Below are 57,671 nucleotides of genomic sequence, written 5' to 3'. Positions count from 1 at the left end.
GGTGACGATATTCCGCCACACCTGGCCGTCCTTCTCGGTGACCGTGGCGGCAATGGGGCCGTCGGCGTAGACGGTGTCGCCGGAGTGGATGAAGAAGTCCGGGTTGGTGCGGTGCATGGCCGCGTAGCCGCGCATCCCGCCGAGTTCCTCGTTGATGCCCCAGCCCTGGCCGGCGGTGTCGCCGGTCCAGACGAACGATTGGGAGCCCGACGCCGGCCTGCCGCCTTCACGCCCGCCGTCCGTGCCGCCGTCGTGCTTTCCGTGGATGGCTCCGGGAGCGGTGCTGAAGGTCCCGTGCACGGCTTCTCCTGCGCCGTTGTCGTCTTCGAAGTTCAGCTCAAGCTTGAAACGGGTGCCCGCGGGGAGTCCCTTGGCATGGATCTTGGCGGTGAAGTCGCTGGCCTCGGTGGCCAGGGGGCCGCGGATGGTGCGGCTGAATCCGTAGCGCCCGCGGAGGATTTCCCCGGCGCTGTCGATCGCCTGGAGCGTGGCGGTCATCCTGCCCGGACCGGAGGCGCGGGACCAGAGAACGGCGGAGTCCGTGGTGACGTCACCGGTGGCGATGCCCGTGGGGAGGGTGAGCCGCTTGCGGACCAGCGGGATTGCCGTGGGGGCAGCGGAAGCCGGGGCGGTTCCGGCGGCGGTTCCGGCGGCGAGCCCGGCCATGGTGAGACCGGCGAGGGACGTTTTGACGAGGGTGCGGCGTGAGAAGTCAGTCATGCCGTCTACTTTTGCCAGCCGCCGTGAACAGAGGGTGAGCCTGAGGTGAAGCCAAAAGGTTGACTGAAAACACCCGCTCCGCATATTCTGAACGAACGGTCGGTAATTTATTAGGAGCAACCATGGCATCGCAGAATCTGCAGTCAGTGCCCGCTGAGCTGTCCCCGGAGGAACAGGAGCGGGAGGCAGCCGGTCAGGCGTACTTTGATCGCATCATTTCGGAAGACTCGCGCATCGAACCCCGCGACTGGATGCCGGCGGCTTACCGCAAGACTTTGCTGCGCCAGATCTCGCAGCACGCGCACTCGGAAATCATCGGCATGCAGCCGGAAGCCAACTGGATCACCAGGGCACCGAGCCTGAAGCGCAAGTCCATCCTCATGGCCAAAGTCCAGGACGAGGCAGGCCACGGCCTGTACCTGTACTCGGCGGCCGAGACCCTGGGTCAGACCCGGGACAAGATGATGGAAGACCTCATCGCCGGGAAGGCCCGGTACTCGTCGATCTTCAACTACCCCACGATTTCCTGGGCGGACATGGGAGCCATCGGCTGGCTTGTTGATGGCGCGGCCATCTGCAACCAGGTGCCTCTCTGCCGTGCGTCCTACGGTCCTTACGGCCGCGCAATGGTGCGCATCTGCAAGGAAGAGTCCTTCCACCAGCGCCAGGGTTTCGAGATCCTGCTGGAACTGTCCAACGGCACGCCTGCGCAGAAGCAGATGGCCCAGGATGCCGTGAACCGCTGGTACGCGCCGTCGCTGATGATGTTCGGCCCGCCGGATGACGATTCCCCCAACTCCAAGCAGTCCATGGCCTGGAACATCAAGCGCTTCAGCAATGACGAGCTGCGCAGCCGGTTCGTGGGAATGATGGTGGAGCAGGTCAAGGTCCTGGGCCTGACCCTGCCCGACAAGGACATCCGTTTCAACGAAGAAACCAAGAAGTGGGAGCACGGACCCCTGGACTGGAACGAGTTCAAGGAAGTCCTGGCCGGCCGCGGTCCCTGCAACTCGCAGCGCATCGAGCGCCGCCGCGAGGCACACGAGGATGGTGCCTGGGTCCGGGAAGCAGCGGCAGCCTACGCCCGCAAGCAAGCACAGAAAGCGAACGCAGCATAATGGCTCCCCACGGAAACCCTGAAGCCCCGGCCAGCGCCGCCGGCGAAGTCAACAGCGAGGCACCCAAGGTTGCTGCCACCACGGCAGAAAGCACGACGCCGGCACCCGCCTCTGCGCCTTCGGTCGCCACCGGTGCGGCTCACCAAGAGACGCCCTGGTCCCTGTGGGAGGTCTTTGTCCGCTCCAGCCGTGGCCTCTCGCACGTCCACGCAGGTTCGCTGCACGCCCCGGATGCCGCCATGGCCCTCCGGAACGCCCGCGATCTCTACACCCGCCGCAACGAGGGCGTCTCCATCTGGGTGGTTCCGGCCGAGGCCATTGCCTCCAGCGATCCTGACTCCAAGGGTGCCTTCTTCGAGTCGCCGCAGGGCAAGGACTACCGGCATGCCACGTACTACACCAAGAGCGAAGGCGTGAAGCACCTGTGACTTCCCACGAAACCAACACTGACTTCGCGATCGACGGCCACGGCGACATCTCCGTCGGCGTCCACGGTGCCGGTGCGTCCGGCGACGGTTCGGCCAGCGCCACGCGTATCACGCCGGGCAACGCGCTGCGCCCCGAAGACATTGCCCTTGAGGTCCGTCGCGGGCAGGTCAAGCCGGGCGAGGACGTGGCAGAGTACGCGCTGCGGATCGGCGACGACGGCTTGATCCTGGCCCAACGCCTGGGCCACTGGATCTCCCGTGCCCCGGAGCTCGAGGAAGACATTGCCCTCGGCAACATCGCCCTGGACCAGTTGGGCCACGCCCGGTCCTTCCTTACCTACGCCGGTGCGGCCTGGGACAAGTCCGAGGACGACCTCGCCTACTTCCGCCGCGAGCACGAATTCCGCTCAGCACACCTGTTCGAGCAGCCCAACGGCGACTTCGCGGTCACGATTGCACGGCAGTTCATTGTGAGCTTCTACCAGTTCGAGCTCTACACAGCGCTCACTGCGTCCACGGATCCCACCCTTGCAGCCATCGCAGCGAAGGCCGTGAAGGAAGTGGACTACCACCGTGACCACAGCGCCCAGTGGGTCCTACGGCTTGCCGGTGGAACTGAGGAGTCCCGTGCCCGGATGATCCAGGGCTTCAAGCTGGTGTGGCCGTACGTGGACGAACTATTCGAGGACGACGAGCTCACCACCCGCCTGGCCGCAGCCGGTGTCACGGTCCAGCCGTCCAGCCTGCGCGAGGCCTTCGATCGCCTGACCGGTGAGATTTTCGCCGAAGCGGAACTGACCGCCCCTGACGTTCCCCAGTCCTTGGGTGGCGGACGCCGTGGCAAGCACTCCGAACACCTGGGCTATGTCCTGGCCGAAATGCAGGTCCTGGCCCGCGAACACCCGGGCGCGAGCTGGTGATGGTGATGGCAACGGTCACCACTGCTGAACAGCAGGCCTGGGACATCGCCTCCACGGTCTGCGATCCGGAGATCCCGGTCCTCACCATCGAGGACCTGGGCATCCTGCGCGGTGTCCGGGTTACGGAAGTACCCCAGCCCGAAGGAAACCACGGCGCCGGCCCGGCAAGTACCGCCGTCGAGGTCACCATCACGCCCACCTACTCGGGCTGCCCCGCGATGGACGCCATCGGTGACGACCTGCGGGCTGCCTTCCGCAACGCCGGATACGCAGCTGTTGAGGTGAACCTGGTGCTTTCCCCGGCCTGGACCACGGACTGGATGACAGAGTCCGGCAAAGCCAAGCTGGAGGAATACGGCATTGCGCCTCCCACCGGGCGCGCCGCCGCTGGTGGCCATTCGGGTCCGGTGCGGTTGAGCCTGGCTGTGAAATGCCCGCAGTGTTCGTCGCTGAACACCAAGGAACTCACCCGCTTCGGTTCCACCTCCTGCAAGGCGCTGTTCGTCTGCCAGGACTGCAAGGAACCGTTCGACTACTTCAAAGTCCTGTAAGGAATTCCATGACCACCGAAACCCAGACGGCCAGCCGCCGTCGTGCGTCTTTCCATCACCTGACCGTCTCGGAAGTCCGGCGCCTGACGGACGACGCCATTGAGGTGACGTTCGCTGTTCCCGTGGAGCTGGCCGGGCAGTACGACTACCTTCCCGGACAGTACGTGGCCCTCCGCACCACGTTGCCGGATGAGAACGGTGAGCCGCACGAGGTCCGCCGCAGCTACTCGATCTGCGCAGAGCCGCGCACGTTCGACGATGGCAGCAGCGAAATCCGCGTGGCGATCAAGAAAGACCTGGGCGGTATTTTCTCCACCTGGGCCAACGCCGAACTGAAGGCCGGCGATGCCTTGGACGTCATGAGCCCGCAGGGTGCCTTCATCTCGCGGCACGGCAAGGACGGCTCGGACGTCCAGCACAACGTGATGAACTCGATGAACCACCCCGAGGAGCTCGCGGGGGAGCCGGGCAGTTTCGTGGCCATCGCCGCAGGTTCCGGCATCACGCCGGTCATCGCGATCGCGCGGACGCTGCTGGCTGCAAATCCCGACACCAGGTTCGACCTGATTTACGCCAACAAGGCGGCCATGGACGTGATGTTCCTGGAGGAACTGGCCGACCTGAAGGACAAGTACCCCTCGCGCCTGGCGTTGCACCACGTCCTGTCCCGCGAGCAGCGGATCGCGCCGCTCATGACCGGCCGCATCGATGCGGAGAAGCTGCAGTCCCTGCTGTCGTCGGCGATCCACGCCGAGGACGTGGATGAATGGTTCCTGTGCGGGCCGTTTGAGCTGGTCCAGCTGTGCCGGGACACCCTTGCCTCCCGTGGCGTGAAGCCGGAGCACGTCCGGTTTGAGCTGTTCACCACCGGGCGCCCGGACCGTCCCGAGGGCCACGCAGGCCGTCCCGTGGTGGAGGACGAGTCGCAGGAGACGTACAAGATCACGTTCAAGCTGGACGGCCTCACCGGCGATGTCGCCAGCCCGACGCATGCCCGCGAGTCAATCCTGAACGCTGCCCTGCGCGTCCGTCCCGATGTTCCGTTCGCTTGTGCCGGCGGCGTGTGCGGCACCTGCCGCGCCAAGCTGGTCACCGGTACCGTGTCCATGGATGAGAACTACGCCCTGGAGCAGGACGAGCTGGACAAGGGCTACGTCCTCACCTGCCAGGCCCACCCCACCAGCGAAGAAGTGACCGTCGACTTCGACGTCTAAGGAGTCCCATGATCGAGCTCTCCCTTGAAAACGGCATTGCCGAAATTGTCCTCAACGCCCCGGAAAAGCTGAATTCGCTCAACGAGGACGCGCTGCTTGAGTTGGGCAGAGCGTACGACGACGCTGCTGCCGCCGCCTCGCGTGGTGAAGTGCGGGCGCTGCTGCTGCGGGGAGAGGGGCGCGCTTTCTGCGCCGGCCGCGACATTGCCGGGGTGACCCCTGAAACCGACGACGCCCAGGCGTATTTGGGCGGGTTGGTTGAGCCGCTGCTGAAGAAGATGGCCGCCTTCCCGGCGCCGACGTTCGCTGCTGCGCATGGTGCCTGCCTGGGGGTTGGGCTCGGGCTGCTGCTGGCTACGGACGTGGTGTACGTGGCGGAGAACGCCAAGTTCGGCTCGCCGTTCGCCAAGCTCGGGGCAACGCTGGACTCGGGCGGGCACTGGTACTTCACCGAACGCCTGGGCATGCACCGCACGCTGGACCTGATCTACACGGCCGACCTGATCTCCGGTAGCGAGGCTGTGGCACAGGGTATGTTCAGCCGGGCCATGCCGGCTGAGTCCTTGCTGGATGAAACGCGGGCGATTGTTACCCGCGTTGCTGCAGGTGCCACCCAGGCGTTCGTCGCTTCCAAGGAACTGGTGGCCCACATTCGCGACCAGCGCCTTGGCCTGTGGGCTTCCATGGCCGAGGAAAACACCGAGCAGGCGCGCCTGTGCAAGACCGACGATTACGCCGAAGGCTTCAGGGCCTTCCAGGAGAAGCGGGCGCCGGTTTTCAAGGGGTAGTGCAGGGTCGTCCTGGACAGCGGCACGCAGGGCTTGGACCGAGTACACGCGTGCCAACCAAGTAGATCCCCTCCACGTATTCGAGTACTGACTACTCGTGACCACCCTTCCGCGCGCAGGATTCAATGGAGACCATCGGTTTTCAACGGGTTTCTGGTCTGGGGAGTAGTTCAAATGCGTGAATTCAGCGATCGCGGCACAGCGGCAATGGAGGGTCTCCGATGAGCGCCGGCATGGAATCCGCGGCCATGTTCGCGGGCTCGCTGCCCGGGCTCATCCTGATGTCGTTGGGCCAGATCATGGTGGTGGTTTGCCTCTGCTTCGACATGGTGCGTGCCCTGTCCGTGCCCCGCTCGCACCGCCGCTACGTGGCGAGCACCATCTTCAGGACTTTGGCGGTGCCGTCGGTCATGGTCATGGGAGTCAGTACCTTGGCCGAAGTCGTCATGTCGTCCTGGTTGAACGTGGTCATGAGCGTAGCTGTCCTGGTGGTGATCATCTTCCGTTTGCACCACGACAAAGACGAAGACAACTGGTGGAAGGGCAAAGGCAAGAAGCTGGCCCGCTGGGCACGGAAGCAATTCTCGTTGCCGCCGGCCACGGCCACCGCAATGGGCTGAGCCGTCCGCCGAAGTTACCTATAAAAAATAAAGGCCGTGCCATGGTGGCGCGGCCTTTATTTGCATGGATACCAGCAGCTTTTTCCGAGGATTTCCGCAGGACCAGTACAGGACCAGCGCAGGGCCAGCGCAGGAACCAGAGCCTTTCCGCAGGATGTCCCCAAGACTCCGCTTGGGGGTATTTTTCGTTGCTACGTTGTGAGGGAGCTGGTATCGGGCCAGCCCAAATCCCCAACTCGCTCAGGAGTTTCACAATGCTTGTCTACCTCAACAACATCGCTTCCCGTGGCCGTCGTGACGAGACCGGTGCCACCGCCGTCGAATACGGCATCATGGTTGCCCTCATCGCCGTGGTCATCATCGTGGCTGTCAGCCTCCTCGGCGGCAACCTCGTCGAGACCTTCAACAGCTCCGCATGTGCAGTCAAGGGCGGCACGTGGACTGCCTCGGCTCCCGCTTCCGGTTCCACGGCCGCTGTCGTTGGCAGCTGCTCCAAGTAAAACGGCCCGCTGTGCCGGGTGGGTGGGGCAGGGGCCACCCACCCGGCATTCTTCCTTCCACAGCCACCCCTGACCGGCAACCGAAAGGGCAGTTCCATGGACAGGGCTTCAGAACGGGGGGCTGTAGCAGTCGAATTCGCGCTGCTGGCACCGGTCCTGGTGCTCCTCGTGCTCGGAATCATGGAATTCGGAAGGGCCTACAACGCACAGGTTTCACTCTCGAACGCAGCCCGCGAGGGCGTGCGGGTGATGGCAATTTCGAACGACGTGACGGCTGCGCGGACGGCCGCCAAGAACGCGGCCGTTTCCCTGAACCCCAAGTTGCTTGACACCAACTTCACCTTCAGCGCACCAAGCTGCGCCTCCGGCATGCAAATGTCGGTGACCATCAAGTACACGCTCAGCACCCTCACCGGGATCGCAGGACCGTTTCCCATGGAGGGTGTAGGAGCCATGCAATGCGGCGGATAAGAGCACGCGGGAACGGCGAACAGGGAGCTGTGGCCGTCTTCGTCGCCCTGATCCTGGTGGTGCTGCTCGCGTTTGCTGCGCTCGCCGTGGATGCGGGAATGCTCTACTCGGAAAGGGCACAGGTACAGAACGGATCCGATGCTGCAGCGCTGGCAGTTGCTCAGAAATGCGCTGTCAGTATCAGTGACCCCAACTGTTCGGTTACGCCGCAGATTGCCAAGGACCTGGCCAACAAGAACTCGATAGACAGCCGGGGCAACATCAACTCTGTCAACCTGGACCTCACCAACCGAACGGTGACGGTGTCTGCCGGCTCCCAACAGGCCGGAGGCGGGGCGAACTCGGTCTCACTGGTCTTCGCGCGTGCCCTGGGCATCAACACAGCCGAGGTCCTGACCTCGTCCACGGTCCAGTGGGGCAGCCCCTTGACCGGCACCACCCCGTTCCCGCTCACGTTCTCGGTCTGCCAGGTGCAGGGACAGGTCGGGGGGAACCCGCAGCTTCTCCAGGCACACGGCAGTGGCGCAAACCCCGGCTGCAACTACGGGCCTTCGGGTGCTGCAGTAGAAGGTGGATTCGGATGGACCGTCCAGAATCCAGGTTCCTGCGGTGGCTACATCGACCTTGCCCTCAGCGAGGGCGGGAGCGCGCCGGGCAACAGTATCCCCACCAACTGTGCCGGCACACTCAACAAGTGGGCTGACACCATCAACGCCGGCAAGGACGTCATTGTTCTGCTTCCTGTCTTCAACGCCGTAACGGGCACGGGAAGCGGGGCCATCTACCACCTGGTGTCGTTCGCTGCCTTCAAAGTCATCGGCTGGAAGTTCAGCGGCAACTCCAGCCTGCCGGACACCTTCCGCAACGCGAGTCCGTACGTGTCCTCCGCACTTTCCTGTAGCGGAAACTGCCGCGGAATCGTCGGGACTTTCGTCAAATACGTATCCCTGGCCGACGGTTACACACTGGGCCCAGTCAGTGCCCACGGGGCCACCATCGTCCGCCTGACCAAGTAACACCTTTCCTTTCATCAGCACAGGAGCAGCAGTGAAATCACGCCTAGTGGCAGGATCGGCCGCGGCCTTGCTGGCCATCGTCGGGGTGATCCTCGTCTTTGCCTATGCCCAGGGCGCCGATCAAAGGGCCGTTCAAAACCTGGCCCCCGTGGATGTCCTCATGGTCAAGGCCCCGATTCCGGCCGGCACACCCGTGGAAGCCATGACGGGTTCAGTGACGGCCGAGCAGCTCCCGGCTGCGGCCGTCCCCGCCACGGCGATCAAGGCTCTGGGTGATTCCACGGGCAAGGTCGCTGCTGTGGACCTGGTCCCGGGGGAGCCTTTGGTCGCCGAACGCCTGATCGTCCCGGAGGCCTTGAAAGCCAGCGGCGAGGTGGACGTGCCGGACGGACTGCAGGAGGTCTCCTTCCAACTCGAGCCCCAAAGGGTGGTGGGTGGTCGCTTGGTGCCCGGTGACCATGTGGGGATCTTCATCTCCATGGAAGGTGGCGGAATCGAGGCAAAGCCGGAGAAGGAAACAACCCAGCTGACCATCCACAAGGTCCTGGTGACCGCTGTCCAGCGTGCTCCGGAGCCATCGGCGGCCCAGCCGACTCCGAGCCCAACCCAGGGGTCCGCCGCCGATCCCAAGGACACGGCTCTCCCCACTGGATCACTGCTCCTGACGGTGGCGGTGAGTGACGTCGACGCGTCCAAGATCGTCTTCGCCTCGGAGTTCGCCAAGATCTGGCTGAGCAAGGAGCCCCTGGATGCCCAGGAGAACGGTCCCCGGATTATCCAGAGGAGTGAGATCTACAAATGAGCCGATTCGTCCTCATTACTCCCAGCGCCGATTTTGATCAGCGGCTGCGGCAGGCAGTCGCCGGCGGACTCCCCGGAAGCGTGCAGACCTTCTTCACCAACGTCCTCCCCGTTGACCCGGCCGAACTCTTCGGCGCCCTCAACCAGGAACCCATGGAGGTGCTCATCCTGGGCCCCGACGTGCCCGTGGAGGAAGCCCTCCGCCTGACCACGGTGCTCACCGTGCAATTGCCGGAACTGAGCGTGCTGCTGGTCACCGAACCCGACCCTGACTTCATCCTCCAAGCCATGCGGTCCGGGATCCGCGACATCATGCGGCCCACGGCGGAGGTGGCTGAGATCCGGGTGACCCTTGAACGTGCGTGCCAGTCATTTGCGACCCGCCAGCGGACAGCGGAACCGCAACCATCGGGCGCACCCAAGGGTACGGTCATCGGAGTCTTCTCTCCCAAGGGCGGTGTGGGCAAAACGACCATCGCCACCAACATCGCGGTGGGACTGGGCAAGATCGCCCCCATGGGCGTGGTGATCGTGGACCTGGACCTGCAGTTCGGCGACGTTGCCTCCGGGCTGTACCTCAATCCGGAACACACGGTGACAGACGCCGTGACTCCAACCGCCAGCCAGGACTCGCTGGTGCTCAAGGCTTTCCTGACTGTCCACCCGGCAGGCATCTATGCCTTGTGCGCCCCCAAGAACCCGGTTGAAGCTGACGGGATTACCCCGGAGCAGGTGGCCCGGCTGCTGGACCAGCTGGCTGAACAGTTCCAGTACGTCATCGTTGATACCGCTCCCGGCCTTCCTGAGATCGGACTTGCCGCCCTGGAACACTGCACGGATGCCGTCTGGGTGACCGGCATGGATGTGCCCGGCGTGCGCGGCCTCCGGTCGGGGCTGGACATACTTCGCAGGCTCGACCTCATCCCGGAAGGCCGTCACGTGGTGCTCAACATGGCCGACTCCAAAGCCGGGTTGTCGGTCCAGGATGTCGAATCGACCGTAGGCGCCCCGGTTGATGTGAGCATCCCCCGTTCCAAAGCCGTAGCCCTTTCCACCAACCGGGGAATTCCCGTGCTCCAGGAGGCTACAAAGGATCCGGCAGTGAAGGGCCTCAACCAGTTGGTGCAGCGCTTCAACCCCGCATGGCGGAACACAACCCAAAGGAAACTCCACAGAAGGGTGGTCGTCCAGTGAAGCTTTCCGAACGCCTGCATGACGCCGAGGACGTGGCCTCGCTTCCGGGGGCAGAGCATCGCCGCGAAACCACCCACCCGGCAGCAGGCAAACCAACTTTTGCCCAGGCCGTCCAGCAAGGCAAGCCCGGTCTCCAAGTGAAGGCCTCCGGTACAGCAAACCCCCATGCCACAACAGCCGAGTTTACTGATGCACCCAAACCCAGGACCCAACAACCGGTGGACGCCTTTGCCGCGCTCAAGAGGCGTGCAGCGACGGCATTGTTCGAGCGCCTGGGCGCACGGTTCAATGATTCCTCGCTCAGTGAACTGGAGTTGCGGAGCACTGCCCGTGAAGAGCTGATCCGGATCATCGACGCCGAGCAGGTGCCGCTTTCTGCGGAGGAGCGCAGCCGGCTGGTTGCGGACGTGGCGGATGACGTCCTGGGCTATGGGCCACTGCAGCGCCTGCTTGACGACCCGGACATCACCGAAATCATGGTCAACAGGATGGACCAGATTTACGTCGAACGGCGGGGCAAACTGGCCCTCACCGAATCGGTATTCAGCTCGGAGGACCATCTACGGAGAGTCATCGAACGCATCGTTTCCAGGGTGGGTCGCCGGATCGACGAATCATCACCCCTGGTGGATGCGCGCTTGGAAGACGGCTCGCGCGTCAATGCCGTGATCCCGCCCCTGGCTGTCGGAGGGTCCTCCTTGACGATCCGCAAGTTCAGCAAAGTGCCGTTGACGGTCAGGAACCTGATCGACTTTGGGACGCTCACGCCCCAGATGGCCGAGCTCCTGGACGCTTGCGTCAAAGCAAAGCTGAACATCATCGTTTCCGGTGGCACCGGAACCGGCAAGACCACGCTGCTGAATGTCTTGTCCTCCTTCATTCCGGAGGACAACCGGATTGTCACCATCGAGGACGCAGTGGAACTGCAGATCCAGCAGCAACACGTCGTCAGGCTCGAAAGCCGGCCGCCCAATACCGAGGGCAAGGGTGAGGTCACCATCCGGGAGTTGCTCAGGAACTCCCTGCGCATGCGTCCGGATAGGATCGTCGTCGGCGAGGTCCGTGGGGGAGAGTCGCTGGACATGCTGCAGGCCATGAACACCGGCCATGACGGTTCGCTTTCCACGGTGCACTCGAATTCTCCGAGGGACGCCGTGGCCCGGCTGGAGACCCTGGTCCTCATGGCCGGGATGGACCTGCCACTGCGGGCAATCCGTGAGCAGATAGCGTCAGCGGTGAACCTCATCATCCAGATATCCCGCCTTCGCGACGGAACACGCCGCATCACGCACGTTACCGAGGTCCAAGGCATGGAAGGCGACGTGGTCACCCTCCAGGACGCTTTCGTCTTCGACTATTCGGCGGGCGTTGATGATCACGGCAGGTTCCTCGGCCGCCCGGTACCAACCGGCATCCGCCCACGTTTCATCGATCGCTTCGAAGACGTAGGAATACGGGTTCCGGCAGAGCTGTTTGCGGCCCCTTTGACAACCACCGTGAGGACTTGAGCACGCCATGATGCTGTTTGCCGGGTTGGCCCTTATGCTGTCAGCCATCGTCGCCTTCGGCATTGCCGTGATTCTTCCGAAAACCCCTGAGGTTCCCTTGGAACGCCGGCGGCCCTACCAGCTAGGCTCAGGCTCGGGACTGACCAAACTGACCGGCTCCACCACGGAGGCCCTTCATGGGTTCCTGACGCGGCGCAACGTCCGGCTGTTCAACCGCGAGACCCTTGATCATGCCGGAGTGCGGATGAGCCAGGCCGACTTTGTTGTCCTGGTTATTGCCGGTGCATTTGTTGGCGCGCTGATCGGGCTTGTAGCCGGTGGCGTCCTGATCGCCGTTCTCCTGGGCCTTGCGGCACCCTTGATAGCCCATCTGGTCCTGAAATTCCGGGCCGGAAAAAGGCGCAGCACCTTTGATGACCAACTGGGCGACACCCTGCAGCTTCTTTCCGGAGGCCTGCGGGCCGGCCACAGCATCCTCCGGGCCATCGATGCAGCTGCTGCTGAATCGGCAAGCCCCACGGCCGAGGAAATGCGTCGCATCATCACGGAGACGAGCCTTGGCCGCGACGTGCACGCGTCCCTGAGCGATACCGCAGAAAGAATGCGGAGCGAGGATTTCGTGTGGATTGCCCAAGCGATCCAGATCAACCGGGAGGTGGGCGGAAATCTTGCCGAGGTACTCGACCAGGTCAATGAGACCATCCGCGAACGCAGCGAAATCAAGGGACACATCAAGTCCTTGGCTGCCGAAGGAAAATTCTCGGCCTACATCCTCATGGCGCTTCCTTTCGGCATCGTTCTGCTGCTTATGGTGGTCAACCCGGGCTACATGAACGTGATGTTCACGCATCCCCTTGGTTGGGGCCTGATCGCGTTGTCAGCCATTCTGATGACGATCGGTGGCTTGTGGATGCGCAAAATCATCGACCTGAAATTCTGAGGTGAACCGTGCACCCCTTCCTGTATATGTCGCTGTTGCTGGTACCCCTGCCGGGGGCCTACCTGGCCTGGTCCCTGCTTTCCGTTGACCGCAAGACCCCGCGGGCCGTCAAGGAACTCCTCACCCGGGGCTACGTTGGAACCGACGCCGGGGAACAGAGGCGGATCGGGCTGCTGGAACGCATCGGTTACAAACTCACTCCGGCAAACTACGTCCAGAAGCTTGACCGATTGCTGTCACTGGCCGGCCGTCCGCAGTCGCTTCCCTTGGGACGGGTCCTGGCTGCCAAACCTGCCCTTGGACTCTGCGGGGCCCTTTTCGGACTGCTCATCACCACGAACAGTTCGAGCGGGCTTATCCGGCTTGTGGGCATATTCGTTGTCCTGCTGGGGTACTTCATCCCGGACCTGATGCTGTACAGCAAGGGGCAGGAACGGCAAAAGACCATCCAACTGGAACTGGCCAACACCATGGATCAGATGCTGATCTCCGTGGAGGCAGGTCTCGGTTTCGAAGGGGCCATGGCCCGGGCCGGGGAAAACGGCAAGGGGCCCCTGGCGGAAGAAATTGTGCGGACGCTCCAGGACATGCAGGTGGGACGAAGCCGCCGGGAGGCCTACCTGGCGTTGGCCCAACGGACCAACGTTCCCGAACTGCGGAGCTTTGTCCAGGCGGTCATCCAGGCGGACACGTACGGTATTGCCATCAGCCGGGTCCTGAGGGTCCAGGCGAAGGTCATGAGGGTCAAGCGACGTCAACGTGCCGAAGAGAAGGCAATGAAACTCCCGGTCATGATCCTCTTCCCCTTGTTGTTCTTCATCTTCCCCGTCTTGTTCATTGCCATCCTGGGGCCCGCGGCCATCAACGCAATAGTGACCCTTGGCGGCAGCTGAGCAAATTCAACAGGAGAAGTAACAAATAGGAACTGCCGGAATCAGGAGGTCGTTAGGATTTGCTCAAGATCAGCACAAGATCGGTTTAAGCCCAAATTCAGGAAGTACCATCGAGTTATGTCCAGTTCAGATTTCCGTGAAGCCAACGTGGAGGGTGTCCCCGGCGCAGCCGGCGGGGGCCACTTCGCCGGGTTGCCCCACGGCAGCCATGTTTCGGCTGATCCGATTCTGGACCTCGCGGAATTCCAACTGCTTGAAGACCAGTTGGATAACCCTCGGATCGCACGTGATTTTGCGCGCGACTTCGTGAGGCTTTGGGAGGCAAGGCACCAAACCCTTCGCACCGCCGTCGAACATGGTGACGTGCCCGCCGCACTGGACGCGATCCTCAGCCTTCGGACTTCTTCGGCCATGGTGGGTGGAGTCCGCCTCGCAGGTCTTGCGGGGCAAATGGAAGAACACATCAACAACGGAGATTTGGGCCAGGCCCGGCCGCTCCTGCATGAGCTTGCCGAATGCGGTGAAAGCACAATCCAGGAGCTCAAAGAAAGCTATGTCCTGAAGAATTCGACTCCGGAACCGGATCCAACCGGTTAGTCTGTCTTTTTGGGAACGAGCATATAGCCGACCCCTCGAACCGTCTGCAAAAAGCGCGGAGCTTGCGAATCTTCACGCAGCTTCCGGCGCAGATTGCCGATGTGTGTCTCAACGGCACGCTCGTCAGCTTCGCTGATGTAGGCGTCGTCGTCGTAATAATCACCACGGGCGGCCCGCACAAGATCAGCCCTGGTCCGCACTTCCCCCGGGTTGCGCAGCAGATCGAGGAGCAGGTCGAACTCGCTTCTGGTCAGGGCCACAGGCTTGCCATCCAGGTCAACAGTGCGGGCCTTGTAGTTCAGGGTCAGGCCGTTGTGCTCAATGGAGGCATGATTGGCCGCAGCCTGGCGGATCGGACTTCCCATCGGAGTGGCCTGGGCCTCCGGCACGGATTGCGCGGACACCACTCGAGGCCGCCGCATCATGGCCGTGACCCTGGCCCTGAGCTCGCGGGGCAGAAATGGTTTCTTGACGTAGTCGTCCGCGCCGGTCAGGAAGGCCGTCAGGGTGTCAGGCTCGTCGCGCCGGGCCGTGAGCATCACCACGTACGCGTCACTGAACTGCCTGATTCGCCTCAGTACCTCATGGCCGTCCATATCCGGAAGGCCAACATCCAGCGTCACGGCTACGGCTTGATGGTCCCGGACGACCTCGACGCCTTCGCGTCCGGTCGCGGCAGAGTGCACCACAAAGCCGGCCTCCTTCAGGATGGCGCCCACCAGGTTCCGGACGTCTTCATCATCCTCAATGACTACAGCAACCCCAGGCTCGTTCATTGAAATATCCTCGAGTCGGTACGCACCACCGCAAGCCCAGCGCAATACGGAAAGCGTCACCTCAATACGTACGATACAAGCAATCAAGTTATATGGCACCTAATATGTGCAATATGTGCCGATCCCAACATCAGAGCCCATTTCGCCTGATCTGCTCCGTTCTGTGCCATTGCCAGTGGGAAACGGCTCCTGATAGTAATTGGTCCGTGCCTCCCTCCAACGAGTCCTGCCTTGACTGAGCAGCCCTTTCTACGGACCGCCGTCCGCGTTTTCAGGAAACTGACGCCGCGGGCCAAAGTTGCGGTCTGTGAATTGCCTTTGACACTGGTTGTCACGGGATTGATCGTTGCCTCGAGCGGAGTTTGGCCTACCCTCTTCCAGAACTGGATGCTGGTTGTCGGGCTGCTCCTGCACGGCACGTTGTTCCTGGCCTGCTTCCTGGTGCCCTGGGAGCGGCTGCCTTCGAACGCAAGCCTCATCATTCCCGTCCTGGATTTTGTGGCCCTGGCGTTTACCCGCAGTGGGTCGTATGGCGTGCTGCCAGGGTTGGCCGTCCTGGCTCTCTTCCCCGTGATCTGGCTCTCCGCTTCCGGACTGCGCGCCAAGACGAGCCTGGCCATCAGCTTTGCCGGCCCTTTGGTGATCTCCCTCCCGGCATTCATCTCCCACCTGCCCCAACCCACCGCTGCCGACATCTTCTCTGTGGCAGTCCTGCCGTTGCTGCTCTTGGCCGTGTCGATCACTATCCGGCTATCGGGGTCCAATGCCCGGATCCAGCAACGGCGCGTCAGCGAGCGGGATCAAGCCCTCAGACAATTGCTCGCTGCGAGCAAGGACCGGGAAATGCTGCTGGAGACCATCCTGGACACGATCGACGTCGGTATTGTCGCGGTCGACTCAAAAGGAAAAACCGTCCTGACCAACAACCAACAAAGGGAGTTTCTGCGGCTGGCCAAAACCGGAACATCCACCGGCGACGATGAAAGCTTCATCCATGGCCTGGACAAGCAGACGCCCTTGCCGCCCGACAAGCGCCCTATTGAGCGGGCGATCCAGGGAGAGACGTTTTCCGATTACCTTGTCTGGTTTGGCTCCGGCCCGGAGCAGCGGGCCATCTCAACGGCTGCACGCAGCATGAAACGCCCGGCTGACGACGGTTTCGGGGGAGCGGTGATCGTGTTCCGCGACGTCACCGATGTGGTTGAGGCCCTCGCAGCCAAGGATGAACTGGTGGCCAATGTCTCCCACGAATTCGGGTCCCCGTTGACATCGATCCTGGGCAACATGGACCTTGCACTCCACGGGGATGAGGAGATTCCCGCCGCACCACGGCGCCGCTTGGAAGTGGTGGAGCGGAACGCTGAGCGGCTCCATGCTTTGGTGCAGGACCTGCTGTTGTCTTCCGCCGCCGTCGAGAGCGTCTACTTGCGGAGGACAGATGTGTCGGGTCTGGTGGAGAACAGCCTGGTGTCAGCCCATGCGCAGGCAGACGCCGCCAATGTTGGCCTGGTTGCCGACGTGCCGTCCCCGCTGTGGGCGGAGGCGGATCCGTTGCGGCTGGGCCAGGCGCTGGACAATCTCATATCCAACGCCATCAAGTATTCGCCCGGTGGCGGCCAGGTCAACGTGAAGGCGGCCCGCAACGACGGCTGGATCCACCTGGAGGTGTGCGACACCGGAATAGGCATGACCAGTGATGAAACCGCCAAGATCTTTACCCGGTTCTTCCGCACAGACAGCGCCCGGCAGGCGGCAATTCCCGGCGTCGGCCTGGGGCTTTCCATTACCAAGTCGATCGTGGAACGTCACGGGGGCACCATCACGTGCAGCAGCATGCCCGGGAAGGGCAGCACTTTCACCGTGGTGCTTCCGGCAGAGCACGACGACGCTGCTGCCGCCAGCTGACGCTGCCGGGTTCCTGCGGGCCTCTCGCAGGTTTTTCCAAGGTGGATCCGCCTACGATGGTCCCCATGAAGTCCCTACGTGAGGTGCGCTCGGCCGCCGTCGTAATTAACGCCGCCTCGCGTCGGGGTGCCGCGGTGAGCGACCAAGCCATCAACACCCTTAAAGGGGCCGGTGTCCCTGTAGCCGCTGTGCACTTGCTCAGGTCAGGGGCGGACCTTGCACCTGCCCTCGGCGGGGTTATGGCGGAGGGGCACGACCTTGTTGTTGTTGGTGGCGGGGACGGCACGGTGAGCCACGCCGCCGGGATACTGGCCGGGACAGACATTGTTCTTGGTGTGCTGCCGCTGGGCACTGCCAACGACCTCGCCCGCACGCTCGAGATACCTGATGATCTGGCGGCGGCCTGCGCCGTGGTGGCCAGTGGGAAAGTGGTTGACATTGACCTTGGCCGGGCGAATTGCCAGCCGTTCCTCAATGTCGCGTCCGCCGGCCTTTCCGTGGGTGTCACTCAAGCCCTCAGCCACCGCCTCAAACGGTACATCGGTCCGTTGGCCTACGGCGTTGCCACGGTGAAGGCCTACGCACGGCACCGTCCGTTTGCGGCACGGCTGGAGTTCCCGGACGGAGACCTGGAGACGCGGGAATTCGACGACCTGATCCAGATCGCGGCGGGCAACGGCCGGCACTACGGGGGCGGCAACACGGTCTCACCCACGGCAGGAATCGATGACCACACCCTGGACATCTACGCGATCTCCAAGGCACCCCTCCCGGAGCTCGTGAAAATCGCCAGGCTCCTCAAGGACGGAAGCTTTGTGAAGCACGATCGCGTGTTCCACTGCGAGACCCGGCGCGTCCGTTTGGTCACGGATCAGCCGCAGCCGGTGAACCTCGACGGCGAGATCGCCACGGAGTCGCCCACCGAATTCGTTGTGGAGCGCAACGCCGTCCATGTGGTAGTGCCGCAGGGGAGCACGAGTGCGGCGTTCGACGGGATGCGGGGGAGCTGAGGGGTCACGGTTTAGGCACCCGCACGCCCATTCTCCCTGCTTTGGTTCGGCTGCCGCAGATTAGAGGATCTCGGTCATCACGTTCCAGCCGGTTCCTACCTTGATAGCGGAGGGCCAGGTACGCACGCCGTTGTTGGAATAGAGCCAGAGATTTCCCGCCGCGTCGCGCGCAAGAATGTCTGCCTTACCGTCGCCATTGAAATCGCCTGGACCAACCAGTGAGTTCATGGCGTTCCAGCCTTGGCCGATCTGCTGCTTGGGGAGCCAACTGCCAAAACCGGTCGCCCCGTGGAGCCACAGTACGCCGGCACTGTCCCTGGCAACCATGTCACCGAGCCCGTCGGCGTTAAAATCCTCCACGCCCGTCAGCTCAGTCAATCCGGCTGCGCTGTATAAGCCACCACCGGCCCAGCCGGGATGCAGGAAGCGGCTCTTCCCATCGGCAACGTATTGCTGCAATGAGCCGGAAGTGGTGCGGGCGATGAGATCCAGGTATCCGTCGCCGTAGTAGTCGAGTGCAAGCAGGGAGTTCATGGTCTGCCAGTCGTGTCCAACCTGGACTCGCGGTTTCCAGCCTCCGGCGCCGTTGCCCGGGTAGAACCACAGCAGGCCCCCGCCATCGCGGCCCAACAGATCGGCGTGACCGTCCGCGTTGAAATCACCGGGAGTGACCATGGCGGTCATGACGTTCCATCCCTGGCCTACCTGGACCCGGGGCAGCCACCCTCCGGTGCCATTGCCGGGGTAGAGCCAGAGAAGCCCCGAAGCGTCCCGAGCCAGGACGTCGGCCTTTCCATCCCCATTGAAATCGTTCTTGGCCGGCTTCTTTGCGTTACCGTCAATAACAGCCACTGTGAACTGCTTCACCTGAAATCCGGATTTAGCAGTGTTGACGACGTAAACCTTGTTGTTGCGCGGGTTCACGGCCGCCTTTCCGGGATCCCATCCTGTATAGAGGACGGTGTTTGAGTTATCCCGGCCATCGATAATGGTGGCTCCACGAACAGCCATGGTGGCGTAAACCTTGTTGTTCGTTGGATTGACCACAATGGTGTTAGCTGGCGTTGCGATAGGGACAATGGCGGACTCGGTCATGGTGGGGCCGTCGACCACCTTGATGGAGCTGTTGGCGTCGTTGCCTGAACCGATGTAAACCTTGTCGGTTACAGGATTGACGGCAAGCGCACCGAGCGGGTCATTTGAAGCTACGGTGCCCGTGATGGTGTTGCTGGCACCATCGACGACCTTCAAACTTGAGCCGTATTGCGGCGCCGTAGTGACGTATAGCTTGTTGCTGGTCGGATTGAGGGCCATGGCAAGAAAGCCCCCCGCCCCTATGGAGACAGTCGAAGTGATTTTGCCGAGCGAATCGATGACCTTTACTGCTCCTGAGGAGAGAGCGTAAGCCGTATTGGTGACGGTGTTGACCACGATTTCCCTGGTTGAGGTGGCGCCTGGGACTGGAGTGACCACATTCGTCCTGCCGTCGATGACGACAAGACCGGTCGTGGTGCCGACATATACCTTGTTCGTCTTTTCATTCACTGCAATTGCTGTCGGGGTGGCATCGAGGGCTATCTCCGTGCTCGCTCCCGTGGCATCATCAAAAGCCACGACCGCACCGTACGAATTGTTGATGTACAGCTTGTTCGTCACTGAATTAACGGCAAGCCGAATACGTTCTCCGACCTCTGGGTAGATTTTCTTCGTACCGCCCGCTCCATGGCGGATTACGCCTTCGATACCGGAGGCGACGAAAACCGTGTCGGTGACAGGATTCACCGCTATGTCGGTGATCCACTGCGGGATGGGAAAGCGATCCACCACCACATCCGCATGCGCAGGAGCCGAAGTTGTCCCGAGCGCCAAAGCCAGGGCGAGTCCAACGGCGACCGTTCCCGCCGCAGCTGAGCTCCAGCGTCTTGATCCAACCAAGCCGAGTGCGCGCGAAACGGACGTGGAAGCCATAAGTGAGTCCCCCCAAAGACGAAGCCGACGAACCGTCGGATAGTCGGATCATACAGCGGTGGGACAGTGCCCGCTTGCCGTCGCGGCGAATGACCCACAAAGGCTGGGCCCCACTTAGGCTTATCGAATGACCACCGCCAAAAGCCCCGCACTGGAAATCAAACGGCGGTGGCTCCTCGGACTGTTCGCTGGCTACTTGGTGGCGCTGGCATTGGTTGTCTTCCTGCCTTCCAAGGAAGCAGGGAAAGTCACAGGGTTCGTCGGAGTCATGGCAGGCTGGCTTACGGTCGTTGGGGTGCCGTTCGATACGGCAGCCGTCGTCATTGAGTTCGTTGCGAACATCGTTATGTTCATCCCGCTTGGTTGCCTGACCTTGGCCCTGTGGCCACAGACGTGGACCATGCGGAGCATGGTGCTGCTCGGTGCTGTTGCCTCGACATTCATTGAGTTGATGCAGCTTTTGATACCTGGAAGGGTGACGGCGGTTTCCGATGTCATCGCCAACACAGCGGGAGCTCTGTTGGGTGTCTTCTTGGCGCGTAAGCTTGGCTTGCGGGCTGCCCGGTCCCATGGGTGAGGACCCGGGCGGGGAGTAATCTGGGCAGATGGAGTCCGAAGTCAGGACTGTTGTCCTGAAGACAGGGATACGTCTTCGGTGCTTTATCCAAGGGTCGCCCGACAACGTGCACGACGGCGGCACGCCCTTGGTTCTGCTGCACGCCTGGACTGAGTCCTGGGGAAGTTTCGAGCGGCTGATAGCCGCGCTCCCGGACAGAGCCCTTGTGGTACCCGATCTGCGTGGCCACGGTGGGTCCGACAAACCCTCCGAAGGCTATTCGCTGGAGACCATGGCCGGCGATGTTGCTTCACTTTTGACATGCCTCGGAGTCACGAAGGCACATGTCCTTGGATCATCCAGCGGCGGGTACGTAGCCCAGCAACTGGCAGTGATGCATCCGGAACTGCTGGCCTCGTTGATCTTGGTCGGGGCACCCTTGAGCTTGCAGGGCAGGCCACCCTTTGCCGATGAGGTTGCGCAATTGAAGGACCCGATTCCAGAGGGATGGGTCCGGGAGTCATTGTCGTGGTTCAAACTTCTGCACGTCGTTCCCAGTGCATACATTGAAGACAGGGTTCGGGATGGATTGGCGGTCCCGGCTGCGCTTTGGAATGCGTCGTTGAAAGGATTGTACGAGGCGGTTCCACCGACAGAGGCCGGAAGAATTTGGGCGCCCACGCTCATTCTGTGGGGATCCCATGACCACCTCTTGCCGAGGCATCACCAGGATGCCCTCGTTGGGCGAATCCCGGACGCACAGTTGAAGATCTATCAGGGAACCGGCCACCTGGTGCTGTGGGAATGCCCTGAACGGGTGGCGGAGGATGTGCTTCGATTTCTTCGGAAACAGCGGGAATGAAGAAAGTGGTCCGCTGTTTCAGCAGCGGACCACCTTCGGTTATCTCTTTGACGGACTACAGCCCGACGCTTGAGTTCGAGTAGCCAATTTGGATCTTCGACCCGGTAGGCAGGGCGCCGAGCGGCTGATTCAAGACGATCTCGATCATGGTCACGATAATTGTTGTGGACGATTTACTGACCTTGTGCAGGGTTACTTGGCCAAGCCCAGGTACTTGAACCACAGTGTTGGGGGCCACCGATGCGTTGATCGCCGGGAGCCCGGCAATGCGGAGGTTGGTGAATGTGGATGTGTCTGTGACGGTTGCAGTGGAGCTGCCCGCCACACGGGTGGCGCTGGTTTCAGCCTTGATGGCATCGGCCTGAACCAGCCCGTTAACTACGTTGAGGCCGGCAATCGTGTTGGTCACCGTGCTCTTGGGTTGCGGAGTCAAAACACCGGTGGCGGTTGTGGTGGATGCTCCAGCGGATGCGACTCCCGGGATCGAGGTGGCCGCAATGTTAACGGTTGAGGTCCCGCCGTTGCACTTTACGGAGGCGTGAGCAGTGGGGCTCGATCCGAGCAGACCCGACGCCAGCGTTGCCCGGGTGCTGTAGCCCGACCCTGCGAGGTATCCGGACTGAGGGGCTGTAAGACTAACCGAACTCACTCCGAGGCGGATGTCAGTGCCCACTTTCAGGCCCGGCAGCCCTTCCTTGAGAATCTCAACACGCAGCGCTGTTGTTGTGACCTGGTAGACGCCGGTGGAGAACAGACGCTTCACCTGCCCGTTGAGGGTCACTTTTCCAACTGAGCCTACAAGCGGAGCGTTGAGATCCAGCACTGTGTTCGCCGCAGGGCTGGCGCTCACAGGAAGCCCCAGTACCTTCAGGTCCGCGATGGTGGTGGTGTTGGTGCCGGAAAATGCTCCGGCGGTGTTCTTTTCCGCGGTGCTTTCGGAGTTGATGGCCCAGCAGTGACCAGGCCACCAAGCAGGTTGGCTCCCGACACCGTGGACTTTCCTTCAATGCGCTTGCCCGTCGTGGTTAGCAGCGTCTTGACGCTTGTCGAGGCGTTACCAACAGTTCCGACCGTCAGAACATTCAGCCCGGCAGCTGTGTGTTGCTGGAACTCCGGCCGGTGGCCCCCGTGCAACTAACGCTTGAGTTGGCTGTTGGGCCAGATGTTAAAGTCCTGTCCGCATTGAAGATATAAGACCCATAAGCGGAACCAGTGAAGCCGGTGGTGACCTGCGACGGCGTGATGGCGGCGAATGCCGGGACAGCAGAGCCTGTCAGTGCAAGTGTCACGGCACCAGCTAATGCGACCAAAGTGCGTTTCATGTATTTCTCTCCCCAGAAGTTGTACACGAATTTCGTGGTGGTGCTCACGGTACAGTCCGGTATTGGAGCTAAACAATAGAATTGCCGGTAAACACTGCGAAAAGAACAAAACGAAGCCCCTGACCGAAGAATGGTCTTCAGTCAGGGGCTTGCGGTTGGCGTCAGTTGCCTTTTTCGAGGGCGTGCGCCGTGACGTACGCTCCAAGTTGGTCTTTGCCCAAGGCATCGGCTATTTCGGAGATCGCACCGGTGTCGGCAACGACGATCGATTGGCCATCCACGGAAGTGCCAGTACCGAGGGTCGGAAGAGTGAACATCACGGTGTCGCTGGCCCGCAGATCCCTGAGCCCAACCGCAAGGTTTCCGATCGCTGCAGCATCGAAACTCTTGTCCACGCTGATGTAGGGCGAAACGGCTGTGACCATGCTGTTCACCGTGACCGGGTTGGTAAGTGTCTCCCGGGCGATCGTCTTGCTGATAATCGCCTCCATGTAGGTCTGCTGGTTGCGGACACGCTGGTAGTCGCCGTCGCTGAAGGACTTGCGCTCGCGGACGAATGCCAGTGCCTCGTCACCATTAAGGGTTTGCTTTCCGGCAGCGTAGTAATGCCCTTTCATCGGGCCGGACGCAGGCGCAAACGGTATCTTCACGTCAACCTCGACCCCGCCCAAGGCATCAGTAAGACCCTTGAACCCTTCAAAATCAACCATGGCCACATGGTCAATCCGCTGTTGGAAGAGCGATTCAACTGTCTGAACCATCAGAGGCACGCCGCCGAGGGCCAGCGCGCTGTTGATTTTGGACTCGCCCTTTCCAGGGATGTTCACCCACAGGTCACGCATGAGGGAAACGGCGTAAACGTTTTTGCGGTCTGCGGGAATATGCACCAGCATCAGCGTGTCGGCCCGCTGATCCGTCGATGCCGAAGTGTCGACGTCCAACTCGGCCGAGCCTCGTGTGTCGCTGCCCATCACCAGGATGTTCATGGGAGCGGCTGCGCCGTTGGTCGGCTCTGTTTTTTGTGGCCTCAGTGACTCTTCCGGGAATGCAGAATCAATCTTAGTTGTACCGGAATTGAATGTCTGCGCCAGGTTGTAGATATAAGCACCGCCAATTATGCCTGCAATGAGTACAACGGCGGCAAATCCAAGCAGCACGTTTCTCGCGGTTTTCTTGGGGTTCTTCTGACGCCGAGGTCGCGACTCTGGCTCGGCATTTTCGATTTCTGTCGGGAGCGTCATATGTTCCTTGGTGTCGGCATCAGCAGTGATGATTCTACCAAGCTCCGCTGGATAGCCTCGCCGGAGGTGCTGTACGGCCTTCAGCCGTCTTGAGGTGAGGCTGCGCCGCCAGGCAGTTGCGGATTTTCCCCAAGGCTGACGATGTAGGAGTTGCTTGTTTGCAGGCTTGTCGGCCCGACGTCCAGCGTGACTGTCTCAAGACGAGGGTTGGCATCTTTGCTGCCGTCCGTACTTTCAGCGGAGCTTGCCTTCCCGACATGTTGCCGCTGTTTTGAACCGTCCTTCAGCGTCCACTCGACCTGAAAACCTTGTCCGGCGAGATTAAAGCCGGATATGTAAACTTTTCCTGCATCTGCATCAAACACCGTGTCGGTAATCAGGGATGCGTGAAATCCATCAGCAAGCTGGTCTTTCAGCGGGGCGTTTTGGCTTTCACAGGTGAAATACGGATCCCACATGTAGGAGATGACCTTCCGGGCCTTACCCAGTTGCTGAAGCTGGCTGTCGATCCTGGCCAATGTGGTTTGACCCCGCAAGCTTCCATCACAATCGTTGGAGGCGACAGCCGGGGCCATGCCTTCAAGATTTGCCCAGAGATTAGCGCCCGTGCCGCGTATCCCGGCCGCGGCGGCATCAAAGTAGTCCTTATTGGGGGCGATGTATCTCTGTTTCCAGGTTCCTTTGCCGACGATGCTGGCAGCGTACTCATCCACTGGCGCCGTCGCATCAGCTTCAAGGAAGGCCGCACCTTTGCCTGTGCCCATGCCGTCCTGGATGGCTATGTTGAGTTCCAGCCCGCGAGCAGTGGCCGCAATCTTTCGAATTCCTGCCCGAGCGTTCTGCGGGGTGATGCTGGCTGAATCGCGTCGCGCTTCTATGTATGGGCTAATGAGCGCAGAACGTGTAGGGAGGACCCGGTGAATCGCCTCATTCTGCATCGTATAGACGGACAGGATCGGCTCGAAAAAGGCGTTGTCACTCACCGGCATCTCCAAGTGGTGATAGAAGCCAGCCAGCCCTGGGACATCGTTCTTTGCCGCCTGATACTCGAGGAAGCGTTCAGTGAAGCGCTTCAAAGTGCTGCTGTAACTGAGATCCGGGAGGTACTCAATGTCACTTCTTTTCACAGGAGCCGGCATTCCGGCATAGAACTGCATGTCGAGCTCGGATGCGGCGTGGCCCAGGGAAACGGTGGGATCTTTGGCAGTAGTTCGGCTACCCCCTGCGACTACGACGTCGTAAGTGTTGGTGGGGGAGCGGCAACCTTCGCCTTCCGTTGGAAAAGCCAGGATGGTGTAGGTCTTTCCCCTGCTGTCAACGCTCCGGTCCTGCGGACACTTCAGGGCCGTCTCTCCCCATTGGCCCCCGTCCGAGAAGGTGAAGAACTTATTGATTTTCATGGTGGAACCCAGGGCGCCGGCGCAGCTGTCGCCATTGACTATGCAGTCTGCCGGGAGTGACTCTGCCGGAGTGGGCACCAATGAGTTGCCGAAGGTGATGACGGTGTCGCCACCAACCGCCTTGACGTCCCTTAACTTCTGAAGATTCCTCGCGTCGTCGGAAGTCGACGAGATGAAGTATCCGCTGATGGGATACGGCGCCGGCCGTGGCGTCTCCTTAGGAGAAGGCTTGGAATCGAAATCGACTGCGTTCAACCCAATAACCAGAAGAACTGCGGCAACCAGGGGAACAACTGCGTACCAAACCCAAACATGTCCCGGGCGCTGTCTCTTGGGTACTCCGGATACTCTCGGCAGCGTCATGACTTCCTAGGTGGGGTTATCGGCAAGACGACGATATCAGTAGGCCTGCACCATCCTCGCCGGGAACTGCGTCAAGTGGTCAGGCATGGAGCGGCCCGGAACGACGTGACTCCGTCCATACGATAAACTAATCCGGGCCGCCCTAGCGTGATGGACGGCTCCCTGCCGTCCTGACTCTGGCGGTTGGCTTGCCGACGAGGCCGGAACATGCCTCGAACTAGTAGTAACAGGGGGGAAGTTGGGTACCGGAATCAAGCGTGTTCAGACCGCAGTGTTGGTCTTGATGCTGGGGATTCTCGGGTTTCTGGGAGCTCAACCCGCGGTGGCCACAGAGACCGGTCCGGCACCGGATACAACTGCATCCCCGACTCCGGAACCGCAGCCCAGTCTTCCCGGAGTGGTCCTGCCGCCAGTCGTTCAGCCGGCCCCCGACCCAACACCGTTGGAGCCTGCACCCTCACAACCTCCTGTCCAGCCTCCGGTTGAACAGCCAGCGCCCGCACCGGCTCCTGTTGCTCCCCCAGTGGTTGAGCCCACGGTGCCTGCGGTAGAAGTTCCTCCCGCGCCAAGCCCGTCTTCAGCGCCTGTGCCTGCCGTTCCAATGGAACAGCCTGTTGAGAGCTACGCGGTTATCCCGGACGTTGCCGCGGAATCCGCTTCAGCAGTACCTGCGGAGCCAACTGTGACTCCTACACCGACACCAGCGCAGACACGAACAGCTGCCGTTCCCCTTGCCAACGCAGACATCACTGGGCCATTGAAGGTCGCCTTGGCACCAGTGGCCGAGAATAACCCCATCGTGCAGGGCCTCACAGTCCTGGTTCTGGTTTTGCTGGGCCTGGCATACTTCCGCGCCTTGCGTTCCAAGGGTATGCGCGGCTCCCGTCTCAACGGCAAGTAGCTTATGAAAAGTTCCCTCAAAAGGGAGAACGCTGAGACTGCCCCTGATGCACGTCCATTGCGACTCATGCTCCTCACCCATTCATACTGGCCCGAACATAGTCCGCCGCAGCGCCGGTGGTCTTCACTGTCCCGGGAATTCCTCAAGGCAGGGTGGGACGTGGATGTCGTCACTCCGGTGGCGCACTATCCCAATGGACGCCGGAATCTTCCCCGCCGCGAAGCCGGGATTGCGTTCTCGCACCAGAAAGGACCGCACGGCGAAATCATCCGGCGTGTTCCTTATCTGCGCCACCTTGGAACCTCAACAGTTGCACGACTTCTGGACCAGACATTTTCCGCGGTGATGTCCGTCCCGCTTGGATTGGGTCGGAACAAGCCCGACGCTATCGTGGCTACAGCTCCGAGCCTGCCCACTCTCGCAGCCGGCTACGTACTCTCACGGCTGCATGGAGTGCCGTTCATCGTTGAGATGCGGGACGCCTGGCCGGATCTGGCCAGGGACGCCCGCCTCGTCCAGGGCAGTGTCAAGAGTGTGGTGGAGCGGGCAGTGGAATTCGTCCAGCATCGCGCCGACTTGATTGTGACCGTCACTCAGGGCTTCGCCGAGACCCTGCGGACACGAGGCCTCCGCAACGTGGAGACGGTCAGTAATGGTTTGGACCTTGAAGCAATACCCTTTCTCGAACCCCCGGCCATGGACCGGGAAATCTTCCACGCTCTGTACTTGGGAAACCACGGCAAGAGCCAGCGTCTTGAAGTCTTGATCCGTGCCAGCGCATTGCTTGGTGAGGGCTTCCACTTGACGCTGGTGGGGCATGGAACAAACCGTCCCCAACTGGTGAAGCTGGCCCGTGAGCTGGATGCTCCTGTGAGCTTTTACCCCTCCCTGCACGGGACGGCGGTTGTGGACAAGTACCGTGAAGCGGACACGTGCATCGTTTCTTTGCGGGATGACTGGAAATCCTTCGAAACCACCGTTCCTTCTAAGACCTACGAGGTGTTGGCGATAGGGCGACACGTGACCGCGATTGTCAAGGGTGAAGCTGAGCGCATCATTCTGGATGCCGGGGGAGGTGACGTGGTTGCGTCAAATCCGGAAGCTGTGGCCCAGTTGTGGCGGGAGCTGGCCCTCGACCGCTCACGTTTAGCAGCGGGCAAGAGCGGCCGGGAGTGGGTACGGAACAATGCCGATTACGCTCAGTTGGCGCTCAACTACATGGATATGATCTCTTCGTTGGTGCGCAGGAATGCTCCGGCGCCGACCAAGAGGAAGGCCGCATGAGGCAGTTCATCCGGAACATGTCGATGGCGGCGGCCACTGTTTCCGACCACTTGACGGAGGCGCCCTTCGTTCTTGGACTCCAGGTCAGCCGAAGGCTCCCTTCCCGGTTGGTGCGCCCAATTGCCAGGCTGATATCGGATTCGGCTCCCCGGTCCACGCATCCGCTGCTGGTTCTGGCCAGCCACGCGGCCGGAGACTCTGCGGCGGTGTCACGGCGGTTGCACCTTACGTTGGACCAGGAAGTATCGGCAGGGAGGGCCCGAAGGGCTGCGGAAGCGGCGCTGGCTGCTGGTCAGCCTGAGCTGGCCGATTCTTTGCTGCCGCTTGCGGCAAACAGCAGCCGAGCGGCCGCTACCGTGGCACGCCGTAAGTGGTACGACGGAGATATGACAGGCGCTGTGGGCGCTTTGGAAAGCCGTGGCGGCGATATGGCCAAGCAGAAGCGTCGCCTCGAATCCGAGCTCCGTGTCTTTCAGGGGTGGCGACCCACCCTGCCAAAGGAACCAGCCACGCCAGGCCATCGCAGAGTCTTGCACTTGCTGACCAACTCGGTTCCCCACACGGCAAGCGGGTACGCGCGCCGCACTCATTCGATTTTAACGGCCCAGCACGACGCCGGCTGGGACACCTTGGCTGTTACCCGCGTAGGTTATCCGGTCCAGGTCGGTGTCCTTACCGCCCAGGCAAGTGACGTCGTCGACGGCGTTCGTTATCAACGGCTGTTGCCACAGCGTCTGGCAAAGTCGATGGACGGACGATTGCAGCAGCAAGCAGAACTGCTCTTGGGGATAGCCCGCGACTTTCGGCCAGGCATCATCCATACCACGACGCACTTCGTCAATGGCCTGGTTGCCCGTGAAGTTGCTGACTCTATCAATGTGCCGTGGGTATATGAAGTCAGGGGACAGCTGGCCGATACGTGGGCTTCCAGCAGGGGTCCCGGTGCAAGGACCAGTGAACGGTACAAGCTTTTTCTTGACCGTGAAGCGGAAACCATGGCAGCAGCGGATCTTGTATTTACCCTGGGCCAGTCCATGAAGCAAAACATTATGGACGCTGGGATACCGGAAGCGAAAATCCACATCAGCCCGAACGCAGTGGGCGGGGCATACCTTCAGGAGCCTCTGCAACACGCGGAAGCGCGGCTGGCTTTGGGGCTCGAACCTCATCGAAAGTACATCGGCACAGTAAGCAGCCTGGTAGATTACGAGGGCCTGGATGACCTCGTCACAGCATTTGCATTGCTTGCGCCGCGGCTGCCAGAGTTGACGTTGGTCTTGGTAGGGGAGGGCGCTGCCGCTCCGGCCCTGCAAGACCAGGTAAGACGCCTGGGACTGGTCGAAAGGACCATCTTCACAGGACGTGTCAAGCCGGAAACCGCCCGGATGTACCACATGGCTTTGGATGTTTTTGTAGTGCCCCGCAAAGACCTTCCCGTCACGCGATCTGTGACACCCCTCAAGCCTGTCGAAGCCTTGGCCTGCGCGCGTCCGGTGGTCGCCAGCCGCTTGGAAGCTTTGAGCGAGATAGTGCATGACGGAGTCCACGGACGGCTGGTGGATGCGGAGAATCCAGACGAACTGGCTGAAACCTTGCGGGAACTGCTTGAGGACGAGGAGCAGCGCGAGCGTTTGGGTGCTGCCGGCAGGCAGTTCGTGTTGGCGACGCGGACATGGAGCGCAAACGCCGCGGCCTACGGCAGTGCATATGAATTTTTGGCATCGAAGAACGTAAGGAAGGCAGGCTGATGTCGGCGAGAAAGGCCAAGCTTCCGCCGCCGGCGGCTATTCAGCCGATGTCGGTGGACATTCGAAAGCTCTCCCGGGTTGGGTCCCGGCCGGGATTCCTGGACTACTTGGTTCAACTGTGGGACTACCGCCAGTTCATCTTCTACGATGCCCGGGCCAGGGTTCAGAGCGGTACCCGCAAGGACCGCCTTGGCAGTGCTTGGTTGCTGCTAAATCCGGTCTTTAATGGGCTGACCTATTACGTGATTTTTGGCCTCCTGCTTCAGACCAGCCGTGGAATTGAAAACTTCGTCGGCTATCTGGTGGTGGGCGTCTTCCTCTTTCAGTTCAGCGCCGGAGCCATTACTTCCGGCGCGCGCTCCATACGTAACGGGAAGTCGGTCGTCCAGGCGTTCAACTTTCCCCGGGCAGCCCTGCCTTTGGGTGCCAACATCCGCGAGTTGTTGTCGTCAGTACCCCTGATACTTGGCATGTTGCTGCTGGTCGTCGTTATTCCCCCTGCGGAAACCATCAGCTTGATGTGGCTTCTCATCATTCCTGCAGTTTTCCTGCAGGGCGTCTTCAACCTCGGACTGGGGATGATCCTTGCGAGAATCATCTCGCGGCTGCATGACGTCACCCACTTGCTTCCATTCATGATCAGGGCATGGATGTACGGTTCGGCCGTCTTCTATTCATACGAACGTTTCGTAAGCGACCCCACGTTGCTGGCAATCATGAAGTTCAACCCCCTGTTCAACGTCATCGACATCGTGCGCAGTTGCGTTCTCTACAACCGTTTGCCCGCCTGGGAGTCGTGGGCCAGCCTTGGCGTTGTTGCCCTGGGAGTGCTTTTGGTCGGTTTCGTCTTCTTCTGGAAGGGGGAGGAAACGTATGGTCGCGATTGATCAAGCGGTCTTCCTGGACGGCCCACCCTGCGTCGTCATCGACAAAGTGAGGATGACGTACAGAGTTCCATCCTCCGAGGGCAGGACAATGCCCAAGGGAAAAGGTTTAAGGAACAGGATCAAGAGGGTCCTGGAGCGTCCGAATCTTGTGACCGTCAGTGCGCTTAAGGAAATCTCCTTGGTTGTGGAGCGCGGCGAATCGGTGGGCATCATCGGCCGCAACGGCTCCGGCAAGAGCACTATCATGAAGCTCATCAGTGGCCAGGTTGCGCCAACGCATGGTGCCGTTTATGCCTCGAGCACCCCTGTCCTCCTGGGCGTGAATGCGGCCCTGGTTCCGGAATTGTCAGGTGATCAGAACGTGGTACTGGGCTGCCTGGCCATGGGTATGAGCATGGAGCAGATAGACGCCCAGTTTGACAGTATCGTTGCCGTTTCCGGCTTGGATTCGGCCATCTACCTTCCGATGAAGTCCTATTCATCCGGTATGGCCTCAAGATTGCGGTTCGCGATCGCCGCGTCGGTTAATCCGGAGATCCTTTTGGTTGACGAGGCTCTCAACACCGGCGACGCCCAGTTCAATAACCGAAGCAAGGCCCGGATGGACGAGCTTCGTGCACAGGCGGGCTGCGTCTTCATCGTCAGTCACGGGCTGGACACCATCCGGGACATGTGCAGCCGTGTGATTTGGTTGGACAAGGGGGAGCTCATCATGGATGGCCTGCCGGATGAAACCACAGGAATTTACCGGGATTTCTCATCGAATTTGTCAAGGGGCAATAACCTGACCGCAGCCAGGATCAGGGAAGAAGCACGGGCAAATCTTGTAGCTACGCGGGTGTTGGAACGGGCCAGTGGGCGCCGCATGGAAGGGCGTTGAGATTCTTTTGATCAGTGATATTCGGAAGGCCGTCTGGCATTTCAGGCAGGGCGGCCCCACTCAAGTCCTGGAGTGGCGGAGACGGCAAAAAATTGAGAAGCGCATAAACGGTGCCAAGGGGGCTGCGACACAGCCCCGCACGGAGGGAAGCGTCCCCACATTTGCGCCCCACCGGGTTCCGGACCGGGGTCCTAGGCGGGACGACCTGACTGTAGGCGTGATCTTGGACGACTTCTCCATCGCAGCCTTCTCTTTTGAATGGAACCTGGTCCAGTTAAAAAAGGACTCGTGGCGCCAGCAACTCAAAGAGACCAGAATCGACTTCCTTTTCGTGGAGTCCGCGTGGAACGGGAACCAAGGTTCCTGGAAGTACCAGCTCATGGGTACCTCCGGACCCAAGCAGGACTTTCTTGACCTGATGGCGTGGTGCCGCAGCCACGGTATCCCCACGGTGTTCTGGAACAAAGAAGACCCGCCGCATTACGCCGACTTCCTCCCGGCTGCCCGGGAGTTTGATGCTGTTTTCACCAGCGACTCGGACCGCATTCCGTCATACCGGGCGGACTTGGGCCACGACCGTGTGGCTGTGCTTCCGTTTGCTGCACAACCGGCGATCCATAATCCCGTGCGTGTGGGCCAAACCCATCATGCCCGTGGAGTTGCCTTCGCCGGAATGTATTTCGCGCACAAGTATCCGGAACGCCGGCAGCAGATGGACATCCTGCTGCATGCCGCGCGGGATGCCTCTGCCCGATCTGGACCGAAGCTCGAAATCTTCTCGCGCCAGTTGGGTGGCGACTCAAATTACCAATTCCCGGTTCCGTTTAACGAACACGTTGTTGGCAGTCTTGACTATGCCAAGATGTTGAGTGCCTACCGGGCCTACAAGGTGTTCCTCAACGTGAACTCAGTTGTTGATTCTCCGAGCATGTGTGCCCGGAGGATCTTCGAGATCACAGCCTCCGGGACGCCCGTTGTATCAACGCCCAGCGCGGCAATCCCACACTTCTTTGACGCCGATCAGGTCTATGTAGCGGGGTCCCGCGAACAGGCTGAGAGCCAAATCCGCATGCTCGCCCGCAGTTCCGAGCTTAATGACCGGGTCGTTCATCGGGGACAGAGGCGTATCTGGAGCGAACATACCTACGCACACCGTGCTGAGACTGTGGTTGCCTCGGTCCTTCCCGGGCGGGTCCGGAGGGTTGACCTTCCCACAGTCAGTGCCTTGGTACCCACCATCCGGCCGCACCAGCTGGAGCACGTCTTTTCAACTGTCGCCAGCCAGACAGATGTGGACGTCGAGTTGGTTCTCCTGACGCACGGGTTTGAGGTGCCGGAGAGCCAGGTACAGGAACTTGCGCATAAGCACGGAGTGAGCCGGTTCACGTTGTTGACGGCCACAAGGGACGTCACGCTCGGTGAGTGTCTTAACCGCTGCGTAGCCGCATCAACGGGTCAGGTACTGACCAAAATGGACGACGACGACTACTACGGCCCCCGGTACTTGGTGGATCTCCTGCACGCACTCGATTATTCGAAGGCAGACGTGGTGGGCAAGCAGGCGCATTACATGTACTTCGCTTCGACCAACGCCACTATGCTGAGGATCCCCCATATGGAACACCGCCAGACGCGGTTCGTCATGGGGCCCACCATTACCGCCCGCCGCGAGGTCTTCGAAGCCCATCCTTTTGAACCGCTGAACAGGGGAGAGGACACTGCTTTCCTGAAGGCCGTTACAACGGCCGGCGGTTCCATATACTCCGCTGACCGCTTCAACTTCTGCCAGTACCGAAAAGGTGACGGGCACACGTGGGATATCTCGGATGAAGAACTTGCCGCTTCCGGCGAAATAAAATTCTTTGGTGCCCCCAAAGAACACATCACTGTTTAACTAAAAGGGGAAAATAATGACAAACATCAAGACAGTGGCCGTTATTGGCCTTGGATACATTGGTCTGCCTACCGCGGCCATCCTGGCAACCAACGGCATCAACGTCGTGGGTGTGGACGTAAACCAGAACACGGTGGACGCCGTGAACCGCGGAGAGGTTCCTTTCGTTGAACCTGACCTGGGCGTTCACGTTGCCGGTGCTGTTAGCCAGGGACACCTGCGCGCCACCACCGAGACTCCGGCCGCCGAGGCTTACATCGTTGCCGTCCCCACCCCGTTCCGCGCAGACCACTCTGCAGACCTCAGCTACATCGAGGCCGCTGCACGCGGAATCGCTCCGCAGCTAAAGGGCGATGAACTGGTCATTCTGGAGTCCACCTCCCCTCCGCGTGCAACCCGCCACCTGGCCGACTACATTCTGGCGCTCCGCCCGGACCTGTCCCTCGACGGAGCCAACGGTGCTCCCGTGATCCACTTCGCCCACTGCCCCGAGCGTGTTCTTCCGGGCCGCGTGATGATCGAACTGGTCACGAACGACCGCATTGTTGGTGGCGTTACCCCCGTAGCAGCCGAACTTGCCAAGGACCTCTACGCTGTCTTCTGCCAGGGTGAAATCCTGGTCACCGACGATGTCACGGCCGAAATGGCCAAACTCGTGGAAAACTCCTACCGCGACGTGAATATCGCGTTCGCCAACGAGCTCTCCATCATCAGCGACAAGCTGGGCATTGATGTTTGGGAGCTGATCCGACTGGCCAACCACCACCCCCGTGTCAACATCCTTCAGCCGGGTCCGGGCGTGGGCGGCCACTGCATCGCCGTGGATCCGTGGTTCATCGTTGCCGCCGCTCCCGAGGAAGCCCAGCTCATTCGCCAAGCCCGAGTCACCAACGACTCCAAGCCGGAATGGGTAGTAGCAAAGGCCCGCAAGGCCGCTGAAGAAGCCGGTGCCGCACCGGTCATCGCAACCCTTGGCCTGGCCTTCAAAGCCAACATCGATGACCTGCGCGAGTCGCCGTCCATCGGCATTGCTGCTGATCTGGCTGAACAGCTTCCCGCCGCCAAGCTCCTTGTTGTGGAGCCGCACGTCGAGGCCCTGCCGAAGGCACTGAAGGACCGCGCCAACGTTGAACTCGTTGGCACGGAGGAAGCTATCGCCCAGGCAGACGTCATCGTCGTCCTGGTCGACCACGATGAATTCAAGTCCATCTCTCCCGCTGCCTACGCCGGCAAGACGGTCATTGATTCCCGGGGCATCTGGGGACCTGACGCGCTGACGCAGGCCACGCCCGCCGCAGTCCCCGCCGTTAACTAGCGGTATTTCGGCTACCGCAGAGGAAGAATCACTACTTCATGGACCGCAACACCAGCGATATTGAGCAAATCCGGCGGGGCATTACCCGCGCGGCACTGGCCCACGAGGCCCAAATCGCAAAACTACAGGCTGAACTGCAGGACGCGTATGAGCGGGAAATAGGGATGGCCTCTGTGGTAGCTGAAAGGCGGAAGTTCAGCCAAGAGCTGTATGCGACCCGTCTTAAACTTGATATGTACCGAAAGAAATATGCTGCCACTGAGAAGCTGCTTGCCGAGCGTGACAGGCAGTTGGGTGATGTGCAAAGCAAACTCACGGCATTGTCGAATTCCTTTCTCGGTGCCCTGCAGTTGAAATATTGGCGCCGCGGCTGGCGCCGCGGAGGACGAAAAGGATAATGGGGGAATCGGTGATTCGCGAGAACGATCGCCTTTGGCGCGTTAAGAAGCGCTTGCAGGAACTTGAGTACAGCCACTTGGGGTCCGACTCCCGGCAGGGTTTCTATACCTCGAAATTCTATGTGGACTCTGTACTCGCAGGAGATCCTGTCCTGCCCGCTGCCACCCACAAGAAGTATCTGGCGCGCCGAAATGAGTCACACCTCCAGGGCTACCTGGATGACCTTCGTCCAATTTTGGATGCGATTCCCGCTTCGCTGGGGTCCAGAAGCCTCAAGCCCCATGCTGCTGATGTCGCTGTCATCGCAGATGAATTTCTCTACAAGAGCTTTGATTCAACAGCCCGGCTTCTATACGTAACTCCCGAAAATTACCAGGAGATTGCTGCCGAGGCAGGACTGCTGCTCATTGCCAGTACCTGGCGGGGACTTGACGGTGAGTGGAAAGGCCTCGCCACGCAGGGCTCCAAGAGGCGACACTTCCTTCTTGAGGAGGTCGTCCCTTACTTCAGGGCGAAAGGCACCCCAATTGCTTTCTACTCCAAAGAGGACCCACCCAACTACAACCAGTTTCTGAGCATTGCGCAGGCAGCCGACCATGTCTTCACCTGCGCAGCAGAAAGCGTCCCCGACTACGAAAGGGACTGCCCCGATGCCACTTCCGTACAAGTACTGAGCTTTGGAGTAAATCCGCACCATCACTCTCCGGTCTACTCCAGGAGACGTCGCCTATCGGACGTGCTTTTCGCCGGATCATGGCACACCCAGCGCTATCCCGAGCGCCGGGCATCAGCCAAGGCTATCTTCGATGGTGTCCTTGAATCGTCGCGGAACCTCGTGATTTTTGATCGGAACTGGTCGCTTGCCAACAGCCGGTATTTTTACCCGGAAGAATACCTTCAGCACGTGGCGCCTGCCGTTGAGCATGACCTGCTTTTGAAGCTCCAACGGATTTCCGACTTCAACATCAACCTGAATTCGGTAATCGCAAGCTCTTCAATGTATGCAAACCGGGTAGTAGAGCTTCAGGCCATGGGCTCCATGGTCTTGTCCAACTACAACCTGGGTGTCAACAACAGGTTCCCGAATGTCTTTACCGCTCAGACAAGTACTGACGTCCGTGCGGTTTTGGATGGGATGTCTGCCTTGGATCTTTACGAAGTTCAGATGGAAGGTCTTCGTCGGGCTTATACCGATCATCTTGCCCATGATCGGATGGCAGACATCCTTAAGGCCGCTGGAATTTTGGAAGGCAGCGGAAAGCCCCGCGTTTGTGCGGTATTGGATACGGCCTCGGATGAGTTGAAACAGACGGTGCAGCAGCAAACGCTGAAGGACATCGAAGTTGTAAGTCGGGATCAATTAAGTGATACCCGCCGGAGTTTCGATATCGCCGTGCCCCTGTCGGATCAATTCAGATACGCTCCAACGTACTTCGAGGATCTCGTGAACGCCTTCAAGTACGCCGACGTTGATTTCGTCATGAAGTCTGTTCAGGGTGTTGGTTCCGGAAGTCCTTTGCCGGAGCACGAGTCGTGGGCCACCATGGCTGCTCCTTCCGCAGGAGCCGTCTGGCTTGACTCCGACGCGGGCTCCTCTTACTTGGGTGGCGGGTCCATCGAGGGTAACGGCTATGTGTTGGATCCTCTTGGCATTGGCAGGGGTACGGAGTCCTTCCCGCTGGTTAGCAATGGGGTCACCGGAGCGTCCGAGCCGCTTCTCTCAGTCATTGTCCCCGTCCATAACAACGGCCCGTTCCTCCTCAACAAGTGCGTGAGGTCGCTCGAACGGTCGTCCATATTCACTCGGATGGAGATCATCCTGGTGGACGATGGATCGACTGACCTGCGTACGCATCAGATACTCGACGAACTGGCGGCCCGATATAACCACGTGTCCGTTTTCAAGTTTGGCGATACGGGTTCGGGGAGTGCATCAAGGCCGAGGAACAAAGGCTTGGAGCTGGCGACGGCGCCCTGGGTAACGTACCTGGATCCCGACAATGAAGCCGTCTGTGATGGTTACGCGAAGCTCGTGGAACTTGCAGCCCGCGAATCTCTGGACATGGTCGTGGGGGACATGCTGAGATACTCCGACGGAGTGAAGATGTTCCACAACTCGCGCAAAGTGGGGCGTGGACTGGCAATGGCCGAAACGGGCGATGGCTCGTCAAGCCTCACCCAGAGGCTGGACTTCTATCCCATGAGTATCCAGGCTGTCGTGCTCAACACCGAGTGGCTGAAGGAGCTGGGTCTTGAGCAGCCGGTGGGGGCACTGGGCCAAGACTCCTTCTTCTTCCAGCAATTGGTTCACTACGCTCGCAGAGTTGACGTCCTTGAGGTGCCGATTCACATCTACTACGGCGCAGTCGAGAATTCTGTTGTGAACTCGGTCGGACCTAAGTTCTTCCGAAAGTATCTGCCGCTGGAGACAGCACGTGCCGCGTGGCTTGAGGAAACCGGGCTGATGCCTGACTACAAGGCGACGCGGGCCCAAACTTTCATGAAGCACTGGTTCGTCCGCAAGCTCAGGCTTGTTCCGGAGTCTGAGCTTGCCGAATGCATTGATTTGGTCAAGCAACTGGGACGGCTCTACGAGCCGATAAATTGGGAGGACGCCGAGGTGTCGGCGATCATGGACGGCGACACCTCGACACTTATCCCAGCCCGAAGTTAAATCATTCTTCAGGGGCGGGTTCACAGAAAGTGAACCTGCTCCTGAAGACGTGATGGCGGGTTGAAGTGGCCTCCAAACAGACGGACCATACCCCTTCGCGGGTGCCGTCACTGACGGATCTCCACCCGCGAAGCGGGTTATTGGACTCGCGCACCGGGGCATGGATAGTTGCGTCTGGGTCCGTCTGCAGCGACAGAATCCACTCGGCGTCGGCTGTGCCCCAGAGTAACCTGGCTCGGTCCTGGCCTGGATCATTCAATAGATCCAGCTGGCCCGCGACGTTGAACCAGACCTGATAGTCCCGCCTGATGGCGTCCGTACTTTGGACGTCATCTATGACGGTGAGGCCCAGACCGGGCTCCAGCTCAATAATGCGCCGATGCGTCCAGCCTGTGTGGTCGATCCGGCCACGCAGGACAAATACGCCACTCCGGTCCTCGCAGACGCCCAAGCCAGAGCCTACCGGCGTACGACGGCGGTCGTGATTTCTTCCATTGGCGGTCACTGTATTGTGCGCCCAACTCGACTCGACGTACTGCCGGAAGGGGTCGGCGTAGTAGAAGCCGTCGGCGCGGAGTGGCGAGTCGGCAGGCAGTTGGGCCCCGTAGCCGTAACGGCCGCCTTCAACCAGTATTTCCTGCCCGCGGTCGTACCAAACAAAGTTTAAGTCGTCGGCATGTTTGTGTGCCCGTCCGTGAAAGGCGGCTGTGAACGCCAGATATGTCGAAGCGGCAACGGGCGCACCAGCGGCACGCTGCCCCGAACGCACGAAAGCGTAGCCTGACTCTGGAAATACGCCAAGCTCCTTTTTACAGTTCTCGCCGTCTGCCCCGCCGGACATCAGGTAATTCGTCTGGGGGCTCAATGTCAGTGGGTGGCTTCCATCAACCATGTTCACGTAAGGGGTGTCACCGAGGGGCACCAAGGATCCATTGGGCTGGATCATCCAACCCAGCAGGTCAGCTGCTTTCCTGAGCCGGCCTGTCAGTTCTGAGTCCTCGATGAGACCGTAGTCCACGGCAAGCTGGAAGGAATGCATGAGCATCCGGTGGTATTCGGGGGAGTGCTCACTATGACCACCGTCCGGAAGGAACTGCGTCCGGATCATCACGGCGAGGCGTTCGCGCCCCACCTGCGCCAACCTCTCCAGCTCCGGAACGGCGTCAAGGGTTGTACCCAGTACGGTCTGCCCGATGGCCACGAAGTAGCCATGATTAGTGCGTGGATTGAACGAGCTTTCCAGAGCGAACTCGAGCTCGTGCCTGTTCACAGCGTAGAGCAGGGTGCGAAGTTCCTGAACCGCTATACCGTTCCTTGCGCCCAGGTAGATAAGCCCTGCCAGCCGTAGGGCACGTTGCCCCAGTGCCATGTTGTACCAAACAATGGCATTATCGGTTTCCTGGCTGGAATATCTCTCCGACCAGGAAACAGCACGGTCCAAACACCATTGCAGGTATGCGCGGTCTCCGGTAGCGAGGAATTCCCGGATGGGCTTATCCATGAATTTCCAGCCGTGCAGCTGCGAACCCCAGCTTCTGTCGTCAGCGCAGAGATTATCCCATTCGAGGGGCAGCGAAAGGTCCAACCGGTCATAGTCGCCGGCTTTCCAACCATTAGTGGTGATCTCAGCGGCTGAATCGCCGACCAGACTGTCGAACCACACGCCGCTGGACAAATCGGGACGGTGACCCGAAGCGATCATCCGGCAAAGCGCTTCGATGTCACCGTCCGTCAGTTCCTGGAACAGCGTTTCAGACACGGATTGCATTCGCCGCCAGGTTCGCATACTGCTGATTGTAAACAGCAGCGTTGGCTTCCCACGAACGGCTTTCCCGAACCCATGACGCCCCTGTGGCCGACATCTGACTGCGCCGCTCCGGATTCGACACAAGTTCCGATAGCACGTCCGCCAGCGAACTGCTGTTTCCAGCCTGGAACAGGGCAGCGGAGCCGCTTGCCTCGGCAATCTCCTTGAGAGCATCCACGTCCGACATCACGATCGTGCGTCCGGTAGCGAACGCCTCGAACGGCTTAAGGGGCGTGACGAGCTGGCAAACAGCTGCTGCAGTGCGCGGCACGACAAAGATGTCGATGAGGCCGTAGTAGTCAAGGATGTCCTCATGGGGTACGCGTCCTGTGAACAGGGCGTCGTCGAGTCCCAAGGACGACGCCGCTGCCTTGAGCGAGTCGAGGACCGGTCCGTCACCCACCACCAACAGCCTGACCGGAACGTTGAGGCGTTGCCGCAACTGACTGAACGCCTCGATGAGTACAGGGACACCTTCGTACTCGACCAGGGACGAGATATAGCCAATGACGATCTCGTCGTCCTGAATGCCGAGCCTGCCTGCCAGTTCGAGGTTTCGTGTTTGCACCGGGAACTGGTCACCGCTTACTGCGTTCGGTACCACGGAGGTTTTGTCCGTTGGCAAACCTTCCTCCGTGATACGGCGCTTCATGACTTCGGCAAGGGTGAAGACGTGGTCTGCTGCGTCCCTGCAATCGTGCTCGCGCTCCCGGCGCCAAGCGTAGGTGTCTGGACTGCCCCAGCGTTCGCTGAACGTCTCTATGTCTTCGATACCGTTGGCCTGGGCCATGCGGGAAAGCCACGACTCCTCCCAGAAGCCGCGGGACTCATAGATCACCGGAATCCCGAAGTAATCACCGACCGCCCGCGCTGACAGGGCGTTCAGGAAGTCCGAGTGTGCATGAAGTACGGCCGGACGTACCTCGGAAACGACCCTGGCGAGTTCCTCGACATTTGCACTAATCCACGTTGTCAGGGCCGTGTGGAGGCGGATGGGCCCCCTTGGGAGGTGGTAGGAAACCCCGTCCAGTTCCACCTGTGCCGGCGCGTCTTCGTTCACAGCGTCGCCCACCTGGTTACAAACGTGGACTTCCAAACCGGTTTGGATCTGTGCCAGAGCCGTGTAATGCGTCCTCAACGTATAGCCGGACTGCGTCGTGGGGAGGACTTTGCCGACCACATGGAGGATGCAGTTTGGCTTGGGCTCAAAGAGCGCGTGGGGAGACTGGACCTCCGGCTTGAAGGCCCCGGAGAACAGCTTGACTTCTTCGTCCCGCAACTCGATGGCACTGGCCAACTTCTGGTTGGGGTTCCGTTCAAGGACTACCCGGAGCACGCTCTGGCTCTTGACGGTGTAACCGAGCTTGCGCAGTTCGTTGGCCAAGCCGCGAAGTGCGGCCGTGTTGATTTTTTCGAAGGACGAGTGCGCCTCGAGCATTTCATAGACTGCCAACGGCGTGGTGTTGTAGTGCGCCTCGGCAAGCTTCTTGACCTCTGAAGCAGCGAAGGAATGCCAGTTGCTGCCGTCGGCCGCTACAAGATTGAACTGGCGGGCCAAGTGGCGCTTTTCGAGCTTCTTGACCTCTTCATCATGCTCAGCTTTGAGGTCCTCGACAAGCTTGTCGTATACCTCCGCATCGTGCGAGGTGGCGATGTCCGTCGTTCCGGTTGAACCAGCAATCTCGGCCAGTTCTGTTATTTGTGCGGTGGTGGCGGCTTGGGTGTCTTTGACGTCTGAGAGTGCTGCGGTGGTGGCGGCTTGGGTGTCTTTGACGTCTGAGAGTGCTGCGGTGGTGGCGGCTTGGGTGTCCTTGACCTCACCGAGCTGCCGCTGAAGAGTGAGCAGGTATTTTTTGATCGAGGCGTGTGACTCACGTTGCAGCCGCCTGTTTTCTTTGGTGCGTGCAATGGCACCGGCGGTGGCCAGGCAGAAGGCGAATACCCCCAGCGCAAACAAAGCTATAAAAGCCACGATGCTTGCAGTTGAAGCTGCCTGCGGCATGAGCGCAATCACCAGGCCGATAAGTGTGAAGCCAAGACCAGCAGCGGCGGAAAGGCCGATGCTCCTGTCAGAACTGAGTCTTCTGTTATTGGGCAACATTTTTCCTAAGTCAAAGAAATCTGGGCGATGAATCGTGTTGCTGTTTGGTTATTGAACGGGCACCCGGGGGAAGTGCTCCAGCGCGGCAGCGCGGAAATGGGCATAAAGCTCTGCGGTGGCAGCCACGTGGCCAGCACCCCATTCGACATCGATGAACTCAATCCTGTCGTCGTGGCTGCCGTGTTCAGATTCCAGCATCCTGCGGAACGGATCGCGATGTTTGGTTACGTGGTGGGTATCGCCGGTGTTCTGGACATACAAGACCCTGGGAAGATCCTTGAGCATCGCATACGTCTCCACAACTGACGTGGAAAGCCGGAATCCTCGTGCTTCTTCTACATCCACGTCGGGCTGTAAACAGGTGTCCAGTGCGACGTCCGCACTCGTTCGGAAGTATTCCTTCACATCAGTTTGGGGATTAAATACCAGCGCCACTGACTCCGGAAGGTAGGACGCGACCTGTAACGCGGTGAATCCGCCCCCGGAACTGCCGGCCAGAAGTACTTGGGAAGCACCGGTTTCAGACTGAAGTTTTTGTATGCACTTAGCCATAAATTGATGAACGTTGGTGCTCCCATCCCCGAGATACCAGGAAAGGGTCATGCTTTTATTGAGGTCCAGTGACGGATCCTGGAAGACGGCATGGTTCCCGCCTTCCATGAGTTCGGACGTGAGACCCTGGAAGAACGGCAGGGTTGTTTTGGTCCGGTTGATGGCTCCGTGAAACCTTACGGACAACAGATCAGAAGCCCCCCGTCCCACGGCAAAAGGCAGTACCAAGCCGCCAAGGTTGGCCGAGTATATCTTCGACTTTTCCTCGTCCTCGAAGCCGATCTCATCCGGAGAGCTGATGGTCTGGATCCGGCGACCGTAAGTGTTGGAGCGAAGCTCAACGTCACGCCAGGCGATGAGCGGCTCGCGCATCACACCCAGAGCACTGTTGTTCAGACCGAGCTGTTCGGTGAGGTCGTTGGACAGGAGGTCAACGATAGCCGTTCGCAGCCCCTGATCATCGCTTGAGTCCTGGGCTGCGTCCAGCAGGAGATCGAGCAGAATGGTCAATGCTTCCAAACGGGCAGACCGTGTGGTTTCCCGGGCACCCACCCAGGACTTCAACAAGGCCCAGTACCGCGTGCTGAATTTGCCGTTGCCGGGCTTGGGGGCTGTCCATGCAACATCTGCCTCACGGCACAGGTCCATGGCCTTGAGCCAGGCAGACCTGATGTCCTCCATAGCGGAGGACATATGTCCCTGCTCACCGAGGGTTACAGCAACTCGATCTTCTTCAATGGCAAGATTGAACTGGTAGCGCCCCGAGATCGCACTCAACGCCATTCGTCCACCCGTGGCATCGAGTTTCTTCACCGAGAATGAGCCGGACTGGGGCGCGGCAATGATGGTGATGAACCGGAAACGCCTCCCGGTCTGTTCAGCGGAGACGACGGGGCTCGGCAGCTTTTCCATCCACTTTCTGGACATCCAGCCGTCGAAGGGTTCCTCAGAGCCCTTCACTGTAGAAACAACCGGCAGGTTGCCCTTCCATAGAATGAAGGAGGACTTGCCGTCGCGATCCAGTTTCACACCACCGGGAACGTCCTCGACTGCAGTGTCGGCGTCAAGGTGCCACCGTTGACGTGCCGAGACCTCATCGGCGCTGAAGACGTTGTCGATGACTACAAAAAAGTCTCCGCCGCGGCAGTAAACGACCCGCCTCTTCAACTTCACGCCTTCGTAACCTGGATCGACAAACGTAAAGTCGTCAACATCGTCGCTGGTGAATGACCGGACCAGCGATACTTCAGTCTTGGGGTCGTAAGCCTTACCGACGACTTCCACGACGTTGTGTCCGAGCCTGGAGAGGCAGTAATCGCGCATCGCATCTTTTTTGTATGCGTACTTCCCCGCATCAACCAGCCAGGGTTGCCCGTTGGAATGCAGGGTCAGTGAAGCGCCATCCTGGTGTCCGTGGACACGGTTCGCTTTGCCGTAGGAGAGGGAATAGAACGTTTCTTTTTTGAAGTCGCGTTCGTGATCACCCCAGCCACTTCGTCCAAATACGTACCCCGCGCGATAGGTTTTTGTGAGCTCTGCGGGCGGTTGCCCAGCGGCTCCTTCCGACCGGACATAATCCAGTTCGGGCGATGACAGGACACCGGCACTAGTGGCTTCCGTATCGCCGATGAGTTCAAAAGTTCCGTCAGGCTTCGTCGCGTGCGCTAATTCCAGGTAAGCGAGGTTCAACCGGTCAGCAGAGACAGGACGGGCCACCCCCTCTACGTCCAGGCGTTTGAAGGCTTCTTCCCACCAGACCAGGTTGTTCTTGTGATAGCCAATGGCGCCTTCGACGTTTACGCCTTCGTCATCATAGTTTTCCTCGAAAAGACCGGCAAGGCGCTGGATTGCCAAGTCAGTCCACTCCGAATTACCAAAGACCGAGCCGATGATGAAGAGAGCCTGGTGCTGGTGCAGGGCATGATTTGAGTGGCCGAGATGCTTGGGGTCGGAGAGCCAGAGTCCGTGCGCATAAATGGAATCAACCAGCCACTGGTCTTCGCCGTCTCGGATGAGGGGAAGTCCAAAGGTAAGGACCATGCCGCGAAGAGCTTCCACCATGTCCGCCCAGGCATAGCTGACGTAATTGCCTTTGTCGTCCTTCTGCTTTGGATCCGACTGGGGATTGGCTTCAATCCACGACTTGCACGTCCGGAGCCAGAACGCCTGGGCGGCTTGGTCTCCGTCCAGAGCTACCCTTCGGACGGGTTCCAACCAGCGCAGCATGTGGAGCTGCGCCTGCCAGTTCCGCTGACCGAACGGATCTGCCTTCCAATCGATCGGTTCCTGGAAGGTCCACGCCGGGTGGGGGCGCATGCTGAGCTCGCCGCGGAGGACGTCGTCAGCCAGTGCGCGGTCCGTTGACCTTTTCCTGAACATCTCTCCGAACGTCTGACGACGGACGACGTCGAGATCAATCGTGTGCGTACTCATCTAATTCCTTACGCGGATCTGCAAGTCTTGCCGGTTACGGGCCTCACGTCGAGGACCAGTCTAGGGGCGTATGACGCGCGTTACTGAGTCATACGACGTCAACGACCCTCTGAGACAGTGTTCGCGAACCCCCAAAAAGTCCGTCATGCCAGCATTGGACAAGGAACTGCCCTGACTCCGTTCGAGGGAGCCAGGGCAGCCATGGTTTGGTTTAGCTGGTGAATTCCGGAATGCGGACCCCGGTTCCAAGCAGTTGCGCTACGGCGGCAACAGTCCGCTCAGCGGCCTTGCCATCGCCGTAGGGATTCACCGCGTTGGCCATTGCATCAAACGCATCCTGCTGATTAAGGAGACGGTCGACCTCTTTGACGATAATTTCTTCATCCGTGCCTATCAGGGAAACAGTGCCCGCCTCCACGGCCTCGGGTCGTTCGGTGTTGTCGCGCATTACCAAAACCGGCTTTCCGAGGCTGGGGGCCTCTTCCTGCACTCCACCCGAATCTGTCAGCACGATGTGGGCCAGGGACAGCATGCGTGTGAACTCCCCATAGGCCAGGGGTTCAGTCACGACGACGTTCGGCTTGCCTTCAAGCGCGGGAAGGACGGCTTCGCGAACAACGGGATTCTTGTGGGCCGGCAGCACGATCACCAGATCCGGTTCGGCGTCGGCGATGCGTGCGAGCGCCCTGCCGACGCCGCGCATGGCATCCCCTTGGTTTTCACGACGGTGCGTAGTTACCAACAGGATCCGGCGGCCGCTGGATGCCAGTTCTTCAAGCTGTGGGTCACTGAAGGGGAGTTGCTTGTCAACGGTGGTCAGAAGCGCGTCGATGACGGAGTTTCCGGTGACGACGATGTCGTCCCCGGCGATGCCTTCTGCCAGGAGGTTGGCTTTGCTGGTACTGGTGGGCGCCAGGTGCAGGCTGGCGATCTGGCTCGTGATCTTGCGATTGGCCTCTTCAGGGAACGGTGAGAAGAGATCACCGCTCCGCAGACCGGCTTCAACATGCACCACCGGAATGCCGTGGTAGAAGGCTGCGATCGCGCCGGCGGTCGAGGTGGTGGTATCGCCTTGCACAATGACGGCGTCCGGCTTTTTCTCAGAAAACAGCTTGTCCAGACCGTCGATGGTGCGGGTCATGATGGCTGAGAGGGACTGGCGCTGCTGCAGGATGTTGAGATCATGATCCGGCTCAATGCCGAAGAGCTCATTCACCTGGTCCAGCATTTCGCGGTGCTGGCCTGTAACGGTCACGACACACTCAAAGTCAGGTGAGTCCTGGAATGCGCTGACAATGGGAGCCATTTTGATGGCTTCCGGGCGGGTGCCGAAAATGGGCATGACGCTGGGCATAGTTTCCCCCGAGAAAGGCAGTGGCTGACCAGCCGATGCTATCGCACGGGGAATGCGGGCTTGGAATCGTGTGTCGCGTGATCAGGTGCTCAGGGAGCAAATATCAAGGTCAACGCCAAAATGGGAATGCTGAGCGTGACAAGGATCACGGCAATGAGTGCGACGACGCGCTTCTGGTGGAGCGTGGCCCTGCGCGGCTGCTTGAGGAGCTGCGGACGCACCGGGTTCTGGTCGTGTGATTTCCGTGCCGGCTCTGCCTGGACTGCCGGAGGTTTACCGGGAGTGTCTGCGCGGTAATTTTCGATCACAGCCCGGGATGCAGTCACGCTTGCGGCGTCCACATCCCTCCTGAACCTGCGCCGGCGCATGTGGCGCGGGGAAGGCGAAAGGGCCGCCAGCGGGCGGTCGTTCCTCGTCACTTCTTCACTCCTCAGCTGCGTCCGGATGAAACTTGGGCACATGCAATTCTTACATTTGCGGCGACTGAAGCCATATCGTCGCACAGCGGAGCCAGATGACAATCAGGCGGAGAGAGCTTTCAGAAGTGGGATGGGCATGTGACGCATACCAGTGGCGGCCGTCCAAAAAGCCACGGCCGCCACTGTGCTGTACGCGTTCATCCCCGGTCTGAATAGAGCGCGTCGTTCCTGACGCCAGCGCTGTTTACTACGTTGATGAAGTAATACTTCCCGGAGCCAAGAGAGGTACTTCCAAGTCTGGCCGTGACCGATTCCAGGAGGGGATTGATGCCTGCTTGCTCCCCGTAGCTTGGGTTGTAGTAGGACGCGGTTACCGTCTTGTCGTACACCCGCCCATACATGTCCGTCCACCGTACTTGGATGGTTCCCCCGCTTAGGTTGTGGCCAGTCACCAGGACGTCGCCGTTCCCGTAAAAGATCGAGTCAGTGATTACCGGAGTAGTGCTGGTTGCCTTGAGCCTGTCCAGCATGGGTGCCCAGGTCCCAGTGCACGTGAAGTAGGGATCCCACATGAAGGAGATGACTTTCCTGGGGGTATTCCCCAGCTGCTGCAACTGCTTGTTGATCCTGGTCTTGGTCGTTTGACCGCGAAGGCTGTTCTGGCAGGGGTTCTGGGAGGTGGCTGGTGCCATTCCTTCCAGGTTGGCCCAGAGTTCCGCACCAGTACCTTCCACTCCCTGGGCCAGTGCCCAGAAGTAGTCCCGGGTGGGTGCCAGGTACTTGCTGCCCCAGGTCCCGCTTCCTACGATCGCAGCTGCATACTGGTCGACGTTTGTGCCGGCCTCGCTCTGGAAGAAAGATCCACCCTTGCCGGTGCCCATTCCATCCTGAACCGCAATGGCCAAATCGACGCCGCCGGCCGTCCTTGCAATGTTGTTGATCCCGATTCGGGCTTGGTCCAAAGTAACCCGCCCACCAAACGCGCTCCTGGAATCGATGTAGGGACTGACAATAGCCGAGCGTTCTGGTTGGTACTGTGCGATGCGTGAATTCTGGATCCTGTAAACCGTGAGGACAGAATCCCATACGGCCCCGTTGCTGAGAGGCATCTCAGTGTGGTGGTAAAAGCCTGCCAGCCCCGGAACGTCGTTGACCTTGGCCTGGTAAATCAGGAACCGTGCCGTGAACAGAGAAAATGTTGCTTGGTAGGAGAGATCGGGAAGATAGGTTATGTCGGTTCTCTTCACCGGTGACGGAAGGCCGGCGTAGTACTTCATCCCCAGGCTGGTTGCTGTCTTTCCCAATGAAATGGAAATGGAGGACGGTCCACCGGTGATGACCACCACGTCGTACCTTCCGGACGGGGACGTACAACCGCTTCCTTCGGCGGGCAGGACCAGGATCGTGTAGATCGAGCCCCCGTTGGTGACGGTCTTGTCCCGGGCGCAAAGGAGAGCGGGTCCACCCCAGGAACTGTTGTCTGAGTAGGTAAAGTAACGGTTCACGGTGACACCGGAAGCAGCCGCCTTGGCACAATTGACGCCCGAAATGACGCATCCGGTGGGAATTGTTGCCAGTGTGGCAGGCTTCAGCAGCGAGCCGAAAGTAATGACGGTGTCTCCGCCTACGGATTTGATGTCGGTCAGCTTCTTCGTGTTGGTAGCATCACTGGTGCTGCCGTAGATGAAATAGCCGCTGATGGGGTAGACGGGTGACGCTGCTGCTTGAGCCGGCGATGCATGCAGGAAGCCCAGAAGCAGGGCAAGTGCAGCGATAAAACTTAGGGCTAAGTGGCGCGCAGGGAAGCGGATAAGGGCGAGCGTCTCGGCTCTGAAAATGGCCACAACGGATCCTTGGGCTCGTAGGGCTGAGACCTTGGACCTATGGGAAAAGGATGAAGGGCGGGCCAGACAAACTCAATGGCTTGACGAAATCCTTCACGCATCGGCTGAAACGGTGTTGGACGTGTCAAAACGGCTAAAGGCGCGTTGCAGGGATTGTGGTCCCATGACAAAGTCAGTCAGGATCATTCGGGTGCCCGTCCGGGGGATAGCCTCGCCTTCAGGCCGGCCGGTCTACACTCTGCACTCAGGCTGCAGCCACACATCAATCAGCCCACCAGTCTCAACCACAAACCGGTCCAGCCAGGCCCCGGCAGACAGGTCCGGATCAGACCCGACCATCTGCACTTCTGCCGGCGTGCATTGGCGCATTAAGGTGCCGGCGCGCAGCAGGTGGTAGTCGGACGTCACCACTGTCACTGACTGCCAGCCGTGCTTGACCACCAGTTCGCCTACGGCATCGGCTTCGCCTCGCGTGTTCAAGGGCTCGGGACGGAAGCAGATGAGGTCAGGATCGTCCGCGCCGGCATCGCACAGTTCATCGCCCTCTGCGTTGCCGGCGAGGCCGGTCGTGGAGACCACCAGAATCGGGATGTCCAGATCGCGTTGCAGGTCCTCAGCTACTGGAAGCCGCTCCCTGCTCATGCCACCCAGGACGATGATGGCATCCGTGCGGTGCGGAGTGATCTGCGGTGGGTTGTAGAAAAACTGAAGTGCAGCGAGGACCCACACTACAAACGCTGCCAAAAGCACCAGGAGCGTCCGCAGCAGGACGCGGGGTACGGAGGCGGTTTTGGTGGGCACGGGGACAGTTTAGGGTTCAAAACTGGGTGTTCCTGACAGTCTGTATTCAGGAAGGAAAGCTACCGCGTATCAACATCTTCAAAGACAAGGAAAGTCTGGGTATCCAGCACACCCTCCATCGACTGCAATTGGTCGAAGATCACACGGCGCAGGTGGATATTGTCGGTTGCCCGGACCAGAAGAATCACATCAAAATCTCCGCCTACCAGCGCGATGTGGTGCACTTCGGGTATCGCGCGCAAGTGCTCTTTTAGTTCCCGCCAGGAGTGTTGCTGCACTTTCAGGGTCACATAGGCCGATGAGCGCAACCCGGCCTTGATTGGATCTACAAGCGCGGTGAACTTGGTCAGCACTCCCTCGCCGGTAAGCCGCGCCAACCGGGAGTACGCATGCGCCCGGCTGATATGCACGTTCTCGGCTACTTGCGTGATGGACATGCGTCCGTCGGTTGTGAGTTCACGGATGATGTCCAGGTCAACGCTATCCAGGGGGACAGCGGTTTGTTCGGCTTCCGTCTCACTCACGGCAGGCTCCAATTCGTCTACAACACAGGGTAGTTACCCAGCTCACATTGACAATTCGTCTTCCAGACTAGCCCCAATGCCAAAGCTCTTCCATGATTTATGGCAAAGCTGGATACGAAACATGCGCCGGGAAGATACTGGAAGCACATAGTGGCTAGAGAAGGACGGACCAATGACGATCCATGCAGACCACTCTGCGCCCGAGACGGCGGCGGAGGACCAGGCTGCTGACGTCCGGAGAAAATTCGGCATCAGCGTTGAGGACTACATGCTGCCCGCCCGGCACCAGATTCAGATGGTCAATCCGGACGGTACCTTGCGGTCCAAGGAAGACCAAGGCACAGAACCCGGACACGAGTACCCCACTCCCGGCGACGACGAACTGCTGGCAGCGTACGAGCGCCTGGTCATCGGACGGCGCGTCAACGACCAGAACTCCGCCCTGGTCCGGCAGGGCCGCATGGCCGTGTACCCATCGAGCCATGGCCAGGAAGCCTGCCAGGTGGCAGCTGCCATGTGCCTGGGCGACGGCGACTGGCTTTTCCCCACCTACCGAGACGCCGTCGCCGTCATGACACGCGGTGTGGACCCGGTAGAGGTGATGACCATTTTCCGCGGCGACTGGCACGGTGGCTACGACCCCAAGGAACACAACGTGGGCATCCAGTGCACGCCGCTGACCACCCAACTGCTCCACGCCGTCGGCGTCGCCCACGCTGCAAAGCTGCGCGGTGAGAACACGGTAGTGATGGCGATGTGCGGCGACGGTGCCACCAGTGAGGGCGACTTCCACGAGGCCCTCAACTTCGCTGCCGTCTTCCACCTGCCCGTCATCTTCTTCGTGCAGAACAACAAGTACGCCATTTCCGTCCCGCTGAGCCACCAGTCCGTGGCGCCGTCGCTGGCGCACAAGGCAGTCGGCTACGGCATGGCCGGCGAACGCGTGGATGGCAACGACCTCGTCGCCCTGCTCGCCGTCATGGACCGTGCCGTGAAGCTCGCCCGCGAAGGCTCAGGCCCACTGCTCGTCGAAGCCCACACCTACCGCATGCAGGCCCACACCAACGCCGACGACGCCACCCGCTACCGCCCGGACAGCGAAGTGGCCGAGTGGCAGGCCAAAGATCCCCTGACGCGAATGAAGGCCTATCTCACGGATAAAGGGCTTCTGAATGAGGACGCCAACCAAAGGATCGCTGAGCACGCTGAAGCCGTCGCCACCCAGCTCCGTGAAGGCCTCGGCGAGGACGTTCCGGTGCAGCCGCTGGATCTCTTCAAATACGTCTTCGACAAGCAAACCCCGCAGCTGAAGGAACAGGCGGAACTCCTGGCTGATGAACTCGCCCGCGAGGAGGGTGCAAAATGACCACCACTGCCAATGTCAGTGCCGCCACAGCCAGCGCAGCCGCATCGGCTGCAGCCACCGCGGAAGCCACAGGACCGCAGTCCATCACCATGGCCAAAGCGCTCAACACGGCCATGGCAGACGCCATGCGTGCTGACACTTCGGTACTCGTGTTCGGTGAGGACGTGGGCATGCTTGGCGGCGTCTTCCGCATCACCGACGGCCTCATGGCCGAATTCGGCGAACAGCGTTGCTTCGACACCCCGCTGGCCGAGTCCGGCATTGTCGGCATGGCGGTGGGCATGGCCATCAACGGCATGCGTCCCGTCATCGAGATGCAGTTCGACGCCTTCGCCTACCCGGCTTTCGAGCAGATCGTCAGCCATGTTGCCAAGATGCACAACCGCACCAAGGGCAAGCTCAAGATGCCCATGGTCATCCGCGTTCCGTACGCCGGCGGCATCGGGGGAGTGGAGCACCATTGCGACTCCTCCGAGTCCTACTACGCCCACACCGCCGGCCTGAAGGTCTACACGCCCGCTACCGTCGCAGACGGGTATCGCATGCTGCGCGAAGCCATCGACTCCGATGACCCCGTGATGTTTATGGAGCCGAAGAAACTCTACTGGTCCAAGGACCAAGTGGACTTGGGTGCATTGCGCGCAGAGCACGACGCCGGTACCTCCACCGAGGGCCGCGCCGCCGTCGCGCGTCCCGGCACAGATGCGACGCTCATCGCCTACGGCCCGTCCGTCCCTACCGCGCTCGCCGCTGCTGCGGCCGCTGCGGAAGAAGGTCGGTCCCTGGAGGTCATAGACATCCGCACCATCGTCCCCTTCGACGACGAGACCGTCTGCGCATCCGTACGCAAGACGGGACGCGCCGTCGTGATCGCCGAAGCGCACGGCTTTGCGTCCGTGTCTTCCGAGATTGTGGCCCGCGTCCAGGAACGTGCGTTCCATTACCTGGCCGCACCGATCCGCCGCGTGACCGGCTTCGACGTTCCGTTCCCGTCTCCCAAGTTGGAGCACTACTACCTGCCCAGCGTCGACCGAATCCTCGACGCCGTCGACGACCTTCAGTGGGAGGACTAACCATGAGTTCAGAGATGCAAGTGTTCCGCCTCCCGGACCTCGGCGAAGGCCTCACCGAAGCGGAGCTCGTGAACTGGCTGGTCGCCGTTGGCGATGAAATCAAAATTGACCAGCCCATCGCCGAGGTCGAGACCGCCAAGTCCATGGTTGAGGTGCCCTCGCCTTACGCCGGCACAGTTGCCGAACTGCACGGCCAGGCGGGCGAAACGCTCGACGTCGGCAAGCCGTTGATCTCGATCGCCCGCGCAGGTGCCGCTCCAGTTTCGCCGGAAGCTCCTGCCGCCGCTGAAGATCCTGTGTCCACTGGAGTGCCGGCCTCGCCGGAGGTGTCGGCTGCGGCTGAGACGTACAGGACCGAGGAAAAGGCAGGCTCCGGGAACGTCCTGATCGGATATGGCACTCCCGGTGGTGCGACCGGCGGCCGCACACGCCCGCGCAAGGCGAGTGCCGCCGTCGTCGATGCTGCTCCTGCTGTTGTTCCTGAGGTTCCGCGGGAACCGGCCGTTGCAGGGACGCGCATCCCCGGGAAGCTCAGTGCCGTCATCTCGCCGCTGGTCCGCAAGATGGCCCGTGACCACGGTGTCTCCCTTGACTCCATTGAGGGCTCGGGCGCCAGCGGGCTGATCATGCGCAAGGACGTCGAGGCTGCGATCTCTGCACCCGCGGAACCGGCTGAACCGGCATCGGCTCCTGCTTCTGCTTCAACGGCTGAGGGTGGCCTGGATACCCGCACTGGCCTTGCCGTCTCCGCCCGTACCCCGGTTCGCGGAGTACGAAAGGCCGTGGCTGCGAACATGGCCAGGAGCCGTTCGGAGATCCCGGAGGCCACGGTCTGGGTTGACGTTGACGCCACGGCATTGCTGGAGATGAGGGCGGAGCTCAAAAAGCGCTCGCCGCACGATACCCCCGGTCTCCTGGCCTTCATCGCCCGTTTTGTCACGGCTGGGTTAAAAAAGTATCCGGATCTCAACACCCGCTTTGAAACCGCTGCTGATGGCTCGCAGGAGATCGTTGGCTTCGAGGGAATCAACCTCGGCTTTGCCGCGCAGACCGATCGTGGCCTGGTGGTACCGTCCGTTCGGAACGCGCACCAGATGAGTGCCCGCGAACTGGACGCAGAGATCCGCCGCCTGACCGCCGTCGCGCGTGAAGGCAAGGCGACCCCCACCGAACTTGGCTCCGGCACCTTCACGCTGAACAACTATGGCGTGTTCGGGGTGGACGGCTCGGCAGCGATCATCAACTATCCCGAGGTGGCGATGCTGGGCGTTGGCCGCATCATCGACAAGCCATGGGTTGTGAACGGGGAGCTGGCCGTCCGGAAGGTCACCGAGCTGACGCTCGCCTTCGACCACCGGGTGTGCGACGGCGAAACGGCCGCAGGCTTCCTTCGGTATGTTGCAGACTGCATCGAGAACCCGGGCGGTGCGTTGGCGGATATGTAGATACGCCCTTCAACGGAAGGACCCCGAGCCGGTTGGCCGGGGTCCTTCCGTGTCATTCCAACGAGATGTCGTACGACCTCCCATATGGCGCCCGGGATGGAGTCTGCCTACAATCGCGTGGGGGTCAGCTGGTGGTCTCCAGTTGCCCGCGACAGGCCTTCTTGGTCTGACGCCATTTCCTGAGGATGCCCACATCATGGTGAGAAAATTCCAGACGCAATCGTCGAGAGCCGTAGCGGTGCTGGCAGGCGCGCTCTTGGTTGCCGGGGGACTTGCAGCACAGCCGGCCGCCGCAGACGGAGACGATATCCTTCCCGGCGCTCCGCAGGTCCTGCAGCCAGCAACTGAATCGGGCACCGACCAGTTCATTGTCGGAATCAAAGACAGCTCCGTCCAGAACGTCACTGACGCCGTGGAAGAGGCGACAGACCAGGCCGGGTTGAAACTTGGAGTAGCGGCGAAAAGCCTTCGTGAGAATGCCACCGGCGGCCATGTAGTAAAGCTTTCCGCGGCTCTCTCCGCCATTGAGGCGGAACAATTCGTGCACAACCTGCGCCTGGACCCGGACGTCGCCTACGCAGATCCGGACACGGTCATGCACGCTGCCGTTGCACCGAACGACCCTTACTTCAACGAGCAGTGGGATCTGTGGGAGAACCCGGGTGGCATGCGCACCCCAGGAGCTTGGGACTACACCCATGGGGAGGGAGTAGTGGTTGCCGTTGTGGATTCAGGGATCACCCGGCATCCGGATCTCGACGCCAACATCCTTCCCGGCTACGACATGATCGCAGACGCTGCCGATGCCCGGGACGGGGATGGCAGGGATCCCAACCCCACCGACATGGGAGATTGGGCCGCAGCGAACTTCTGCGAATCAGGCAGCCCGGCGGAAAACTCGTCCTGGCATGGGACACACGTCGCCGGCACTATCGCGGCTGTCGGAAACAACAGCAGGGGGATCAGCGGTGTGGCTCCCAAAGCAAAGATCCTGCCTGTCCGGGCCATGAGCGTCTGCGGTGGCTACACGTCTGACATCGCGGATTCCATTGTTTGGGCTGCGGGCGGCGTCGTGAGCGGTGTTCCCACAAATCCCAACCCTGCCAAGGTCATCAATTTGAGCCTTGGCGCCACCAGGGCGTGCTCAGCCACCTACCAAAATGCGATCGACTTTGCGCACAACGCAGGCGCCGCCGTCGTGGTATCTGCCGGAAACTCAAACCGGCCGGCAGCCGATGCCAGCCCTGCGAACTGCCAAAATGTCATCACTGTCGCGGCGAGCAGCAGGGCGGGTGGCAGGGCGTCCTACTCCAACTACGGAAGCACCGTGGATGTCACTGCTCCCGGTGGCGACATGAGTGCCAATTTCCTGAACGGGATTTTGTCCACCTATAACGCGGGAACCACTGTTCAGGCTGAGACCGGATATGCGTTCATGCAGGGAACGTCCATGGCCGCCCCGCATGTTTCGGGCTTGGCGGCCCTCTTGTTCTCGGCTGAGGGAAGCTCGTTGACTCCCGCTGCCCTGGAGCAGCAGTTGAAGGACACCTCGCGTCCCCTCCCCGCAGGCTGTGTCCCGGGCTGTGGCGCCGGCCTCGTCGATGCCACTGCTGCCCTTATTGCGTACGGTGGCAACCTTCCCGTCGCCCCTTCCCCTGTGGTTTTCCGGGACCTCGACGGTTCTGCAAAGGACACTTTCACCGTCCCCGCCGTGAAGGGCGTTGAGTATTTGCTGGGGGGAGTAGTAGTGACTGCCGGGACTTACCCCGCCATCGGAACCGTGACGGTCACAGCACGGGCAGCCAAAGACTATGTGCTTGCCTCAGGCGCCACTACCAAGTGGACGTTCGTCTTCAAGGCCACGCGGATCAAGATCACGGATTTCAACGGCGATGGCAAGTCCGATGTGCTCGCGCGGGACACCAACGGTGTTTTGTGGCTGTACCCGGGTAACGGTTCCGGTGGTTGGCTGCCGGCGAAGCAGGTCGGGTCCGGGTGGAATGTCATGACGGCAATCGAGGCGTCCGGTGATTTCAATGGCGACGGTAAAGCGGACGTCATTGCCCGGGACAGCAAGGGTGTTCTGTGGCTGTACCCCGGTAACGGTTCCGGTGGTTGGCTGTCGGCCAAGCAAGTCGGTTCGGGCTGGAACGTGATGACGGCTATCGACGCTCCGGGCGACTTCAACGGGGACGGCAAAGCAGATGTCCTGGCCCGGGACGGCAATGGTGTCTTGTGGTTGTACCCCGGCAATGGAACTGGTGGCTGGTTGGCTGCCAAGCAGATCGGATCGGGATGGAACGGCATGACCGCGATCGATGGTCCCGGAGACTTTAACGCTGACGGCAAGGCTGATGTGCTGGCCCGTAACGCGGCGGGCGAACTGTTCCTTTACCCAGGCAATGGCTCCGGCAGATGGCTGGCTGCCAGCCAAATTGGTTGGGGATGGCAGGCCATGAACGCCATTGAAGGTCCGGGAGACTTTAGCGGGGATGGACAAAATGACGTCCTGGCCCGCAACGGCTCTGGTGCTTTGTTGCTCTATCCGGGCAACGGGGCAGGCGGGTTCCTTCCGTCCCGTCAGGTGGGGTCAGGATGGAATGTGATGAGCATCATTTTGTAGCCACACGAAAGGCCCGATTAATAGTCGGGGCGCCTTCTCCCTTGAGGGCCACGATCTGTCTGATCGTGGCCCTTTTTGATTTTCCAATGACTTACACCACATTCAGTTGGTTTTGCATCAGGATCCTTCGGCTGGCTCTACCTCTTCCACGGTTGAGCCATCCAAGACGGCGGTTCAGCTGCGCGTGCACGTCGCCGAACATCTCACGGAGATGCGAGCGCGGGAGTTGCAACTCATCAAACTGAAGGAAACCATGATCAGAAGATACGTCGCGGCCTTTGCAGCGACCACCGTTTTGGCGGCGGGGGTGTTTGCGGCACAGCTGGCTGTTCCCTCGGCGGCACGGGCGGAAGCCCCGCCGACCGCAGCCACTACCTTTGATGCGCCGCTATGCCCGGGTACGACTGTCGAAGTAGCCAACCCGATAACCACCGTGGACGGCGCGAATCTCGATAATTACAATCAAGGGCTCGTTGTTCCCTTGTACAACGTTTTCGGTGACCCGGCCGGTGGCACAGATTTGCCCCCGTTATGCGGTGTCCGCTATTCAACAGAGGCTGAATGCGGACCAATAGGCGGTGGCCCCGTGAGCGCATGGATGTTCTGCACGGACCGCGACTTGGAAACTTGCCATGATGGCCGTCCCCTCGACGAAGATCTCGAGAGGAACGCCGACATGACGGATACTCAACGCCGTCAGTTTGCTTACATCGTGCAGCACGGCTTCCAATACGTGGCGGGGGATGGCACGGTGGACGAATTCGTTACGTCCGACACGACGAGCATAGAACGCCAGCGGTTGCAGGCACTGGCGTGGTGCGTGGCCGACTTTGCCAAACTGACCCCCCAGCAGCAGGCAACCTGTGTGGCCAGTAAGCTCGGCCCGGATGACATCGACGAAACGCTCGGCTTCCTGGCCCAGACCTATACGCCTGAGCTGACTATTGATCCCGCAGCTTCGGGCCCTTACGACGTTGGAGCGGAAGCCAAGGTCACTCTGAACACCAATGTCGTGAAGACTCCGATCGAGCTGAGCAGCAGCAACGGCACCCTTCAGCTCTGTGACGGCGAGACTGATGGCACGTTGAGTGGTGGGACGTTGACGGTCAACGAACCCGCAGCGGTCGGAGACACTGTCGCGGTTGATCTCTGCATCACGGCCACGACCGCTGGCACGGTCACATTGAACGCCTCAGTGCTTCCTACGACCGATGCCACTCTCAACTGGTTCCACAACGGGGATGACAATTGCCAGGTTTACGCGGTGTTCACTCGGGTCGAGTCCCACGTAGTCACCGATGGGGCTGAGATTTCATTCCAAGAGCCTGCTCCGACGCCGACGCCGACGCCTACGCCGACTCCTTCGGAGACGCCGACTGAGACGCCGACGCCTACGCCTACGCCGACTCCTTCGGAGGAGCCGACTGAGACGCCGACTCCGACTCCTTCGGAGGAGCCGACCGAGACGCCGACGCCGACTCCTTCGGAGGAGCCGACCGAGACGCCGACGCCGACTCCTTCGGAGGAGCCGACGGAAACCCCGACGCCGACGCCGACTCCTTCGGAGGAGCCGACGGAAACCCCGACGCCGACGCCGACTCCTTCGGAGACGCCGACGGAAACCCCGACGCCGACGCCGACTCCTTCGGAGACGCCGACGGAAAC

General features: G+C 60.6%; 48 protein-coding genes and 1 pseudogene (1 of these 49 running past the window's edge). 34 read left to right on the top strand and 15 right to left on the bottom strand.

The window, feature by feature from the left end:
* Nucleotides 1-720 carry the beginning of an alkaline phosphatase D family protein gene (locus ACSVIE_RS18870; protein ID WP_442424830.1) on the bottom strand. Its footprint begins 957 nt before the window's first position, so the window shows 720 of its 1,677 coding nt (coding positions 1-720); the start codon lies at nucleotides 718-720; its stop codon lies beyond the left edge, outside the window.
* Nucleotides 721-842: 122 nt separating this feature from the next.
* On the opposite strand from ACSVIE_RS18870, the gene paaA reads away from it, so the two are divergent.
* From paaA to ACSVIE_RS18790, 16 genes are all read left to right on the top strand, one after another.
* Nucleotides 843-1,838, top strand: a complete 996-nt coding sequence (gene paaA, locus ACSVIE_RS18865) for a 1,2-phenylacetyl-CoA epoxidase subunit PaaA (protein ID WP_442424829.1) — start codon at nucleotides 843-845, stop codon at nucleotides 1,836-1,838.
* On the top strand, nucleotides 1,838-2,266 hold the full coding sequence (gene paaB, locus ACSVIE_RS18860) for a 1,2-phenylacetyl-CoA epoxidase subunit PaaB (protein WP_442424828.1): 429 nt from the start codon (nucleotides 1,838-1,840) through the stop codon (nucleotides 2,264-2,266). The genes paaA and paaB overlap by 1 nt, the downstream gene beginning before the upstream one ends.
* Nucleotides 2,263-3,186: a 1,2-phenylacetyl-CoA epoxidase subunit PaaC gene (gene paaC, locus ACSVIE_RS18855; protein WP_442424827.1), complete on the top strand. Its 924-nt coding sequence runs from the start codon at nucleotides 2,263-2,265 to the stop codon at nucleotides 3,184-3,186. Before paaB ends, paaC begins: the two co-directional genes overlap by 4 nt.
* A gap of 5 nt (nucleotides 3,187-3,191) precedes the next feature.
* A complete protein-coding gene (paaD, locus tag ACSVIE_RS18850) occupies nucleotides 3,192-3,737 on the top strand; it encodes a 1,2-phenylacetyl-CoA epoxidase subunit PaaD (RefSeq protein ID WP_442424826.1) in 546 nt (181 codons plus the stop codon).
* A gap of 8 nt (nucleotides 3,738-3,745) precedes the next feature.
* Nucleotides 3,746-4,951 carry a 1,2-phenylacetyl-CoA epoxidase subunit PaaE gene (gene paaE, locus ACSVIE_RS18845; protein ID WP_442424825.1) on the top strand — a complete coding sequence of 402 codons (1,206 nt, stop codon included), beginning with the start codon at nucleotides 3,746-3,748 and terminating at the stop codon, nucleotides 4,949-4,951.
* Between the two features lie 8 nt (nucleotides 4,952-4,959).
* Complete coding sequence (locus ACSVIE_RS18840; protein ID WP_426003843.1) at nucleotides 4,960-5,739, top strand: enoyl-CoA hydratase/isomerase family protein; 780 nt, start codon at nucleotides 4,960-4,962, stop codon at nucleotides 5,737-5,739.
* 221 nt (nucleotides 5,740-5,960) lie between these two features.
* Nucleotides 5,961-6,359: a hypothetical protein gene (locus tag ACSVIE_RS18835; protein WP_442424824.1), complete on the top strand. Its 399-nt coding sequence runs from the start codon at nucleotides 5,961-5,963 to the stop codon at nucleotides 6,357-6,359.
* A 254-nt stretch (nucleotides 6,360-6,613) separates the two neighbouring features.
* Nucleotides 6,614-6,859 carry a Flp family type IVb pilin gene (locus ACSVIE_RS18830; RefSeq protein ID WP_426003841.1) on the top strand — a complete coding sequence of 82 codons (246 nt, stop codon included), beginning with the start codon at nucleotides 6,614-6,616 and terminating at the stop codon, nucleotides 6,857-6,859.
* A 96-nt stretch (nucleotides 6,860-6,955) separates the two neighbouring features.
* Entirely contained in the window at nucleotides 6,956-7,330 is a 375-nt protein-coding gene (locus ACSVIE_RS18825; protein ID WP_426003840.1) for a TadE/TadG family type IV pilus assembly protein, read from the top strand.
* Nucleotides 7,318-8,346 carry a pilus assembly protein TadG-related protein gene (locus ACSVIE_RS18820; RefSeq protein WP_442424823.1) on the top strand — a complete coding sequence of 343 codons (1,029 nt, stop codon included), beginning with the start codon at nucleotides 7,318-7,320 and terminating at the stop codon, nucleotides 8,344-8,346. Before ACSVIE_RS18825 ends, ACSVIE_RS18820 begins: the two co-directional genes overlap by 13 nt.
* Before the next feature lie 31 nt (nucleotides 8,347-8,377).
* Nucleotides 8,378-9,148: a Flp pilus assembly protein CpaB gene (gene cpaB, locus ACSVIE_RS18815; protein WP_426003838.1), complete on the top strand. Its 771-nt coding sequence runs from the start codon at nucleotides 8,378-8,380 to the stop codon at nucleotides 9,146-9,148.
* A complete protein-coding gene (locus tag ACSVIE_RS18810; RefSeq protein WP_442424822.1) occupies nucleotides 9,145-10,341 on the top strand; it encodes an AAA family ATPase in 1,197 nt (398 codons plus the stop codon). The genes cpaB and ACSVIE_RS18810 overlap by 4 nt, the downstream gene beginning before the upstream one ends.
* A gap of 218 nt (nucleotides 10,342-10,559) precedes the next feature.
* Entirely contained in the window at nucleotides 10,560-11,849 is a 1,290-nt protein-coding gene (locus tag ACSVIE_RS18805; RefSeq protein ID WP_442424837.1) for a CpaF family protein, read from the top strand.
* 7 nt (nucleotides 11,850-11,856) lie between these two features.
* Nucleotides 11,857-12,789, top strand: coding sequence for a type II secretion system F family protein (locus ACSVIE_RS18800; protein ID WP_426003836.1), 933 nt, complete (start codon nucleotides 11,857-11,859; stop codon nucleotides 12,787-12,789).
* Between the two features lie 8 nt (nucleotides 12,790-12,797).
* Nucleotides 12,798-13,682, top strand: coding sequence for a type II secretion system F family protein (locus ACSVIE_RS18795; protein ID WP_442424821.1), 885 nt, complete (start codon nucleotides 12,798-12,800; stop codon nucleotides 13,680-13,682).
* Between the two features lie 117 nt (nucleotides 13,683-13,799).
* Nucleotides 13,800-14,279 carry an Hpt domain-containing protein gene (locus ACSVIE_RS18790; protein ID WP_442424820.1) on the top strand — a complete coding sequence of 160 codons (480 nt, stop codon included), beginning with the start codon at nucleotides 13,800-13,802 and terminating at the stop codon, nucleotides 14,277-14,279.
* On the opposite strand, the gene ACSVIE_RS18785 is transcribed toward ACSVIE_RS18790, so the two are convergent.
* Nucleotides 14,276-15,055, bottom strand: a complete 780-nt coding sequence (locus ACSVIE_RS18785) for a response regulator transcription factor (RefSeq protein WP_442424819.1) — start codon at nucleotides 15,053-15,055, stop codon at nucleotides 14,276-14,278. The two genes, ACSVIE_RS18790 and ACSVIE_RS18785, sit on opposite strands and share 4 nt — an antisense overlap.
* Nucleotides 15,056-15,286: 231 nt before the next feature.
* Between ACSVIE_RS18785 and ACSVIE_RS18780 the strand changes: the two genes are divergently transcribed.
* Nucleotides 15,287-16,960 carry an ATP-binding protein gene (locus ACSVIE_RS18780; protein ID WP_442424818.1) on the top strand — a complete coding sequence of 558 codons (1,674 nt, stop codon included), beginning with the start codon at nucleotides 15,287-15,289 and terminating at the stop codon, nucleotides 16,958-16,960.
* A gap of 65 nt (nucleotides 16,961-17,025) precedes the next feature.
* Entirely contained in the window at nucleotides 17,026-17,970 is a 945-nt protein-coding gene (locus ACSVIE_RS18775) for a lipid kinase (RefSeq protein ID WP_442424817.1), read from the top strand.
* A 60-nt stretch (nucleotides 17,971-18,030) separates the two neighbouring features.
* Here ACSVIE_RS18775 and ACSVIE_RS18770 read toward each other — a convergent pair whose 3' ends face one another.
* On the bottom strand, nucleotides 18,031-19,794 hold the full coding sequence (locus ACSVIE_RS18770) for an FG-GAP-like repeat-containing protein (protein WP_442424816.1): 1,764 nt from the start codon (nucleotides 19,792-19,794) through the stop codon (nucleotides 18,031-18,033).
* A gap of 271 nt (nucleotides 19,795-20,065) precedes the next feature.
* Here ACSVIE_RS18770 and ACSVIE_RS18765 point away from each other — a divergent pair, with 271 nt between their 5' ends.
* Nucleotides 20,066-20,515, top strand: a complete 450-nt coding sequence (locus ACSVIE_RS18765) for a VanZ family protein (RefSeq protein WP_442424815.1) — start codon at nucleotides 20,066-20,068, stop codon at nucleotides 20,513-20,515.
* A 28-nt stretch (nucleotides 20,516-20,543) separates the two neighbouring features.
* Nucleotides 20,544-21,356, top strand: a complete 813-nt coding sequence (locus ACSVIE_RS18760; protein ID WP_442424814.1) for an alpha/beta fold hydrolase — start codon at nucleotides 20,544-20,546, stop codon at nucleotides 21,354-21,356.
* A 55-nt stretch (nucleotides 21,357-21,411) separates the two neighbouring features.
* Here the strand turns inward: ACSVIE_RS18760 and ACSVIE_RS18755 are convergent, their stop codons facing one another.
* The 4 genes and pseudogenes from ACSVIE_RS18755 to ACSVIE_RS18740 form a co-directional block, all read right to left on the bottom strand.
* On the bottom strand, nucleotides 21,412-22,005 hold the full coding sequence (locus ACSVIE_RS18755; RefSeq protein ID WP_442424836.1) for a choice-of-anchor P family protein: 594 nt from the start codon (nucleotides 22,003-22,005) through the stop codon (nucleotides 21,412-21,414).
* A 42-nt stretch (nucleotides 22,006-22,047) separates the two neighbouring features.
* A pseudogene (locus ACSVIE_RS18750) lies at nucleotides 22,048-22,490 on the bottom strand (choice-of-anchor P family protein); the annotation flags it as partial.
* A gap of 349 nt (nucleotides 22,491-22,839) precedes the next feature.
* Entirely contained in the window at nucleotides 22,840-23,919 is a 1,080-nt protein-coding gene (locus tag ACSVIE_RS18745) for an LCP family protein (RefSeq protein ID WP_442424813.1), read from the bottom strand.
* Nucleotides 23,920-23,999: 80 nt separating this feature from the next.
* Nucleotides 24,000-25,574 carry a hypothetical protein gene (locus ACSVIE_RS18740; protein WP_442424812.1) on the bottom strand — a complete coding sequence of 525 codons (1,575 nt, stop codon included), beginning with the start codon at nucleotides 25,572-25,574 and terminating at the stop codon, nucleotides 24,000-24,002.
* A 709-nt stretch (nucleotides 25,575-26,283) separates the two neighbouring features.
* On the opposite strand from ACSVIE_RS18740, the gene ACSVIE_RS18735 reads away from it, so the two are divergent.
* The 9 genes from ACSVIE_RS18735 to ACSVIE_RS18695 all read left to right on the top strand — a co-directional run bounded on the left by ACSVIE_RS18735 (nucleotide 26,284) and on the right by ACSVIE_RS18695 (nucleotide 37,664).
* On the top strand, nucleotides 26,284-26,583 hold the full coding sequence (locus ACSVIE_RS18735; RefSeq protein ID WP_442424811.1) for a hypothetical protein: 300 nt from the start codon (nucleotides 26,284-26,286) through the stop codon (nucleotides 26,581-26,583).
* Between the two features lie 66 nt (nucleotides 26,584-26,649).
* Complete coding sequence (locus ACSVIE_RS18730) at nucleotides 26,650-27,867, top strand: glycosyltransferase family 4 protein (RefSeq protein WP_426003824.1); 1,218 nt, start codon at nucleotides 26,650-26,652, stop codon at nucleotides 27,865-27,867.
* 536 nt (nucleotides 27,868-28,403) lie between these two features.
* Nucleotides 28,404-29,615 carry a glycosyltransferase family 4 protein gene (locus tag ACSVIE_RS18725; protein ID WP_426003823.1) on the top strand — a complete coding sequence of 404 codons (1,212 nt, stop codon included), beginning with the start codon at nucleotides 28,404-28,406 and terminating at the stop codon, nucleotides 29,613-29,615.
* Nucleotides 29,615-30,502 (top strand): ABC transporter permease, encoded by an 888-nt coding sequence (locus tag ACSVIE_RS18720; protein WP_426003822.1) that lies wholly within the window; start codon nucleotides 29,615-29,617, stop codon nucleotides 30,500-30,502. Before ACSVIE_RS18725 ends, ACSVIE_RS18720 begins: the two co-directional genes overlap by 1 nt.
* A gap of 88 nt (nucleotides 30,503-30,590) precedes the next feature.
* A complete protein-coding gene (locus ACSVIE_RS18715; protein ID WP_442424835.1) occupies nucleotides 30,591-31,382 on the top strand; it encodes an ABC transporter ATP-binding protein in 792 nt (263 codons plus the stop codon).
* Between the two features lie 217 nt (nucleotides 31,383-31,599).
* Nucleotides 31,600-33,276 carry a glycosyltransferase family protein gene (locus ACSVIE_RS18710; RefSeq protein ID WP_426003820.1) on the top strand — a complete coding sequence of 559 codons (1,677 nt, stop codon included), beginning with the start codon at nucleotides 31,600-31,602 and terminating at the stop codon, nucleotides 33,274-33,276.
* A gap of 16 nt (nucleotides 33,277-33,292) precedes the next feature.
* Nucleotides 33,293-34,591: a UDP-N-acetyl-D-mannosamine dehydrogenase gene (wecC, locus tag ACSVIE_RS18705; RefSeq protein WP_442424810.1), complete on the top strand. Its 1,299-nt coding sequence runs from the start codon at nucleotides 33,293-33,295 to the stop codon at nucleotides 34,589-34,591.
* 38 nt (nucleotides 34,592-34,629) lie between these two features.
* Entirely contained in the window at nucleotides 34,630-34,989 is a 360-nt protein-coding gene (locus ACSVIE_RS18700) for a hypothetical protein (RefSeq protein WP_442424809.1), read from the top strand.
* Between the two features lie 53 nt (nucleotides 34,990-35,042).
* Nucleotides 35,043-37,664 (top strand): glycosyltransferase, encoded by a 2,622-nt coding sequence (locus ACSVIE_RS18695; RefSeq protein WP_442424808.1) that lies wholly within the window; start codon nucleotides 35,043-35,045, stop codon nucleotides 37,662-37,664.
* Nucleotide 37,665: 1 nt separating this feature from the next.
* On the opposite strand, the gene ACSVIE_RS18690 is transcribed toward ACSVIE_RS18695, so the two are convergent.
* The 8 genes from ACSVIE_RS18690 to ACSVIE_RS18655 all read right to left on the bottom strand — a co-directional run bounded on the left by ACSVIE_RS18690 (nucleotide 37,666) and on the right by ACSVIE_RS18655 (nucleotide 49,499).
* Nucleotides 37,666-39,423: a heparinase II/III domain-containing protein gene (locus ACSVIE_RS18690; protein ID WP_442424807.1), complete on the bottom strand. Its 1,758-nt coding sequence runs from the start codon at nucleotides 39,421-39,423 to the stop codon at nucleotides 37,666-37,668.
* Nucleotides 39,416-41,572, bottom strand: coding sequence for a glycosyltransferase (locus tag ACSVIE_RS18685; protein WP_442424806.1), 2,157 nt, complete (start codon nucleotides 41,570-41,572; stop codon nucleotides 39,416-39,418). The genes ACSVIE_RS18690 and ACSVIE_RS18685 overlap by 8 nt, the downstream gene beginning before the upstream one ends.
* 48 nt (nucleotides 41,573-41,620) lie before the next feature.
* Entirely contained in the window at nucleotides 41,621-44,503 is a 2,883-nt protein-coding gene (locus ACSVIE_RS18680) for a heparinase II/III domain-containing protein (RefSeq protein ID WP_442424834.1), read from the bottom strand.
* 265 nt (nucleotides 44,504-44,768) lie between these two features.
* Nucleotides 44,769-45,911, bottom strand: a complete 1,143-nt coding sequence (gene wecB / locus ACSVIE_RS18675; RefSeq protein WP_442424805.1) for a non-hydrolyzing UDP-N-acetylglucosamine 2-epimerase — start codon at nucleotides 45,909-45,911, stop codon at nucleotides 44,769-44,771.
* Between the two features lie 89 nt (nucleotides 45,912-46,000).
* Nucleotides 46,001-46,330, bottom strand: a complete 330-nt coding sequence (locus ACSVIE_RS18670; protein WP_442424804.1) for a hypothetical protein — start codon at nucleotides 46,328-46,330, stop codon at nucleotides 46,001-46,003.
* Between the two features lie 197 nt (nucleotides 46,331-46,527).
* Nucleotides 46,528-48,174 carry a hypothetical protein gene (locus ACSVIE_RS18665; RefSeq protein WP_442424803.1) on the bottom strand — a complete coding sequence of 549 codons (1,647 nt, stop codon included), beginning with the start codon at nucleotides 48,172-48,174 and terminating at the stop codon, nucleotides 46,528-46,530.
* Nucleotides 48,175-48,405: 231 nt separating this feature from the next.
* A complete protein-coding gene (locus tag ACSVIE_RS18660; RefSeq protein ID WP_442424802.1) occupies nucleotides 48,406-48,975 on the bottom strand; it encodes a YdcF family protein in 570 nt (189 codons plus the stop codon).
* Nucleotides 48,976-49,034: 59 nt separating this feature from the next.
* Nucleotides 49,035-49,499 carry an Lrp/AsnC family transcriptional regulator gene (locus tag ACSVIE_RS18655; RefSeq protein WP_426003811.1) on the bottom strand — a complete coding sequence of 155 codons (465 nt, stop codon included), beginning with the start codon at nucleotides 49,497-49,499 and terminating at the stop codon, nucleotides 49,035-49,037.
* 172 nt (nucleotides 49,500-49,671) lie between these two features.
* On the opposite strand from ACSVIE_RS18655, the gene pdhA reads away from it, so the two are divergent.
* The 5 genes from pdhA to ACSVIE_RS18630 form a co-directional block, all read left to right on the top strand.
* Nucleotides 49,672-50,865 (top strand): pyruvate dehydrogenase (acetyl-transferring) E1 component subunit alpha, encoded by a 1,194-nt coding sequence (gene pdhA / locus ACSVIE_RS18650; RefSeq protein ID WP_442424801.1) that lies wholly within the window; start codon nucleotides 49,672-49,674, stop codon nucleotides 50,863-50,865.
* Entirely contained in the window at nucleotides 50,862-51,938 is a 1,077-nt protein-coding gene (locus tag ACSVIE_RS18645) for an alpha-ketoacid dehydrogenase subunit beta (RefSeq protein WP_442424800.1), read from the top strand. The genes pdhA and ACSVIE_RS18645 overlap by 4 nt, the downstream gene beginning before the upstream one ends.
* 2 nt (nucleotides 51,939-51,940) lie before the next feature.
* Nucleotides 51,941-53,383 carry a dihydrolipoamide acetyltransferase family protein gene (locus tag ACSVIE_RS18640; protein WP_442424799.1) on the top strand — a complete coding sequence of 481 codons (1,443 nt, stop codon included), beginning with the start codon at nucleotides 51,941-51,943 and terminating at the stop codon, nucleotides 53,381-53,383.
* A gap of 196 nt (nucleotides 53,384-53,579) precedes the next feature.
* Nucleotides 53,580-56,006 (top strand): S8 family serine peptidase, encoded by a 2,427-nt coding sequence (locus ACSVIE_RS18635; RefSeq protein ID WP_442424798.1) that lies wholly within the window; start codon nucleotides 53,580-53,582, stop codon nucleotides 56,004-56,006.
* A gap of 184 nt (nucleotides 56,007-56,190) precedes the next feature.
* On the top strand, nucleotides 56,191-57,671 hold a 1,481-nt coding region (locus tag ACSVIE_RS18630; protein WP_442424797.1), incomplete at its 3' end, for a hypothetical protein.

The organism is Paenarthrobacter sp. NCHU4564 (assembly GCF_052156435.1).
Classification (GTDB): domain Bacteria; phylum Actinomycetota; class Actinomycetes; order Actinomycetales; family Micrococcaceae; genus Arthrobacter.
Note: the sequence above shows the minus strand (reverse complement) of the source record. Positions and strands in the feature narration are given on the sequence as shown.

Coding starts and splice junctions, on each gene's coding strand:
- paaA (WP_442424829.1), top strand. CDS start 843: ATGGCATCGCAGAATCTGCAGTCAGTGCCCGCTGAGCTGTCCCCGGAG.
- paaB (WP_442424828.1), top strand. CDS start 1,838: ATGGCTCCCCACGGAAACCCTGAAGCCCCGGCCAGCGCCGCCGGCGAA.
- paaD (WP_442424826.1), top strand. CDS start 3,192: ATGGCAACGGTCACCACTGCTGAACAGCAGGCCTGGGACATCGCCTCC.
- paaE (WP_442424825.1), top strand. CDS start 3,746: ATGACCACCGAAACCCAGACGGCCAGCCGCCGTCGTGCGTCTTTCCAT.
- ACSVIE_RS18840 (WP_426003843.1), top strand. CDS start 4,960: ATGATCGAGCTCTCCCTTGAAAACGGCATTGCCGAAATTGTCCTCAAC.
- ACSVIE_RS18835 (WP_442424824.1), top strand. CDS start 5,961: ATGAGCGCCGGCATGGAATCCGCGGCCATGTTCGCGGGCTCGCTGCCC.
- ACSVIE_RS18830 (WP_426003841.1), top strand. CDS start 6,614: ATGCTTGTCTACCTCAACAACATCGCTTCCCGTGGCCGTCGTGACGAG.
- ACSVIE_RS18825 (WP_426003840.1), top strand. CDS start 6,956: ATGGACAGGGCTTCAGAACGGGGGGCTGTAGCAGTCGAATTCGCGCTG.
- ACSVIE_RS18820 (WP_442424823.1), top strand. CDS start 7,318: ATGCGGCGGATAAGAGCACGCGGGAACGGCGAACAGGGAGCTGTGGCC.
- ACSVIE_RS18810 (WP_442424822.1), top strand. CDS start 9,145: ATGAGCCGATTCGTCCTCATTACTCCCAGCGCCGATTTTGATCAGCGG.
- ACSVIE_RS18800 (WP_426003836.1), top strand. CDS start 11,857: ATGATGCTGTTTGCCGGGTTGGCCCTTATGCTGTCAGCCATCGTCGCC.
- ACSVIE_RS18790 (WP_442424820.1), top strand. CDS start 13,800: ATGTCCAGTTCAGATTTCCGTGAAGCCAACGTGGAGGGTGTCCCCGGC.
- ACSVIE_RS18785 (WP_442424819.1), bottom strand. CDS start 15,055: ATGAACGAGCCTGGGGTTGCTGTAGTCATTGAGGATGATGAAGACGTC.
- ACSVIE_RS18775 (WP_442424817.1), top strand. CDS start 17,026: ATGAAGTCCCTACGTGAGGTGCGCTCGGCCGCCGTCGTAATTAACGCC.
- ACSVIE_RS18765 (WP_442424815.1), top strand. CDS start 20,066: ATGACCACCGCCAAAAGCCCCGCACTGGAAATCAAACGGCGGTGGCTC.
- ACSVIE_RS18760 (WP_442424814.1), top strand. CDS start 20,544: ATGGAGTCCGAAGTCAGGACTGTTGTCCTGAAGACAGGGATACGTCTT.
- ACSVIE_RS18745 (WP_442424813.1), bottom strand. CDS start 23,919: ATGACGCTCCCGACAGAAATCGAAAATGCCGAGCCAGAGTCGCGACCT.
- ACSVIE_RS18735 (WP_442424811.1), top strand. CDS start 26,284: ATGGAACAGCCTGTTGAGAGCTACGCGGTTATCCCGGACGTTGCCGCG.
- ACSVIE_RS18730 (WP_426003824.1), top strand. CDS start 26,650: ATGCTCCTCACCCATTCATACTGGCCCGAACATAGTCCGCCGCAGCGC.
- ACSVIE_RS18720 (WP_426003822.1), top strand. CDS start 29,615: ATGTCGGCGAGAAAGGCCAAGCTTCCGCCGCCGGCGGCTATTCAGCCG.
- ACSVIE_RS18715 (WP_442424835.1), top strand. CDS start 30,591: ATGCCCAAGGGAAAAGGTTTAAGGAACAGGATCAAGAGGGTCCTGGAG.
- wecC (WP_442424810.1), top strand. CDS start 33,293: ATGACAAACATCAAGACAGTGGCCGTTATTGGCCTTGGATACATTGGT.
- ACSVIE_RS18700 (WP_442424809.1), top strand. CDS start 34,630: ATGGACCGCAACACCAGCGATATTGAGCAAATCCGGCGGGGCATTACC.
- ACSVIE_RS18685 (WP_442424806.1), bottom strand. CDS start 41,572: ATGTTGCCCAATAACAGAAGACTCAGTTCTGACAGGAGCATCGGCCTT.
- ACSVIE_RS18680 (WP_442424834.1), bottom strand. CDS start 44,503: ATGTTCAGGAAAAGGTCAACGGACCGCGCACTGGCTGACGACGTCCTC.
- wecB (WP_442424805.1), bottom strand. CDS start 45,911: ATGCCCAGCGTCATGCCCATTTTCGGCACCCGCCCGGAAGCCATCAAA.
- pdhA (WP_442424801.1), top strand. CDS start 49,672: ATGACGATCCATGCAGACCACTCTGCGCCCGAGACGGCGGCGGAGGAC.
- ACSVIE_RS18645 (WP_442424800.1), top strand. CDS start 50,862: ATGACCACCACTGCCAATGTCAGTGCCGCCACAGCCAGCGCAGCCGCA.
- ACSVIE_RS18640 (WP_442424799.1), top strand. CDS start 51,941: ATGAGTTCAGAGATGCAAGTGTTCCGCCTCCCGGACCTCGGCGAAGGC.
- ACSVIE_RS18635 (WP_442424798.1), top strand. CDS start 53,580: ATGGTGAGAAAATTCCAGACGCAATCGTCGAGAGCCGTAGCGGTGCTG.